The 57,176-nt window shown below is 66.9% G+C and carries 50 protein-coding genes (2 of these 50 running past the window's edge); 31 read left to right on the top strand and 19 right to left on the bottom strand.

Annotated features, from left to right (window positions below):
• A protein-coding gene (locus BLM15_RS15845) for an autotransporter domain-containing protein (RefSeq protein WP_126113660.1) crosses the window boundary here: on the top strand, positions 1-672 show its end. Its footprint begins 3,702 nt before the window's first position; only the last 672 of its 4,374 coding nucleotides appear in the window; its start codon lies off the left edge, out of view; it ends in the stop codon at positions 670-672.
• Between the two features lie 145 nt (positions 673-817).
• Here BLM15_RS15845 and BLM15_RS15840 read toward each other — a convergent pair whose 3' ends face one another.
• The 3 genes from BLM15_RS15840 to BLM15_RS15830 are packed head-to-tail and all read right to left on the bottom strand — an operon-like array spanning position 818 to position 4,169.
• On the bottom strand, positions 818-1,675 hold the full coding sequence (locus tag BLM15_RS15840; RefSeq protein WP_126113659.1) for a PCC domain-containing protein: 858 nt from the start codon (positions 1,673-1,675) through the stop codon (positions 818-820).
• Positions 1,672-3,312, bottom strand: coding sequence for an acyl-CoA synthetase (locus BLM15_RS15835; protein ID WP_126113658.1), 1,641 nt, complete (start codon positions 3,310-3,312; stop codon positions 1,672-1,674). Before BLM15_RS15835 ends, BLM15_RS15840 begins: the two co-directional genes overlap by 4 nt.
• A complete protein-coding gene (locus tag BLM15_RS15830) occupies positions 3,309-4,169 on the bottom strand; it encodes an IclR family transcriptional regulator (protein ID WP_126113657.1) in 861 nt (286 codons plus the stop codon). Before BLM15_RS15830 ends, BLM15_RS15835 begins: the two co-directional genes overlap by 4 nt.
• 190 nt (positions 4,170-4,359) lie before the next feature.
• On the opposite strand from BLM15_RS15830, the gene BLM15_RS15825 reads away from it, so the two are divergent.
• The gene (locus tag BLM15_RS15825) at positions 4,360-6,258 is read left to right on the top strand and encodes a TRAP transporter large permease (protein WP_126113656.1); all 1,899 of its coding nucleotides are present in this window, start codon (positions 4,360-4,362) and stop codon (positions 6,256-6,258) included.
• A 160-nt stretch (positions 6,259-6,418) separates the two neighbouring features.
• On the top strand, positions 6,419-7,432 hold the full coding sequence (locus tag BLM15_RS15815) for a TRAP transporter substrate-binding protein (RefSeq protein ID WP_126113654.1): 1,014 nt from the start codon (positions 6,419-6,421) through the stop codon (positions 7,430-7,432).
• A 55-nt stretch (positions 7,433-7,487) separates the two neighbouring features.
• On the opposite strand, the gene BLM15_RS15810 is transcribed toward BLM15_RS15815, so the two are convergent.
• Positions 7,488-8,663: a hypothetical protein gene (locus tag BLM15_RS15810; RefSeq protein WP_126113653.1), complete on the bottom strand. Its 1,176-nt coding sequence runs from the start codon at positions 8,661-8,663 to the stop codon at positions 7,488-7,490.
• Between the two features lie 256 nt (positions 8,664-8,919).
• Between BLM15_RS15810 and BLM15_RS15805 the strand changes: the two genes are divergently transcribed.
• The 6 genes from BLM15_RS15805 (at position 8,920) to BLM15_RS15780 (ending at position 15,034) form a co-directional block, all read left to right on the top strand.
• A complete protein-coding gene (locus BLM15_RS15805) occupies positions 8,920-9,183 on the top strand; it encodes a hypothetical protein (RefSeq protein ID WP_126113652.1) in 264 nt (87 codons plus the stop codon).
• A 139-nt stretch (positions 9,184-9,322) separates the two neighbouring features.
• Positions 9,323-10,510, top strand: coding sequence for an acyl-CoA dehydrogenase family protein (locus BLM15_RS15800; RefSeq protein ID WP_236846321.1), 1,188 nt, complete (start codon positions 9,323-9,325; stop codon positions 10,508-10,510).
• Positions 10,507-11,127 carry a TetR/AcrR family transcriptional regulator gene (locus BLM15_RS32215; protein WP_126113651.1) on the top strand — a complete coding sequence of 207 codons (621 nt, stop codon included), beginning with the start codon at positions 10,507-10,509 and terminating at the stop codon, positions 11,125-11,127. Before BLM15_RS15800 ends, BLM15_RS32215 begins: the two co-directional genes overlap by 4 nt.
• A gap of 75 nt (positions 11,128-11,202) precedes the next feature.
• Positions 11,203-13,521: a putative bifunctional diguanylate cyclase/phosphodiesterase gene (locus BLM15_RS15790; protein ID WP_126113650.1), complete on the top strand. Its 2,319-nt coding sequence runs from the start codon at positions 11,203-11,205 to the stop codon at positions 13,519-13,521.
• 71 nt (positions 13,522-13,592) lie between these two features.
• A complete protein-coding gene (locus tag BLM15_RS15785) occupies positions 13,593-14,636 on the top strand; it encodes a histone deacetylase family protein (RefSeq protein WP_126113649.1) in 1,044 nt (347 codons plus the stop codon).
• Positions 14,637-14,641: 5 nt separating this feature from the next.
• Positions 14,642-15,034 carry a VOC family protein gene (locus BLM15_RS15780; protein WP_126113648.1) on the top strand — a complete coding sequence of 131 codons (393 nt, stop codon included), beginning with the start codon at positions 14,642-14,644 and terminating at the stop codon, positions 15,032-15,034.
• 58 nt (positions 15,035-15,092) lie between these two features.
• Here the strand turns inward: BLM15_RS15780 and msrA are convergent, their stop codons facing one another.
• A complete protein-coding gene (msrA, locus tag BLM15_RS15775) occupies positions 15,093-15,599 on the bottom strand; it encodes a peptide-methionine (S)-S-oxide reductase MsrA (RefSeq protein ID WP_126113647.1) in 507 nt (168 codons plus the stop codon).
• 219 nt (positions 15,600-15,818) lie between these two features.
• On the opposite strand from msrA, the gene BLM15_RS15770 reads away from it, so the two are divergent.
• Positions 15,819-16,028 carry a hypothetical protein gene (locus BLM15_RS15770; RefSeq protein WP_126113646.1) on the top strand — a complete coding sequence of 70 codons (210 nt, stop codon included), beginning with the start codon at positions 15,819-15,821 and terminating at the stop codon, positions 16,026-16,028.
• 40 nt (positions 16,029-16,068) lie between these two features.
• Here BLM15_RS15770 and BLM15_RS15765 read toward each other — a convergent pair whose 3' ends face one another.
• Positions 16,069-17,625, bottom strand: a complete 1,557-nt coding sequence (locus BLM15_RS15765) for an acetolactate synthase large subunit (RefSeq protein ID WP_126116204.1) — start codon at positions 17,623-17,625, stop codon at positions 16,069-16,071.
• Between the two features lie 294 nt (positions 17,626-17,919).
• Here BLM15_RS15765 and BLM15_RS15760 point away from each other — a divergent pair, with 294 nt between their 5' ends.
• The 10 genes from BLM15_RS15760 (at position 17,920) to BLM15_RS15715 (ending at position 27,933) form a co-directional block, all read left to right on the top strand.
• A complete protein-coding gene (locus BLM15_RS15760; protein ID WP_126116203.1) occupies positions 17,920-18,858 on the top strand; it encodes an ABC transporter substrate-binding protein in 939 nt (312 codons plus the stop codon).
• Positions 18,855-19,358 carry a mismatch-specific DNA-glycosylase gene (locus BLM15_RS15755; RefSeq protein WP_236846320.1) on the top strand — a complete coding sequence of 168 codons (504 nt, stop codon included), beginning with the start codon at positions 18,855-18,857 and terminating at the stop codon, positions 19,356-19,358. Before BLM15_RS15760 ends, BLM15_RS15755 begins: the two co-directional genes overlap by 4 nt.
• A 2-nt stretch (positions 19,359-19,360) precedes the next feature.
• A complete protein-coding gene (locus BLM15_RS15750; RefSeq protein WP_126113645.1) occupies positions 19,361-20,134 on the top strand; it encodes an ABC transporter permease in 774 nt (257 codons plus the stop codon).
• Positions 20,131-20,916: an ABC transporter ATP-binding protein gene (locus BLM15_RS15745; protein ID WP_164547530.1), complete on the top strand. Its 786-nt coding sequence runs from the start codon at positions 20,131-20,133 to the stop codon at positions 20,914-20,916. Before BLM15_RS15750 ends, BLM15_RS15745 begins: the two co-directional genes overlap by 4 nt.
• A 130-nt stretch (positions 20,917-21,046) precedes the next feature.
• Complete coding sequence (locus BLM15_RS15740) at positions 21,047-21,799, top strand: FadR/GntR family transcriptional regulator (protein ID WP_126113643.1); 753 nt, start codon at positions 21,047-21,049, stop codon at positions 21,797-21,799.
• A 43-nt stretch (positions 21,800-21,842) separates the two neighbouring features.
• The gene (locus BLM15_RS15735; RefSeq protein WP_126113642.1) at positions 21,843-22,814 is read left to right on the top strand and encodes a sialic acid TRAP transporter substrate-binding protein SiaP; all 972 of its coding nucleotides are present in this window, start codon (positions 21,843-21,845) and stop codon (positions 22,812-22,814) included.
• 58 nt (positions 22,815-22,872) lie between these two features.
• Complete coding sequence (locus tag BLM15_RS15730; RefSeq protein ID WP_126113641.1) at positions 22,873-23,451, top strand: TRAP transporter small permease; 579 nt, start codon at positions 22,873-22,875, stop codon at positions 23,449-23,451.
• A gap of 3 nt (positions 23,452-23,454) precedes the next feature.
• Positions 23,455-24,861, top strand: coding sequence for a TRAP transporter large permease (locus BLM15_RS15725; RefSeq protein WP_126113640.1), 1,407 nt, complete (start codon positions 23,455-23,457; stop codon positions 24,859-24,861).
• Between the two features lie 273 nt (positions 24,862-25,134).
• A complete protein-coding gene (locus BLM15_RS15720) occupies positions 25,135-26,358 on the top strand; it encodes an SAM-dependent methyltransferase (RefSeq protein WP_126113639.1) in 1,224 nt (407 codons plus the stop codon).
• A gap of 111 nt (positions 26,359-26,469) precedes the next feature.
• Positions 26,470-27,933 carry a lyase family protein gene (locus BLM15_RS15715; RefSeq protein WP_236846319.1) on the top strand — a complete coding sequence of 488 codons (1,464 nt, stop codon included), beginning with the start codon at positions 26,470-26,472 and terminating at the stop codon, positions 27,931-27,933.
• A 27-nt stretch (positions 27,934-27,960) separates the two neighbouring features.
• Here BLM15_RS15715 and BLM15_RS15710 read toward each other — a convergent pair whose 3' ends face one another.
• Positions 27,961-29,232, bottom strand: a complete 1,272-nt coding sequence (locus tag BLM15_RS15710; protein WP_335904801.1) for a citrate synthase family protein — start codon at positions 29,230-29,232, stop codon at positions 27,961-27,963.
• On the opposite strand from BLM15_RS15710, the gene BLM15_RS15705 reads away from it, so the two are divergent.
• A complete protein-coding gene (locus tag BLM15_RS15705; protein ID WP_126113638.1) occupies positions 29,197-30,273 on the top strand; it encodes a citrate synthase/methylcitrate synthase in 1,077 nt (358 codons plus the stop codon). The genes BLM15_RS15710 and BLM15_RS15705 overlap by 36 nt on opposite strands.
• Before the next feature lie 183 nt (positions 30,274-30,456).
• Here the strand turns inward: BLM15_RS15705 and BLM15_RS15700 are convergent, their stop codons facing one another.
• The 5 genes from BLM15_RS15700 to hutI all read right to left on the bottom strand — a co-directional run bounded on the left by BLM15_RS15700 (position 30,457) and on the right by hutI (position 36,435).
• Positions 30,457-31,035 (bottom strand): HutD/Ves family protein, encoded by a 579-nt coding sequence (locus tag BLM15_RS15700; protein WP_126113637.1) that lies wholly within the window; start codon positions 31,033-31,035, stop codon positions 30,457-30,459.
• Positions 31,036-31,197: 162 nt separating this feature from the next.
• Positions 31,198-32,865: a urocanate hydratase gene (gene hutU, locus BLM15_RS15695; protein ID WP_126113636.1), complete on the bottom strand. Its 1,668-nt coding sequence runs from the start codon at positions 32,863-32,865 to the stop codon at positions 31,198-31,200.
• Positions 32,862-33,671 carry an N-formylglutamate deformylase gene (gene hutG / locus BLM15_RS15690; RefSeq protein ID WP_206438523.1) on the bottom strand — a complete coding sequence of 270 codons (810 nt, stop codon included), beginning with the start codon at positions 33,669-33,671 and terminating at the stop codon, positions 32,862-32,864. The genes hutU and hutG overlap by 4 nt, the downstream gene beginning before the upstream one ends.
• Positions 33,668-35,194, bottom strand: a complete 1,527-nt coding sequence (gene hutH, locus BLM15_RS15685; RefSeq protein WP_126113635.1) for a histidine ammonia-lyase — start codon at positions 35,192-35,194, stop codon at positions 33,668-33,670. Before hutH ends, hutG begins: the two co-directional genes overlap by 4 nt.
• Positions 35,191-36,435: an imidazolonepropionase gene (hutI, locus tag BLM15_RS15680; protein WP_126113634.1), complete on the bottom strand. Its 1,245-nt coding sequence runs from the start codon at positions 36,433-36,435 to the stop codon at positions 35,191-35,193. Before hutI ends, hutH begins: the two co-directional genes overlap by 4 nt.
• Before the next feature lie 80 nt (positions 36,436-36,515).
• Between hutI and BLM15_RS15675 the strand changes: the two genes are divergently transcribed.
• Positions 36,516-37,883 carry a formimidoylglutamate deiminase gene (locus tag BLM15_RS15675; RefSeq protein ID WP_236846318.1) on the top strand — a complete coding sequence of 456 codons (1,368 nt, stop codon included), beginning with the start codon at positions 36,516-36,518 and terminating at the stop codon, positions 37,881-37,883.
• A gap of 14 nt (positions 37,884-37,897) precedes the next feature.
• Positions 37,898-38,647, top strand: a complete 750-nt coding sequence (gene hutC, locus BLM15_RS15670; RefSeq protein WP_126113632.1) for a histidine utilization repressor — start codon at positions 37,898-37,900, stop codon at positions 38,645-38,647.
• Between the two features lie 104 nt (positions 38,648-38,751).
• Here hutC and BLM15_RS15665 read toward each other — a convergent pair whose 3' ends face one another.
• Complete coding sequence (locus BLM15_RS15665) at positions 38,752-39,018, bottom strand: glycine zipper domain-containing protein (protein WP_206438522.1); 267 nt, start codon at positions 39,016-39,018, stop codon at positions 38,752-38,754.
• 356 nt (positions 39,019-39,374) lie between these two features.
• Between BLM15_RS15665 and BLM15_RS15660 the strand changes: the two genes are divergently transcribed.
• The 5 genes from BLM15_RS15660 (at position 39,375) to BLM15_RS31395 (ending at position 42,794) form a co-directional block, all read left to right on the top strand.
• Positions 39,375-39,758 carry a PRC-barrel domain-containing protein gene (locus BLM15_RS15660; protein WP_110488263.1) on the top strand — a complete coding sequence of 128 codons (384 nt, stop codon included), beginning with the start codon at positions 39,375-39,377 and terminating at the stop codon, positions 39,756-39,758.
• Positions 39,759-39,980: 222 nt separating this feature from the next.
• Positions 39,981-40,877: a transglutaminase-like domain-containing protein gene (locus BLM15_RS15655; RefSeq protein WP_126113631.1), complete on the top strand. Its 897-nt coding sequence runs from the start codon at positions 39,981-39,983 to the stop codon at positions 40,875-40,877.
• Between the two features lies 1 nt (position 40,878).
• Positions 40,879-41,862, top strand: a complete 984-nt coding sequence (locus tag BLM15_RS15650) for a diacylglycerol/lipid kinase family protein (RefSeq protein WP_129267021.1) — start codon at positions 40,879-40,881, stop codon at positions 41,860-41,862.
• Positions 41,863-41,870: 8 nt separating this feature from the next.
• Positions 41,871-42,566 carry a phosphatase PAP2 family protein gene (locus tag BLM15_RS15645; protein ID WP_164547529.1) on the top strand — a complete coding sequence of 232 codons (696 nt, stop codon included), beginning with the start codon at positions 41,871-41,873 and terminating at the stop codon, positions 42,564-42,566.
• Positions 42,567-42,641: 75 nt separating this feature from the next.
• Complete coding sequence (locus tag BLM15_RS31395) at positions 42,642-42,794, top strand: hypothetical protein (RefSeq protein ID WP_164547528.1); 153 nt, start codon at positions 42,642-42,644, stop codon at positions 42,792-42,794.
• Between the two features lie 9 nt (positions 42,795-42,803).
• Here BLM15_RS31395 and BLM15_RS15640 read toward each other — a convergent pair whose 3' ends face one another.
• On the bottom strand, positions 42,804-44,018 hold the full coding sequence (locus BLM15_RS15640; protein ID WP_126113628.1) for a polyhydroxyalkanoate depolymerase: 1,215 nt from the start codon (positions 44,016-44,018) through the stop codon (positions 42,804-42,806).
• Between the two features lie 141 nt (positions 44,019-44,159).
• Between BLM15_RS15640 and BLM15_RS15635 the strand changes: the two genes are divergently transcribed.
• On the top strand, positions 44,160-44,816 hold the full coding sequence (locus BLM15_RS15635) for a glutathione S-transferase family protein (RefSeq protein WP_126113627.1): 657 nt from the start codon (positions 44,160-44,162) through the stop codon (positions 44,814-44,816).
• A gap of 118 nt (positions 44,817-44,934) precedes the next feature.
• On the opposite strand, the gene BLM15_RS15630 is transcribed toward BLM15_RS15635, so the two are convergent.
• Positions 44,935-46,338 (bottom strand): GGDEF domain-containing protein, encoded by a 1,404-nt coding sequence (locus BLM15_RS15630; RefSeq protein ID WP_164547527.1) that lies wholly within the window; start codon positions 46,336-46,338, stop codon positions 44,935-44,937.
• Between the two features lie 255 nt (positions 46,339-46,593).
• Between BLM15_RS15630 and BLM15_RS15625 the strand changes: the two genes are divergently transcribed.
• The gene (locus BLM15_RS15625; RefSeq protein ID WP_126113625.1) at positions 46,594-48,039 is read left to right on the top strand and encodes an aldehyde dehydrogenase family protein; all 1,446 of its coding nucleotides are present in this window, start codon (positions 46,594-46,596) and stop codon (positions 48,037-48,039) included.
• Between the two features lie 242 nt (positions 48,040-48,281).
• Positions 48,282-50,687, top strand: coding sequence for a glucosaminidase domain-containing protein (locus tag BLM15_RS15620; RefSeq protein ID WP_126113624.1), 2,406 nt, complete (start codon positions 48,282-48,284; stop codon positions 50,685-50,687).
• A 10-nt stretch (positions 50,688-50,697) separates the two neighbouring features.
• Here the strand turns inward: BLM15_RS15620 and BLM15_RS15615 are convergent, their stop codons facing one another.
• The 4 genes in view from BLM15_RS15615 to BLM15_RS15600 are tightly spaced (at most 11 nt apart) and all read right to left on the bottom strand, a layout consistent with a single transcriptional unit that may run on beyond the window.
• Positions 50,698-51,408 carry an HAD family hydrolase gene (locus BLM15_RS15615; protein WP_442859460.1) on the bottom strand — a complete coding sequence of 237 codons (711 nt, stop codon included), beginning with the start codon at positions 51,406-51,408 and terminating at the stop codon, positions 50,698-50,700.
• Between the two features lie 11 nt (positions 51,409-51,419).
• Positions 51,420-52,298, bottom strand: a complete 879-nt coding sequence (locus BLM15_RS15610; RefSeq protein WP_126113622.1) for a transglutaminase family protein — start codon at positions 52,296-52,298, stop codon at positions 51,420-51,422.
• Between the two features lie 10 nt (positions 52,299-52,308).
• Positions 52,309-54,834: a circularly permuted type 2 ATP-grasp protein gene (locus BLM15_RS15605; protein WP_126113621.1), complete on the bottom strand. Its 2,526-nt coding sequence runs from the start codon at positions 54,832-54,834 to the stop codon at positions 52,309-52,311.
• 8 nt (positions 54,835-54,842) lie between these two features.
• Positions 54,843-57,176, bottom strand: partial view of a transglutaminase family protein gene (locus BLM15_RS15600; RefSeq protein WP_126113620.1) — the 3' portion only. Its footprint extends 1,050 nt past the window's final position; 2,334 of the gene's 3,384 nt are visible here — the last part of the coding sequence; its start codon lies beyond the right edge, outside the window; the stop codon is at positions 54,843-54,845.

Genomic DNA, 57,176 nt, shown 5'->3' with positions numbered 1-57,176 from the left:
GGCTACAGCCAGTCGCGCTTCGACCTCGATGCCCGCTTCTCCACCGGCAAGCTCGAGAGCGGCCATGCCGCGCTCTATGCCGGCGCCCGCTTCGGCAATCTGCGTCTGGATGCGGGCCTGGCCTATAGCTGGAGCGAGAGCGACATCCGCCGCCAGGTTCAGATCCGTGGCTTCGGCGACAGCCTGCGGCTGCAGCGCCCGGGCGCGGTGGCGCAAGGTTTTGCCGAACTCGGCTATGGCTTCGCCTTCAATGGTTTCGCGCTCGAACCCTTCGCCCAGCTCGCCTTGATCCGGGTCAGCACCGACGCCGGCACCGAGCAGGGCGGCGCCGCGGCGCTGCGCGTCCTCTCCAGCGACCAGACCCTCGGCTTCACCACGCTCGGCCTGCGCGCCGAGGCGCAGCTCGGGACGATGCCGCTCTTCGCCCGCGCCATGCTCGGCTGGCGCCACGGCTTTGGCGAGCTCACCCCGCAGGCAAAGACCGCCTTCGCCCTCGGCACCACCCCGGCCCGCGTGTTCGCGGCTCAAATCGATCGCGAGGCTGTTGTCGCCGAAGCCGGGCTCGACTGGCGCATCTCGCAGGCGACCGCGCTCGGCCTGACCTACTCCGCCGCCATCGGCGAACGCTCACGCGACCACGCCCTCAAGGGAAGGGTCGAGATGAAGTTCTGAGGGCGGGGCGGCTGAAGAGACACTGGCGGATCCCGTCATTGCGAGCGCAGCGAAGCAATCCAGGAGCGGCGGTGCTCTCCTCCCCCCTGGATTGCTTCGTCGCTGACGCTCCTCGCAATGACGGCGGAGCGGTGGCAGCGGCGCGCTACTGCGCCTCCAGCACCAGCTCCAGTGTCATCAGCACCGGATTGTCACCGCGCTTGAGCGCGCCCTGCGCCATCCCGCCGGTATAGTCGACCAGCGCGATCGCGAGTGCCGCTTCCGGCTTGCCATCGGCGCCGGGGGCGACATGGCCGGCGGTGATTGCGATTTCGGTGGCGAAGGGTTCGATGACGCGCTCATCGGCAAAGCGGGCGCCGATGGTCGAGCCGACGCCGCCATGGATGATCGCCTGCGTGATGCCGCGCTCGGCGCAGAACGCTTCCAGGGTGGTGAAGACATCGCGGTTCGGCCGTAGCCGCAGCACGAAGAAGCGGCCGCGGGCTTCTGCGCCGGCGCTCGGCTGCTCGGCCGGCATGAACAGCTTGAAATTGGTCTCCGGATCATGACCGGCGACGAAGCCGGCGCCATCCAGCCCGATCGCATCGACGGTGATCGGTTCGGCCAGGAAGCTCTGGTCCGGCAGGATATGGCCGCCACTATGGGTGCCGTCCGCCTCGCGCCAGAGCGCGTGGCCATGGAAGAACGGCGCGCCGTCGCGCTCACCGAAGGTCAGCGCTCCCGTCTCGATCCGGGTTACGCCACCAGGCCGAAAGGTCTCGCTGTAGAAGGCTGCATGCTCGGGTGTCTGTGAAAGCGCCGGCATCACATAGGCGAAAGGCGCGAGCGCAAGTCCGGCCGGCAGGCGCAGCACGCCGCTGGCAAAACCCTGCGCTGCGAAGGCTTCGGCGATCGAATCGAGCAGCAGGCCGGGCTTCAGTTCGAGAATCAGCTTGCGGCCGCGCCCCTCGATCCACTGGATGCGCTCGGCCTCGGCCAGCCCCGGCTGCTGGATCGTCCTCACACTGATGCTCCTGGTGCGCGGACGAAATCGAGCAGGCCGCGCTTCTCCAGCTCGTCGCGCACGAGGCGCTTGGGCACCTTGCCATAGCCGGATTTCGGCAGCTCCTCGAAGAAGAAGAAGCGCTTCGGCATCTTGTAGCGCGGGATCTTCTCGGCGAGGTAGTTTGCCAGCTCATTTTCGTCGATATGGCCACGCGCAACGCAGACCGCGACACCGATCTCGCCCCAGACCGCATCGGGCACGCCGAGCACGGCAGCCTCCGCGATCGCCGGATGGGTCAGGATCTTCTCCTCGATCTCGCGCGGATAGATGTTCGAGCCGCCGGAGATGTACATGTCCGAGGCGCGGCCGGTGATGTAGACGAAGCCCTCTTCGTCCATATGGCCGAGGTCGCCGGTGCGGAACCAGCCATTGCGGAAGGATTTCGCGTTGGCTTCGGGGTTCTCGTAATAGCCGGCGAAGACGGCCGGGCCGATCACGCAGATCTCGCCGGTCTCGAAGGGCTTGAGCTCCTCGCCCGCATCGTTCTGGATCGCGACCTGGATGCCGGTACGCTCGACGCCGCAGCTGCCGATGCGCGCCGCCGGGCCGTCCTCTTCCTCATGCAGATAGGTCGGCAGCACGGTGATGTTGCCGGTGACCTCGCCGAGGCCGAAATACTGCACCAGCACCTTGCCGAGCTTGGCGAGCGCCGTCTTCTGGTCCTCGCGATACATTGGCGCGCCGGCATAGATGACATGGCGCAGGCTGGAATGGTCGTGCTGGTCGACGGCCGGATGCTCGACCAGCATCTTCAGGATAGTCGGTACCGTGAAGATGTTGGTGACGCGGTACTTCGCGATCAGCCGGAAGGCCTCGTCGATGTCGAAGCGCTCGGTCGGCAAGAGGATCGTCGGCGCGCCGCGGGCGGAGAGGACGAGCTGATGCACGCCGGCGCCATGCGAGAGCGGGGCAACGACAAGGGAGGCGTCCTGCTCGGTCGAACCCGGCACGAGGTCGGCGAGATGGTTGGTGATGACGAAGCCCATCTGGCCATGAGTCAGCACCGCCGCCTTGGAGCGGCCGGTCGTGCCCGAGGTGAAGAAGAACCAGCAGGGATCGTCGCGGTCGACGACCGCGTCGGCCACGTGGCTGCCCTGATGCGCGGCGATCGCCTCGGTCAGTGTCGTCTCGCCGAAAGCGCCGGCGCCGATCCGCCAGGTGAACTGCAGCGCCTTGCTCTCCTTGGCGACGGCCTCAGCATGATCGGGGAAATCACCATGGCAGAGGAAGCCCTTGGCGCCCGAGGAGGTCGCGAGCCAGGCGACCTCGTCCGGCATCAGGCGGAAATTGGTCGGCACCCAGACGGCACCGAGCCGGAATGCGGCGAACATCGAGACGAACATCTCGTCGCAGTTCTTCGAATGGACGAGGATGCGGTCGCCCTTACCGATGCCGCGGGCGGACAGCGCGGCACAGAGCGCATGCGTCGCCGCGTCGAGCTCGCTCCAGCTCCATTGCCGCTCGCCCCAGATCAGCCCGGGCCGGTCGCCGAAGCGGCGGGCATTGCGTGTCAGAAAATGCGCGAGGTTCATCACCCGCGTCGTCACGGGCTTCAGCCCGCCCGCCGGGCCGGCGCCCGCTGCGCTCGTGGTCATGGCGTCGTCTCCGCTGTCCTGATCTCGTCTTGTGCTGGCAGCTTCGGCTGCGCCTGCCGCCGGTCGAGCATGGCGGCGATCCGGGTCTCAACCTGCCGCGCCTCGCGGCGCAGCAGGACGGCGAGCTCCTCCTGCCGCTGCGGCTGCATGCGTGAATCGATCGCGGCGATGCTGAGTGCCCCGGCGACGCGCCCATCCGGATAGCGCACGCCGACGCCGATGCCCCAGGAGTTCGCGACGATGCGGCCGGGATTGAGGGCAAAGCCCTGTGCCCGCGCCAGCGCGATATCGGTGATGAGCTGGGCTGGCGCATAGGCCGGATAGCGTGCGGCGAGGATGGCGCGGTTGGCCTCGATCATCGCGGTGGATTCGGCGTCCGGGATCAGCGCCAGCATGGCGAGCGAGCCGGCGCCGACCCCGAGCGGGTGCTGGTCGCCGGCCTGCAAAGCGTGGGTGCGCACCGGCCAGGTGCCTTCCTCGCGATGCAGGCAGATGGCGAAGCGGTCGCGCCGGATCGAGAAAAAGCTGGTGTCCTGCGTCGTGTCGGAGAGCGCATGCAGGCTCGCCATGGCAAGGTCGAGCAGGCCATGGCGCTGTCCCGAGAGCAGGCCGAGCACGAAAGCCTCCTCGCCGAGATGGTAGCGCCGCGTGCGCGCCTCCTGCTCGACCAGCCCCGCTCGCATCAGCGCCAGCAGCAGGCGCCGGACGGTCGGCTTGTTCAGTCCGCTCTCTTCGACGATCTCGCTGAGCGGCAGGCCCGAGGCGCTCTCGCGGCCGACGAGCGCCAGCAATCGCAAGGCGCGGTCGACGCTCTGCGAGCCTGACAGATCGGGCGTCGGCACGGAATCGGGCTGCATGTCCTCCGCCATATTGGGTCCATGATGCGGACCTCTCTTCTGCTTTAAAGGTGTAGATGGCAGCGTCGGTGATTGCAACAGCGATCGATCCGTGTATGTTCCAGCCGGAACGAGCGAGCCAATTCGCCATAATGTGGACCCACTGGACCGGCGCTGCCGACAGGACGGGCGTATGGGAGGAGCGGCCCTTATGGCCGAAACAAGCACGAGCGCAGCCGCCGGCGCGCATGCCAGCGATGGCGTCGCCGCGGTCCTGGAGAGCCTCGACCATACCCCCAAGCGTGTCGGCTCGGCGCTGGTGCGCCCGCTCGAGATCATTGCCGCGACCTTGCTCGTCGCCATCGTCACGCTGCTGCTCGCCGGCGTGACCTCACGCTATGTGCTGTCGATCCCAGTGGTGTGGATCGATGAGGCCGCCTCGATCTGCTTCCTCTGGCTCGCCATGCTCGGCGCCGCCATCGCAATCGACCGCAATGAGCATCTGCGCCTGACCTTGTTCGTCGGGATGCTGCCTGAACGCCTGCGCGGCCTTGCCCATGCCTTCGGCCTGCTCGCGGTCGCGACCTTCCTTGCCGTGATGACCTGGCCGGCGATCGACTATGTCATCGAGGAATCCTACGTCACCTCGGCGGCGCTCAACATACCCTCGAGCTACCGGGTCTCAGCCATCGCCTTCGGCATCATCGCCATGCTGGCGCTGGTGCTGACCTATGCGGTCAAGACCTGCACGCTGCGCGACCTCCTGATCTCCGCGGCGGTGATCGGCGTCGTCGCGGCGGCCTTTTTCCTGCTGACGCCGGTGTTCAAGACGCTCGGCTACGTCAACATCGTGATCTTCCTGCTCGGCGTCGTCGCTCTCTGCCTCGTCGCCGGCGTGCCGATCGCCTTCTGCTTCGGGCTGGGGGCACTCTGCTTCCTCTCCTTCAGCACGACCGTGCCGATCTTCGTGATGATCGGGCGCATGGACGAGGGCGTGTCGAGCCTGATCCTGCTCTCGGTGCCGATCTTCGTGCTGCTCGGCTGCGTGCTCGACGCCACCGGCATGGGCAAGGCGATCGTCGATTTCCTGGCCTCGATGCTCGGCCATGTCCGCGCCGGCATGTCCTATGTGCTGCTCGGCTCGCTCTTCCTGGTCTCCGGCATCTCCGGCTCAAAAGTCTCCGATATGGCGACGGTGGCGCCGGCGCTGTTCCCGGAGATGAAGCGGCGCGGCTACCAGCCCAAGGAATTGATTGCGCTGCTCTCGACCGGCGCCGCCATGGCCGAGACCGTGCCGCCCTCGATCGTCCTGATCGTGCTCGGCTCGGTTGCCGGCGTCTCGATCGCCGGGCTCTTCACCAACGGCCTTGTCGTCGCGACCGTGCTGCTGCTCGTGCTCGCGATCCTGGCGCGCTGGAAGGCCCGCGGCGAGATGCTGAAGGGCGTGCGCCGCGCGCCGTTCGCGACGATCTGGAAGACGGCGCTGATCGCGGCGCCAGCGCTCGTCCTGCCCTTCCTGATCCGCAGCGCCGTCGGCGGCGGCGTCGCCACCGCGACCGAGGTCTCGACCATCGCGGTGCTCTACGCGCTGATCGTCGGCATCGTCCTCTATGGCGGCATCAGCTGGCGCACCTTCTACGGCATGCTGGTTGAGACCGCGGCGCTCTCCGGCGCGATCCTGCTGATCCTGGGCACCGCCTCGGCCATGGCCTGGGCGCTGACCCAGACCGGCTTCGCCCGCGATCTTGCGACCGCGATGTCGCATCTGCCCGGCGGCTGGATCAGCTTCATGGCGGTGACGATCGTCGTCTTCATGATCCTCGGCTGCGTGCTCGAGGGCCTGCCGGCGATCGTCCTGATGGCGCCCCTGATGTTCCCGATCGCCAAGAGCCTCGGCATCAACGACATCCACTATTCGATGGTTGTCGTCACCGCGATGAACATCGGCCTGATGACGCCGCCGATCGGCATCGGCTTCTACATCGCCTGCAAGATCGGCAATGTCGAACCGGACGAGGCGATGGGCGCGATCTGGCCGTATCTGCTGGCCCTACTCGCCGGCCTCGCCATCATCGCCTACGTGCCGTCCTTCTCGACGATGTTCCTGTGATCGTGATGGCGCACATGCTTCGTCATGCCGTCATTGCGAGGAGGCCCTGCCGACGAAGCAATCCAGAAGGATTGCGCGAGACCTTATGGATTGCTTCGCTTCGCTCGCAATGACGACGAAACCTGATCGCCGATAACAACGAATGTTTGGAGGAAAGACCATGTCGATCTCACGCCGCACGATCCTGCAGGGCGCCACTGCCGCCGCCACGATCGGGACCTTCTCGATCGCTCGCGCCCAGACGCCGGAATTCACCTACAAATACGCCAACAACCTGCCGCTGGCGCATCCGATGAACGTGCGCGCCGCCGAGGCGATGGAGAAGATCAAGGCCGAGACCAATGGCCGGGTCGTCATCCAGATCTTCCCGAACAACCAGCTCGGTTCCGACACCGACATGCTGAACCAGGTCCGCGCTGGCGGCGTCGAGTTCTTCACGCTGTCGCCGCTGATCCTGTCGACGCTCGTGCCGAACGCTTCGGTCAGCGGCATCGGTTTCGCCTTCCCGGACTATGACTCCGTCTGGAAGGCGATGGATGGCGAGCTCGGGACTTACGTCCGCGGACAGATCGCCAAGGCGAACCTGCACGTCCTCGACAAGATCTGGGACAATGGCTTCCGCCAGATGACCTCGTCCAAGGGCCCGATCGCGAGCCCCGCCGACCTCAAGGGCTTCAAGATCCGCGTGCCGGTCTCGCCGCTCTGGACCTCGATGTTCAAGGCCTTCGACTCGGCCCCGGCCAGCATCAACTTCGCCGAAGTCTACACCGCGCTGCAGACCAAGATCGTCGACGGCCAGGAGAACCCGCTCGCGATCATCGCGACCGCGAAGCTGTTCGAGGTGCAGAAGTACCTCTCGCTCACCAACCATATGTGGGACGGCTTCTGGTTCCTGGCCAATCGCCGCGCCTGGGACCGGCTGCCGCAGGATCTGCGGACCATCGTCGCCAAGAACATCGACGCCGCTGCGTTGCTGGAGCGCGCCGACGTCGCCAAGCTCAATGCCGGCCTGCAGGCCGAGCTGACCTCGAAGGGCATGGTCATCAACCCGACCAAGGCCGACGAATTCCGAGCCGCGCTGCAGAAGGCCGGCTTCTACGGCGAGTGGAAGGGCAAATACGGCGACGAGGCCTGGGCGATCCTGGAGAAGGCGGTCGGCGGCAAGCTGGCCTGATCCAAGTCAGTCTCGATTGATCGTTGCGGCGCGCCTCAGGCGCGCCGCAAGCGTTTCAGCCGCCCTTCTTGGTCGCCTTGCCCGGCTCGCTGAAGTCGAGCTGCTTTTGCAGCCCGAGCTGGACCACGAAGGCCGGCACCGCTTCCAGTCCCGTATCCTTGGTCTTGCGCCAGGCGGCCGAGGCGGTCGCGGTCATGCCGTTGCCGAGGCCGCGCGCATAGTCGAGGCCGATGCTGGCGGTGCGCGTCGTGGAGTCGAGCCCGAGATAGTCCTCCAGCTTCTGCCTGACGGTGAGGGAAAGCGTGTTCGTGTCGTTGAAGCGGGCGGTGAGCTTGCCCTCGTGCTGGGTCACGAGATTGATTACGGCGAAGGGCAGGGTGGTGTCCTCGACGGTGCGGCTCGATGACAGGTCGAGCGTCAGCCACTCATAGGGAACGCTGAGCTTGGCCGTATAGAGCAGCTTCTTCTCGTTCTCGAACTCCTTGTCCGGGAAGATGATCTGCAGCGGCGAGAGCGAGGCCTCGAAGCTCGCTCCCTTGAGCGCCGTCGAGACGAATAAATTGGGCTGCAACCGATAGTTGTCACGGCGCATGCCGAGATAGTCGGTGCCGTTGGTGAAGCGCGTGCGTGAGGCCATGAACGAGACGCCGATCTCGGTCTCGCCCTGGCGCCAGGCGATACCCGGCGTGATGCCGAGCGTGGCGAGGTTCTCGTCCTGCGGCAGGAAATCGCCGCTGGCGAAGACGTTACGCTCGTTCAGCGCGGCAAGCCGCGCCTCGGCATTGGCGAAGAGCCTGATGGAGCCGAGATTGAGATTGAGCCGCTCGCGCCAGGTCAGGCTGCTGCGGCGGCGCGACCAGGTCTGCTCGTTCTCGAGCGCCAGCGAGGATTGCAGGGTGAGGTTCTCGCCGATCCCGGTGGCGTGCTTCAGCGTCAGCGTGTGCAGTCGGCTCGCGGCGAGCTGGCGCGGGTCGTACTGCGTATCGACCAGGAGAAGGTCGAGCCCGTAGCCGTCCTGCACAGTGCCGCGCAGATAGTTCCAGCTTGCGAAGCCGGTCAGCGTCGGGCTGCCCTTCTCGCCCTTGCTGTTGGTCGGACTCGAGTCGAAGCCGCCGCGCAGGCCGACCACCGCCGTCGAGACCAAAGTCTCCTCCGCTGTCTCTCCGGCCGTAGCCGGCAGGGTGCAGAGCAAGGCGCAGCAAAGCACGAATACCGTACGGACAGGACGCATGACATCACCCCTCTCAGACAAAGATAGGTGATCATGCCTAACGGCCAGTTAATACTATCAAGATGTCGCCGGTAATTCCAAGAATAGATTTGATGTAATACATTGCAGCCGAGGTAATATTGGCTTCTGTATTCGAGTGCTCCCCGGTTAAGGCTAGCAAGTATGGTTAACAATGCGTTCAGATTGTCTTCAAAGTAAAATACAACCATAACGTGTATATCGCTTCGATACCCGGAGCGAGAGCAGGGAGAGAAAGATGAAGTACGCAATTGTTCTTGCCTCGATCGCTGCCTTTTCCGTCACCCCCGCCTTCGCTGGCAGCAAGGGCGGCCGTGGCGGCGGCCTTCTCGGTGGACTGGTCACCTCGGTGGCGTCCGTCACGACGGCGGTCTCCAACGTCAAGGTGCTCAACAACGTCTCGGTGCTGAGCGGCAACGGCATCCTCAACGGCAACCGGGTCAGCGTCGGCCGCGGCGGCATCGGCATCGGCAATGGCGGGCATGGCTGCGGCTGCAACTGAGCCCTGAGGAGAGCCAGGCCGGTCGACGGCACCGGCCCGGAGGAAGAGAGGAGCGAGCGCCGCTCCTCTCTTCTTCGCGGCATTCGGGAGTTGTCTACCTGCCGACCGGTAGGGTAAGCTATCGCGGAGACATGGGAGCATGCTGGCGGCGATGGACAGTTTCGATGCGGCTGGCGGCGGCACCCTCCGCTCGCCCTATTTCAGCGAGGAACACGAGGCGCTGCGCGACCAGTTGCGCCGCTTCGTCGCGAGCGAGGTCAAGCCGCACGGGCTCGCCTGGGAAGAGGCCGGCATGGTGCCGCGCGAGGTGCTGCGCCGCATGGGCGAGCTCGGCTTCCTCGGCATCCGCTACCCGGCCGAATATGGCGGCTCCGAGCTCGATACGCTCGCCACCGTAGTGCTGGCCGAGGAGCTCGGCCGCTCGACCTTCTCGGGCTTTGCCATCACGGCGCTCGTTCACACCGACATGGCCTCGGTCCATGTCCTCCATGCCGGCAGCAAGGAGCAGCGCGATCGCTGGCTGCCCGACATCATCGCCGGCAAGGTGATTTGCGCCATCGCCGTCACCGAGCCCGACGCCGGCTCCGACGTGAAGGGCATTCGCACCTCGGCGCGGCGCGAGGGCGATTCCTATGTGCTGAACGGCGCCAAGATGTTCATCACCAATGGCGTCCACGCCGATCTCTACTGCGTCGCCGCCAAGACCGATCCGTCGGCCAAGCCCTCGCAGGCGGTCTCGATGTTCCTGGTCGAGAAGGGTACGCCGGGCTTTCGTGTCGGCCGCGCCCTCGACAAGCATGGCTGGCGCTCCTCCGACACCGCCGAGCTGATCTTCGAGGATTGCCGGATTCCGGCCGAGAACCTGCTCGGCGGTGAGGGACGCGGTTTCTACGCGATCATGCGCAACTTCCAGAACGAGCGCACCGTGATCGGCGCCATGGCGATGGGCGAGGCGCAGGCCGCGATCGAATTGACGCTCGATTACGTCCGCACGCGCATGGCCTTCGGCGCGCCGCTCTGGGAAAAGCAGGCGATCCGCCAGAAGCTCGCCATGCTTTCGACCAAGGTCGAGGCCGGGCGTCAGCTCGTCCATCATGCCGCCTGGCTCGATGCCAGGGGCTTCGACGCGACGCGCGAGGTCTCGATGGTCAAGGCCTATTGCGGCGAACTGGTCAACGAAGTCATGTACGCCTGCGTCCAGTTCCATGGCGGCATGGGCTTCATGCGCGAGAGCGCGATCGAGCGCATGGCCCGCGACGCACGCGTCCAGGCGATCGGTGGCGGCGCCACCGAAGTCATGCTCGAAGAGGTGGCAAAGCGCCTGTGACGGTCGTGACGGGACGCAGCGAGCGGGCGGAACTGGCGGGCGGCGCGCGCCGTCTCATCCTCGATCATGCCGCACGTTTGCTGCGCAGTAATGGCTATCACCAGACGAGCCTGCGCGAGATCGCCGAAGCCGTCGGCATCCGCAAGGCCAGCCTCTACCATCACTTCGCCTCGAAAGAGGAGATCGTCGAAGCGGTGGTCAACGACGGGGTGCGCTTCGTTCACGAGGCTGTGGCGGCAGCGCTTGCCGCCGCCGGCGAGACCGATCCACGCCGCCGGCTCGCAGCGGCGATCGCGGCGCATCTGTCGGCGCTGCACGGGCATTCCGACTACACCTGCGCCAGCATCAAGGTCTTCAGCTTCGGCGAGAACCCGACGCCGGACAGCGTCCGGCGCATGCGGCGCGACTATGAGGATGTCTGGCGCTTGCTGATCGAGGAGCTCGCCGGCACGGGCGCGCTGGCGGCGGGGGCCGCGCCGGAGCGGCTGCGCCTCTTTCTGCTCGGGGCAATGAACGGCTCGGTCGACTGGTATCGCGAGGGGCGCTTCGATATCGACCAGCTTGCCGATGAACTCGCGGCGCTGGTCGCGCCGATCAAGGTCGGCGGAGAGAGCTAGCCAAGACTATTGGCCAAGACAGCTGGCCATTTCACCTTAACCTCGCTTTGACCAGCGCCGGGTGACGGTAGGCGCATGACGCGCGACGGCCTGTTTCGATTCGGTGGTGAATTCCGCGATTCCCTCCGGGAGATGGCGTTCCGCGATGCGCGCTTTGCCGAGATGCTCCGGCAGTGCCGCCTGATCTTTCTGATCTCGGCGATCCTCAACACGCTCTTCCTCGCCAGCGACTGGCGCTTCCACGGCACGCCGCATTTTTTCGTCGCCGTGCCGGCGCGGCTCGTGGTCGTCTTCGCCTCGCTGCTCTGCTTTGCGCTGGTGCGCCGGGCGACACGTTTCTCGCAGGCGCAAGGAGTGCTGATCGGCTGGGAGGTCACGACCGGGCTCGCGGTCGCGCTGCTGGTATCCTCTCGCAGTGATCTTGCGCTCTTCGTCGTGATGATGCTGCCCTCGATCTTCTATCTGGTGGCGCCGACGGCCTTTCGCTGGACCATGGTCCTGGGTGTCGGTTGCAGTGCTCTCATGCTCGCCGGCTATCTCGGCCGCGGGCCGATGCCCACGACCTTGCCGGGCCTGATCCTCGTCCTCGTGATGCTCAATTTCGCGCTCGGGCTGGTTGTCGTCCACGGCAACCGGCTGCGCCGGCTCGAATGGGCGGCGACGCAGGCCGAGCGCCAGGCCAAGGACGAGCTCGTCGCCAGTCAGGCGATGATCGAGCGCATCTTCATGGCGGTGCCGATCCCGCTGATCGTCACCTCGCGCGACGAGGGTCGCTTCCTGCGCGGCAACGATGCGGCCAAGCGTTATTTTGGCGAGGAGGTTACCGAGGCACAGGTCCGGGATATCCTGCTCGACGGCGGCAACCGGCGCATGATCGCCCGCTTGCTGCATGAGCAGGAGCAGATCAAAAGCCATGAGGCGCAGGTTCGCGACGGCAGCGGCACCGTGCGCGACGTCCTGATCACGGCGACGACGCTGCCGATCGGCGAGGCACCGGCGGTTGTCGCAGGGATCGTCGACATCACCGACCGCAAGGCGGCCGAAGCGCGGACGCGGGTGCAGGCGACGCACGATGCGCTGACAGGCCTGCCGAACCGGCTGCTCTTTGGCGAGCGCCTGCAGCGGGAGCTGGCGCGCATGGCGCGCAAGGGCGGTGCGGTCGGGCTCTTCCTGATTGACCTCGACGACTTTAAATCGATCAACGACACGCTCGGCCACGATGCCGGTGACGCGTTGCTGATCAAGGCGGCGGCTCGGCTCGCCGCAGCGATCGGTCCGGAGGACTTTGTTGCCCGTCTCGGCGGTGACGAGTTCATCGTTTTGTCCGCCGAGCGACTGACGACGGTGCAGGCCCTGGCGAAGGGTGAGCGGCTGATCGAGGTGCTGCGCCAGCCCTGCGAACATGCCGGGCAGACGATTGCGACGCGGGCGAGCCTCGGCATTGCCTTCGCGCCCGAGCACGATCGGGATGCCGTCGAGCTGATGAAGGACGCCGATCTTGCTCTCTACCGGGCCAAGGCGAACGGCCGCAATATGGCCATCGTCTACGAGCCGGCGATGCGGGCCGCGATGGTGCGCCGGGTCGCCGTCTGCCAGGGGCTGGCCGGGGCGCTGAAGGAGGAGCGCATCCTGCCCTTCTACCAGCCGCAGGTCGCGCTCGATACCGGCCGGATCACCGGTTTCGAGGCGCTGGCGCGCTGGCGCCATGCCGAGCGCGGCATCATCCCGGCCGCCGCCTTCCAGGAAGGTTTCCAGGATGCCGAGATCGCCAACGGGATCAGCGATGCGATCATCGCCGCGGCGGTGAGCGATCTGCGGCGCTGGCTCGATGCCGGCCTCGATGTCGGCCATGTCCATGTCAATCTCGCGGCGAGCGTCTTCCGCGACCCAGCGCTGCCGGAGCGCCTCCTTAGTCAGCTCGCGGCTGCCGGCGTGCCGGCCGACCGCTTTGGCGTCGAGGTCACCGAGACGGTGCTGCTCACCCGCAATGCCGACGAGGCCGAGCGCACGCTGAAGACCCTGCGCGCGGCGGGGCTGCGTGTCGCGCTCGACGATTTCGGCACCGGCTACGCCTCGCTGACCCATCTCAAGCGCTTCCCGGTCGATGCCCTCAAGATCGATCGCGGCTTCGTCAGCCATGTCGCCGAGGGGCGTGACGATGCGGCGATCGTACGGGCGCTGATCCGGCTCGCGGCCGATCTCGGTCTCGATCTCATCGCCGAGGGGGTCGAGACCGCCGAGCAGGAAGCCTTCCTGCGCGAGCATGGCTGCCGCTTCGCCCAGGGCTATCGTTATGCCAAGCCCGCCCCAGCAAGCCTCGTGCCCCGGCTGCTGCAGCTGCCGGACCTGCTGCCGAAGAACGGTGCCATGCATGGGGATAGTGCCGCCGCCTGAGCCGGCGCACTGGTCGCGGCGCGGTTTTCGTGGCGCTATGCGCGCTTCCTGATCAAAGCCACGAGCCTTGCATGCGCGCCTTCTACCATCCCGACCAGTCCAGGCACGATCCGCAGCAATATATGCGCTTCGGCCAGATCGTGGCGCCGAAGGACCTGCCGGAGCGAACCGATCGGCTGCTCGGCGCGCTGGCCAAGCATGGCATCACGCCCGAGCGTCCGGCCGAGCACGGCACAGGCCCGATCCTCGCGGTTCATGACGAAGGCTTCGTCCGCTTCCTCGAAGGCTTATGGGAGCGCTGGCTTGCTCTGCCAGAGCGCGGGCCGGAGGCCTGGCCCAACACCTTCCCCTATTGGAGCGGCCGCACCGACGAGGATGTGCGCCCGCCCTGCCGGCCGACCGGTATCGTCGGCCAGATGGGCTGGTATCTCGGCGACATGTCGGTACCGGTCGGCGAGCATTGCTGGCTCTCGACCTTGCGCTCGGCCGAGACGGCGGTCTCGGGTGCTGACGCGATCCTCGCCGGCGAGCGCGCCGTCTATTCACTCTGCCGTCCTTCGGGCCATCATGCCCGCGCCGACCGTGCCTCCGGCTTCTGCTATCTGAACAACACCGCGATCGCGGCGCAGCGCCTGCGCCGTAAATTCCGCAAGGTCGCGATCCTCGATGTCGACGCCCATCACGGCGACGGCACCCAGCAAATCTTCTACCGCCGCGACGACGTGCTCACGATCTCGGTCCATGCCGACCCGGTGAACTACTACCCCTTCTTCACCGGCTATGAGGACGAGCGCGGCAATGGTCCGGGCGAGGGCTACAATATCAACCTGCCACTCGCGCCCGGCGCCGGCGGCGCCGAGATGGAAGCGGTGGTCGATCGCGCCGGCCGCGCCATTCGCGAGTTCGGGGCCGAGGTCCTCGTCATCGCCCTCGGCTACGATGCCCATAAGGACGACCCGATCGGCGTGCTCAAGCTCGAAGCGGCCGATTTCGGCACGATCGGCGAGCGGGTGAAGGCGCTCGGCCTGCCGACGCTGGTGGTGCAGGAAGGCGGCTACGCGATCGAAGCGATCGGCGATTGCCTCGACGCGTTCCTGGGTGGGTTCAAGGGGTAGGGGCTGTGCCGCAGGCGGTCGCCTGCCTCGCCTTGCTGGTGAGGGATTATGACGAGGCGATCGCCTTCTTCGTCGATGCCCTCGGCTTCGAGCTCCTCGAGGACACACCGCTCGGCGCAGAGAAACGATGGGTCAAGGTGGCGCCCGCGGGCGGTAAGGGGGCGGCGTTGCTGCTGGCTCGCGCCGCGTCGGCCGAGCAACGGTCGCAGATCGGGAGCCAGGCGGGTGGCCGCGTCTTTCTATTCCTCGAGACCGAGGATTTTGCGCGCGACCATGCCCGCATGCTGGCGCGCGGCGTTCGTTTCCTGGAGATGCCGCGCCGCGAAAGCTACGGCATCGTCGCCGTCTTCGAGGATCTCTACGGTAATCGCTGGGATCTGATCGAGCCGGCGCGCTGACATTAGCGCCTCGTCTGAGAGAGGGGGCGCCGGCCCCCTCTTCCTTTGGTTGCCGCTGCTATTCCGCAGCTTCGCGGCGTGGCAGCACCCAGTCCGGGCGGACCCAGTGGCAGGTGTAGCCGGCCGGATAGCGCTCCAGATAATCCTGGTGTTCCGGCTCCGCTTCCCAGAAATCGCCTTCGGGCTTCACTTCCGTGGTCACGCGGCCGGGCCAGCGTCCCGACGCGTTCACCTCGGCGATCACCTCTTCGGCGGTCTTCTTCTGCGCCTCGTCGACATAGTAGATGCCCGAGCGATAGCTGGTGCCGAGGTCGTTACCCTGGCGGTTCAGCGTCGTCGGGTCATGGATCTGGAAGAAGAACTCCACCAGCTGCCGGTAGCCGATCTTGCCGGGATCGAAGGTGATCTCGATGCCCTCGGCATGGCTCCCGTGATTGCGATAGGTCGCATTCTTCACGTCGCCGCCGGTGTAGCCGACCCGGGTCGTCTCGACGCCGGGGAGCTTGCGGATCAGGTCCTGCATGCCCCAGAAGCAACCGCCTGCGAGTACAGCACGTTCCGTCATGTCAAACCTCCTTGATCCTGCCGAGATAAGCATCGAAGCCTGAGTTCGCTATGTCGCCGCGTCAGGTTACGGCTGGCAAGGCTGATCGCTGCAAACGGCCATCCGGCCACGGTCCCCTCATTCTCGGCTTGGCCACACCCCTTCCGGCCAACCAAGCCTGTCCCACACTTTATTGGATCGGTTTAATCGATCCTTCGCCGCTGAGCTGTATCGAGAGGCATGCTCAGCCTTTGGGATTCCATCAGCGCGTGGTTCTGGGACATTTCCAGCCTCTGGACCGCCTTCTGGCGAGCGCTGGTCACGGCGCTTGCGGCAATTCTGATGAGCATGGTGATAGGCCTGCCCGCAGGGATACCCTTCACGGTTCAATGGTTGTGCCTGATCTGGTTCTTCGGCCGGTGGCAACACCAAAAGCGGCAGAGTTCTTGAGAGCGCGGAAGGGCCGCGCTCCAGCGAACGCCGCTCTCGCTCAGATCACCGCTTCGATCAGGAACGGTCCTTTCCGGCCGAGCGCACCCTTGAACAGCTTGGTGAATTCCTCGGCCGTCGTCGCTCGTCCAGCCTCGACGCCCATGCCTTTTGCCATCGCGACCCAGTCCAGCGCTGGCTCGTCGAGGTTGAGCATCAGCTTGGCGTTGCGGCCGAAATCGTTGACGCCGACGGCCCGCATCTCGCCATGCAGGATCGCATAGGTCCGGTTGGCGAAGACCACGGTGATGACATCGAGGTTCTCGCGCGCCTGCGTCCACAGCCCCTGCACAGTGTACATGCCCGAGCCGTCGGCCTGCATGCCGATGACCTTGCGGTCAGGGCAGGCGACCGCGGCGCCGACGCAGAGCGGGATGCCCTCGCCGATCGCGCCACCGGTGAGCTGAATGTAGTCGTGCTGCGGCGCGCTGTGGCAGTCGTAATAGAAGTTGCGGCCCGACGAGACCGACTCGTCGCAAATGATGCAGTTCTCCGGCAGTAGCGCCGAGACGATGGCGCAGGTCTTGTCGGCGTCGAGCGTGCCGGTCGGCAGCGCGGGCTGCTCGGTGCGCGAGGGGGCGATATAGGCGGGTGCGATCCTGGTCGCGCCCATCTCCTCGGCGAGAGCCGTGACCGCTGCGGGCAAATCGTCGCCGGGCCGCGCCAGCGTCGCGACCTCGCAGCCGTCATGGACCAGCCGGCCGGGCTTGCCGGGATAGGCGAAGAAGCCGACCGGCACCTGTGCGCCGATGAGCACGAGGTAGTCGATGTCCTTGAGCTGATCGAGCGCCTTGTCGATCGGGTAGAACACCTTGGGCATGGCGACGCGGCCGGCGCCGCGCTGGATTCGCCCGTTCGACATCTGGCTGAAGATTTGGGCGCCGGTCGCCGCGCAGGCGCGGGCCGCCATCTCCATCGGCTTTTCGCGCAGCGCAAGCCCGGTCAGCATGATCGCGGCGCGCGCACCGTGCTTGCGCAGGCCGGCCGCGACCTCGCGGACAGTGGCGGCATCGACGCTCTTCAGCGCCGGCAGCGGCGTCGGCTTCAGCTCCGCCGGCTCAACGCTGCCCCAGGCGCAATCGGCTGGCAGGATCACGGTGGTGACGCCGGGCAAAGTGAGCGAAGCGGCATAGGCTTCGCCGATCGCCGGGCCGACATCCTCCGGCGAGGCGATGCGGCGCACGAATTGCGACATCGGCCGGGCCAGGCTCTCGATGTCGCTGGTCAGCGGCGCGTCATGCTGCAGGTGATAGGTCGCGTGGTCGCCGACCACGTTGATCATCGGGGTCCAGGCGCGCCGGGCGTTGTGCATGTTGGCGAGGGCGTTGGCCATGCCGGGCCCGCAATGCAGCAGCGTCGCCGCCGGCTTGTCGGCCATGCGGGCATAGCCGTCCGCCGCACCGGTGACCACGCCCTCGAACAGGCCGAGCACGCAGCGCATCTGCGGCTTGCGGTCGAGCGCCGCGACGAAGTGCATTTCGGAGGTGCCGGGATTGGCGAAGCAGACATCGACATCGTTGACCAGCAGCGTGTCGCACAGGCGGTCGGCGCCATTCATCCGGAAGAACCTCTCGATAGCCATGGCGTTTCGCGCCGATGATCCGAGGGGACGGGATCGCTACTGCGGTGTCAAACAAGAGAATGTCATTGCTTTCCCAAGCGGCGTTGATCAGCGCGCTCTCGCGCGGAGCCGGCCGGCACAGCGCCTTGACGGGTTTGCATATGCATTTAACGTGATTTGGAACGAAGCTTGCACTATCGGACGTGATCGGGCTGCGTTGGCCGGGGCGTTCCGCTGCGGGCAAATCAAGAGGGGAGTGGGTTCGTCATGACAGGTATCAAGCGTATCGGGATGGTCGCCGGGATCGGCCTTGCAGCCCTCATGGCCGCAGGCGGCGCGCAGGCGCAGACCAAGGTCAATGTCGGCATTTCCGGCTGGACGGGCTTTGCCCCGCTGGTGCTCGCCAAGGAGGCCGGCATCTTCGCCAAGAACGGCCTCGACGTCTCGATCAAGAAGATCCCGCAGAAGGACCGCCACCTCGCCATCGCCTCTGGCGACATCCAGTGCGCCGCGACCACGGTCGAGACCTGGATCGTCTGGGACGCCGCCGGCATCAAGACTAAGCAGATCTTCCAGCTCGACAAGAGCTATGGCGCCGACGGCATGGCGGTGCGCAGCGCGACCGGCTCGATCAAGGATTTGAAGGGCAAGACCGTGGCGGCCTCCGCCCCCGGCACTTCGCCTTATTTCGCCCTCGCCTGGATCCTCAAGGAGAACGGCATGTCGGTGAAGGACGTCAGCGTCGTCAACATGGAGCCCGGCCCGGCGGCGCAGGCGTTCATCGCCGGCCAGAACGACGCCGCCATGACCTATGAGCCCTATCTCTCGGCCGTGCGCGAGAAGCCGGATGCCGGCAAGATCATCGCCACCACGCTCGACTATCCGATGGTGATGGACACCTTCGGCTGCACGCCGAAATTCCTCGGCGAGAACGACGCGGCCGCTGCTGCGCTGACCAAGAGCTATTTCGAGGCGCTCGCGCTGATCAAGGCCGATCAGGCCAAGGCCTACGGCATCATGGGCGCCGATGTGAAGCAGACCGGCGAGCAGTTCGGCAAGTCGGCGAACTATCTGCGCTGGTCGGACGCCGAGGGCAACAAGGCCTTCTTCGCAGGCGAGTGGCAGGCCTTCACCAACAAGGCAGCGGACCTCCTGCTCGAGATCGGGCTGATCAAGGCCAAGCCCGACATCGCCACCCTGGTCGACACGAAGTACGTCGCCGGCAAGTGATTGATCACGTCCTGCCGGACGTGCTGGGGCCGGGCTTGCGCGTCGTCTTCTGCGGCACGCAGGCCGGCTCCGTCTCAGCCCGGCGCGGCGCCTATTATGCCGGCCCGGGCAACAGGTTCTGGCCGACGCTGTTCGAGACCGGTCTGATCCCTCTGCAACTCGGTCCGGAGGATTTCCGCGAGCTCCCGCGTTACGGCATCGGCTGCACCGATGTCGCAAAGCGGACCTCCGGACCGGATACGGCGCTGACGCGGGATCACTTCGACGTCGCGGGCTTCCTTCGCAAGATGCGGGCGCAGCGGCCCGCCATCATCGCCTTCAACGGCAAGCGCGCGGCCCAGACGGTTCTAGGTCGTGCGCTTGCCTACGGCCTTCAGCCTGCAGCCATCGACGACATCCGCGTCGTCGTTCTTCCCTCAACATCCGGTGCCGCTTCGGGCTACTGGTCGATCGAACCCTGGCGTGAACTCGCCGCTCTCGCGAAGGAAGCGAGCTTCTGACGATGAAACCACTCCAGCCCGTCTCCGCCGGCGCCCGCGTCGGCTACGGCATCGCCTTCTTCGCGCTCTTCGTCGTCGTCTGGTCGATCGCGACCTTCGGCGGCTATGTGCAGAAACTCTTCCTCGCCGATCCCCTGACCATGGTCGCCGAGGGCTGGAACCTGCTCGTCAATCACGGCTTCCTGTTCGACATCGGCATGACGATCTGGCGGGTGCTGGGCGGCTTCGTCCTGGCTGTGATCCTGGCGCTGCCGTTCGGAATCCTGATGGGCGCCTACAAGCCGGTCGAGGCTTTCCTCGAACCTTTCGTCTCCTTCGCGCGCTATTTGCCGGCCTCTGCCTTCATTCCGCTGCTGATCCTCTGGGCCGGCATTGGCGAGACGCAGAAGCTGCTCGTCATCTTCATCGGCTCGTTCTTCCAGCTCGTGCTGATGATCGCGGTCGCGGTCGGCGGCATCAGGCGCGATCTGGTTGACGCCGCCTATACGCTGGGCGCCAGCGATTCCTCGGTGGTGCGCCGCGTGCTCCTGCCCAATGCCGCGCCGGAGATCGCCGAGATCTTCCGTCTCGTCCTCGGCTGGGCCTGGACCTATGTCATCGTCGCGGAGTTGATCGGCTCGTCCTCCGGCATCGGCCACATGATCACCGACAGCCAGGCGCTGCTCAACACCGGGCAGATCATCTTCGGCATCATCATCATCGGCCTGATCGGCCTGGTCTCGGATTTCCTCTTCAAGGCGGTCAACCAGCGCCTGTTTCCATGGGCGCAGGCATGAGCAAGCTCCTGATCGACCAGGTCGGCAAGGTCTTCCCGGCGCGCGGCAAGGGTCAGCCGACGCGCGCGCTGATGCCGACCTCGCTCAGCGTTGCCGACAACGACTTCATCACCATCCTCGGCCCCTCGGGCTGCGGGAAGTCGACGCTGCTGCGCATCATCGGCGGGCTGGAGACGGCAAGCGAGGGCAAGATCCTGCTCGACGGCGCGCCCGTTACCGGGCCGGGCGCCGATCGCGGCTTCGTCTTCCAGAGCTACACGCTCTTCCCCTGGCTGACGGTCGTCCAGAACATCGCCTTCGGCCTGCGCGAGAAGGGCGTGCCGGAGCGAGAGCGGCTCGACATCGCCCGCAAATGGGCCGAGCGTGTCGGGCTCGCCGGCTTCGTCGATCATTTCCCCAAGCAGCTCTCGGGCGGCATGCAGCAGCGCACCGCGATCGCCCGTGCGCTCGCCAATGATCCAAAAATCCTGCTGCTCGACGAGCCCTTCGGCGCGCTCGACAACCAGACCCGTGCTTTGATGCAGGAGATGCTGCTCGGCATCTGGGAGCGCGAGCAGAAGACCGTGCTCTTCGTCACCCACGACATCGAGGAGGCGATCTTCGTCGGCTCGCGCGTCGTGGTGATGAGCGCCAGGCCCGGCCGGATCAAGGCCGACATCCAAGTCGAGCTGCCGCATCCCAGGCCCTACACGATCAAGACCTCGCCGGAGTTCGTCGCCCTGAAGGAGCGGCTGGTCGAGGAGATCCGCGTCGAGGCCGTGCTGGCGGCAGAGGGGCACTGAAGCCGCGCACCACCATACCGGTTGACTCCACTCCGGTATGGTGGTTCCTTCCCTAGCGAAATTGGCCTGACCACATGGCCAAATCGATGCCGTCCGAAACGGATGGCGCAGGGAAGGGTCCGGGGATCTGATGCCGCTCGCAGTCGTCGAGTCGCCACGCCTATATCGGCAGATTGCCGATCAGCTGCGCCATCTCATCGACCAGCATGAATTCCCGGTCGGCAGCCGCCTGCCGCCCGAGCGCGAGCTCGCGGAGAAGCTTGGCGTCTCCCGTCCCTCGGTGCGCGAGGCCCTGATCGCGCTCGAAGTCGAGGGGCGTGTGCGCATCCGAATGGGCTCGGGTGTCTATGTCGTCGATCCCGCCCAGGCCGCAGCGCAGTTCGCCGGAGCCGGCTTTCCCGTCGAGGGGCCGTTCGAGGTGCTCGCGGCCCGCAGGCTGATCGAGGGCGGGGTCGCGGCTGAAGCAGCAGGGCAGGCGACGCCCGCGCAACTGGCCGGGCTTGCCGGCATTCTCGACCAGATGGAGCAGCCCAGGCTGCCGGCGGAGCAACTGATCGCGCTCGACCGCGCCTTCCATGTCGAGATCGCCGCGATGCTGGGGAACACCGTACTGGTGCGCTGCGTCGGCGAGCTCTTCGACCAGCGCATGAGCCCGTATTTCCGCCAGCTCGCGCAGTATTTCGAGAACGAAGATTCTTGGCGCTCGGCGGCGCGCGAGCATCGCGCCATCCATGCCGCGCTCGCCCGCGGCGAAGGCGAAGCCGCGCGCACGGCGATGTGCGCCCATCTCCAGGCCTCGCAGGAGCGCTTTTCGCAGAGCTTCGGTGACGTCGACCTCAAGCGGGCAGGCGAGCGTCAACGCCGGCCGCGGCCGATCAAATGACGCAAGGCCAGACCTTATTCGTGACCTTCAGGGAGGACAGACGATGAAGTTGCACTACGCTCTCGCTGCGCTCGCCGCCGGCGCTCTTTTCGCCGGCACCCCGGCGCAGGCCCAGACCAAGCTGAAATGGGCCCATGTCTACGAGACCTCCGAGCCGTTCCACACCGAGTCGGTCTGGGCCGCCGAGGAGATCAAGAAGCGCAGCAACGGCAAATACGAGATAACGGTCTACCCGGCCTCACAGCTCGGCAAGGAGACCGACATCAACCAGGGCCTGACGCTGGGCACGGTCGACATGATCATCTCCGGCTCGAGCTTCGCAGCCCGCGCCTATCCGCCGATCGGCGTGACCTATTACCCCTTCATCTTCCGCGGCCCCGACCATCTGCTCGCCTATGTGAAGAGCGACGTCTTCAAGGAGATGGCCAAGGGCTATGAGGAGAAGAGCGGCCACCAGATCCTGGCCGTGACCTATTACGGCACGCGCCACACCACCTCGAACAAGCCGATCAAGACCTGCGCCGACATGAAGGGCCTGAAGATCCGCGTGCCCGACGTGCCGGCCTATCTCGCCATGCCGCGCGCCTGCGGCGCCAATACCACGCCGATCGCCTTCGCCGAGGTCTATCTCGCGCTGCAGAACGGCACGGTCGAGGCGCAGGAGAACCCGCTCAACACCATCGACGCCAAGAAGTTCTACGAGGTCCAGAAGAACATCGTGCTCACCGGTCATATCGTCGACCACCTCAACACGGTCGTCTCGAAGCAGCTCTGGGCCAAGCTCTCGGCGGAGGACAAGAAGCTCTTCACCGACGTCGCCCAGGAGGCGGCGACGCGCGCCACCAAGAAGATCCAGGACGATGAGGTGAAGCTCGTCCAGGTCTTCAAGGACAAGGGCCTCTCGGTCACCGAGATCGACAAGGCCGACTTCCTCGCGGCCGTGCAGAAGAACGTGAACTTCGAGCAGTACGGCTATCGCAAGGCCGACTGGGAGAGGATCCAGGCGATCAAGTGATGTTGCTGCGGGCCGGCCTCGTGCCGGCCCGCCTGCCTTCGCCAGAGCGGAAGAAGCCATGACCACCACGCCGGAAGTCCATACCCAAGTCACCAGCGAGGAAATCGCCCACGTCTTCGACGAGGCGCCGCCGCCGGCCGATCTTTCTGGCTATGGCCTCGAGGATTGGGTCACGCTTGCCGCCTTCTGGCTGATGGTCGCCTGCGTCGTGGCGCAGTTCTTCACGCGCTATGTCCTGAACGACAGCTTCGCCTGGACCGAAGAGATCGCGATCTACGCGCTGATCGTCGTCGTCTTCCTGGGGTCCTCGCTCTGCGTGCGCGCCTCGCGCCACATCCAGGTCGATTTTCTCTACCGCTATTTGTCGCACGGCGGGGGGCGGGTGCTTTCGACCGTCGTCGACCTGATCCGCATCGGCTTCTTCGCCTATGGCACGGTGCTGACGCATCGCTATGCCGAGCTCATCCCGGACGAGATGATGACGACGATCCAGTTCCCGAAATCGATCGTGTTCTATGCGGTCGTGATCGCCTTCGCCCTGATGACGCTGCGTTCGATCCAGGTCGCCTGGCAGAACTGGCGCCGAGGCTACTCCGTGCTGGAGCGTCCCGCGGCCTTCGACGGCTCGGAGGCCTGACCCATGTTGATCCTGCTCGGAAGCTTCCTTGGCCTGATGATCCTCGGCGTTCCCGTCGCCATTTCGATGGCCGTCGCCTCGCTCGCCTTCATCGTCATCACCGGCACCGTGCCGGACGTGATCCTGGCCCAGCGCATGATCGCCGGCGTCGAGAGCTTCCCGCTGCTGGCGGTGCCCTTCTTCATTCTCGCCGGCAACCTGATGAACATCGCCGGCGTCACCGGCCGGATCTATTCCTTCGCGGTCGCCCTCGTCGGCTGGATGCGCGGCGGCCTCGCCCAGGTCAATATCATCGGCTCGGTGATCTTCTCCGGCATGTCGGGCACCGCGATCGCGGACGCCGCCGGCATCGGCACGATCGAGATCAAGGCGATGAAGGACCACGGCTACTCCGCCGAGGTCGCGGTCGGCGTCACCGCCGCTTCCGCCACGCTCGGGCCGATCATCCCGCCATCCCTACCCTTCGTCATCTACGGCATGATGGCGAACACCTCGATCGGCGCGCTCTTCCTCGGCGGCGTCATCCCCGGCGTGGTGATGACGCTGTTCATGATGCTGACGGTCGCGATCTTCGCCCGCATCTACAAATGGGGCGCGGACACCAAGTTCTCGCTGCGCGAACTCGGCTCGGCCGGCATCGAGGTGCTGGTTGTGATGGGCTTCCCGCTGCTGGCCTATCTCCTGGTCTTCGCTGGGCTCGACCCCAACCTCGCCATCGGCATCGCGCTCGCCGTGCTGCTGGCCATGGATTACTACTTTAACTTCTCGGCGGTGATGGCGCTGATGACGCCGGTCATCCTGATCGGCGGCATGACCATGGGTTGGTTCACGCCGACGGAGGCCGCTGCCGCGGCGGTGATCTGGTCGCTGTTCCTCGGCCTCGTGCGCTATCGCTCGATGACGATGCGGAGCCTGACCAAGGCGACCTTCGACACGATCGAGACCACGGCCTCGGTGCTGTTCATCGTCACCGCCGCCTCGATCTTCGCCTGGCTGCTCACGGTGTCGCAGACGGCCCAGCTGCTCTCCGACCTGATCCTCGGCTTCACCCAGAACAAGTGGGTGTTCCTGATCCTGGTCAACCTGCTGTTGCTCTTCATCGGCTGTTTCCTCGACACCATCGCGGCGATCACCATCGTCGTGCCGATCCTCTTGCCGATCGCGCTCAAGCTCGGCATCGATCCGATCCATTTCGGGCTGATCCTGACGCTCAACCTGATGATCGGGTTGCTGCACCCGCCGCTCGGCATGGTGCTGTTCGTGCTCTCGCGCGTCGCCAAGCTCTCGGTCGAGCGCACCACCATGGCGATCCTGCCCTGGCTGATCCCGCTCTTCGCGGCCCTGATCGCGATCACCTTCATTCCCGAGCTGACGCTCTGGCTGCCGCGCACCATGGGCATGATCAGATAGGGCGCGCGGGAGCATCGGACCGAAAAGTGGATTGCGCTTTTCGGGGAAATCCGATGCTGAAACGAAGAGCTAGATCGCCACTTCGCGTCCGCTAGGACGCATGGCGATCTGGGGCGGACTGGCGAGAATGGCTCGCCGCCCCCATTTTCTGTCAGGAGATTGACGGCTGCGGCATGCGGCGGGCGTAGATCAGCTTTGCGCCGAACCCACTGTTACGCAGCCGCGGGCGATCGCCATCTTGGTGGCGAAGGGGCACTGCCGCGAGGTGGAGCCATGCGGGCGCTGATTGCGAAGATGTTGTCCCGGTTGGTCCGGGAACCCAGGATTGACGTCGTATTTGCCGATGGATCGCTCCATTCGGCCGGGCGAGGTTCGGCGCCCGCGATCACCTTGCGTATTGCCGACCGTGAAACCGAGTTCAAGCTGGCCCTCGATCCCGAGCTCGCGCTCGGCGAGGCGGTGATGGATGGCCGCGTCATCGTCGAGCGTGGCACGATCTACCAATTGCTCGAGACGCTGGTCTGCGGTCTGTCGCGCCAACCGCCCTCGGCTTTAGCCGGGACGCTGACCAAGCTGCGCACGGCAGTCAGGCGGCTGACGCAGCACAACACCCCGGCCTGGGCCAGGCGCAACGTCCATCACCATTACGATCTGAAGAGCGAGTTCTTCCAACTCTTCCTCGATGCCGACCAGCAGTATTCCTGCGCCTTCTTCGAGCATCCGGGCGCGACGCTGGAGGAGGCGCAGACCGCCAAGAAGCGGCGGATCACCGCGAAGCTGGCGCTGAAGCCGGGCCAACGCGTGCTCGACATCGGCTCCGGCTGGGGCGGGCTCGGGCTTTCGATCGCGCGCGAGACCGGCGCGAAGGTGACCGGGATCACGCTGTCCGAGGAGCAACTCGCTGCTGCGAGCAAGCGGGCCGAGGAATCGGGCCTTCCGGTGGAGTTCCGCCTGCAGGACTACCGGGCCGTGAGCGAGCGTTTCGACCGGATTGTTTCGGTCGGCATGTTTGAGCATGTCGGTGTCGGCTACTATCGCGACTATTTCCGCAAGATCAGGGAGCTGCTCGAGGACGACGGCGTCGCCCTGATCCATACGATCGGCCGCAGCACGCCGCCCGGCGCGACCAACCCGTTCATCGCCAAGTACATCTTCCCCGGCGGCTATATCCCGGCGCTGTCGGAGGTCGCTGCGGCGGTCGAGCAGGAAGGGTTGATCATCACCGATGTCGAGGTGCTGCGCCTGCACTACGCCGAGACGCTGAAGGCCTGGCGCGAGCGTTTCCTCGCCCATCGGCCGGAGGCCGTCGCCATGTATGACGAGCGCTTCGCCAGGATGTGGGAGTTCTATCTCGCCGCCTCCGAAGCGAGCTTCCGCTATGACGGTCTCGTCGTCTTCCAGCTCCAGCTCGCCAAGCGGCTGGACACGCTGCCGATGACGCGGGATTATATGAGCGAGACGGGACGGGCTGCCGAGCCGGTCGAACGGGCAGCCTGACCGGCGTGATTGAGCTGCCGCGATGCCCCCGCTAGGCTCCGGCCCGGCGGGGAGCATTAGCGGAGGTTGATCGTGCGATCATCGATGATTGCGCTTGCGGTGGCAGCGCAGATGTCAGTTCTTCCAACCCTTGCCCAGGAACGCCAGCCGCGCGACGAGTTCTTCTGGCTCGGCGAGATCAACAAGGCCACAGCCGTGATCAACACGGATGAAGGCCTGCTCGACAAGGCGCTGGCGCCGCGCATTGTGGCTGGCCTGTCCAAGGTTCTGAGCGATGGCGCCAAGCCGGGAGGCAAGCGACCTTCGACCGTGATCAGCTTCGAACCGCTGCTGATCGCGGCTGGCGGGCAGGAAGTCACGCTCCTGCATGCCGGTCGCTCGAGCCAGGACATGCATGCGACCTATCGTGCCGCGATCTTGCGCGACGACATGCTGGCGCTCGCCGACCAGCTCAATCGCACGACGGCGACGCTGGTCGGGCTGGCGGAGAAGCACGCTGCGACCATCGTGCCGAACTACACCAACGGCGTCGCGGCCCAGCCGAACAGCCTCGGCCACACTTTGCTCGGCCATGCCGCCGGCCTCGACCGCGATGCGCAGCGCATCCGCGAGGCCTATGCCCGCATCGACCGCTCGGCGATGGGCACGACAGTGCTCAACGGCACGAGCTGGCCGCTCAACCGCAAGCGCATGGCCGATTATCTTGGCTTCGCAACGATCGTCGACAACGCCTATGACGCCGGCCAGATCTCCTCGGCCGAGCACCCGGTCGAGGCGGGCGCGATCGTCACCAGCATCGCGCTCCATGCCGGCGCCTTCGTCGAGGACGTCATGAGCCAATACGCCTTCGCGCGGCCCTGGATGCTGCTGCAGGAAGGCGACGGCAATACCTATGTCTCCAGCGCCATGCCGCAGAAGCGCAATCCCGGCCTGCTCAACAGCACGCGCCAGCAGGCCTCGACCGCACTTTCGCTCGCGATGGGGGCGGCGATCCAGGCCCACAACATCACGCCGGGCATGAGCGACCCCAAGGACGTCAGGCCCAACAGCGCGATGGTGAAGAGCGCGGTCACCGTGCTCGCCAACTGGGACCGCATCCTCAAGGGGCTCGTGATCAGCCCCGAGCGAGCGCTGGAGGAGCTGAACAGCGACTGGACCGCTTCGCAGGAACTGGCCGATCTCCTGATGCGGAAATACACGCTGCCCTTCCGCGTCGGCCACCATTTCGCGTCCGAGGTCGTCACCCACGCCAAGGATCACGACATCAAGCCGCTCGACTTTCCCTATGCCGAGGCGCGGCGCATCTATGCCGCGTCGGTGAAGGGCACGGACTATCCGGCCGAGCTGCCGATCGCCGAGGCCGAGTTCCGGGCCACGCTCGATCCCGTCGCGATCGTGCGCAATCGCGCGACCGTCGGCGGTCCGCAGCCGGCCGAGATGGAACGCATGCTGGCCGCGGCCAAGGGCCGGATCGCGGAGCAGGGCGCCTGGATCAAGGAGCGGCGCGAGCGGATCGCGGCTGCGCTCGCCAGGCTCGACAAGGATTTCGAGGCCCTGCGGGCACAGGTTCAGTAGCGTCGCCTTCTCGCCGGCGCGCGGTTCTCAAGCGGGCGCCGGCCCGACATAGCGGGCGCGCGGGCGGATCAGCCGGCCGGTCTCGTTCTGCTCCAGCGCATGGGCGAGCCAGCCGGTGCAGCGCGCCGCAGCGAAGATCTGGAATGGCGCTGTCTCCGGCAGCCCAAGTCTCGCCGCCAGCGCGCTGAGGGCGAAGTCGATGTTCGGCTCCTCGCCGGTCAGCGCGCCGATAGCGGCCTGCGCCTGCGCATAGGCGGTTGGCGGCTCAAAGGCCGCGAACAGGGCTCGTGCTCTTGGGTCGCCGTCGGGGTAGAGCGGGTGACCGAAGCCGGGCAGCTTGGCGCCGGTCTCCAGCCTCGCCGCTATCGCCGTCTCCAGCCCGTCGCGCCCGATCTCCCGCATCAGCGCGAGCACGCGCGGCGCGACGCCGCCATGCAACGGACCGGAGAGGGCGGCGAGCCCCGCCAGCGCGCAGGCGGCGAGCGAGGCGCCGGTCGAGGCGGTCACGCGCGCCGCGAAGGTCGAGGCGTTGAGCTCGTGGTCTGCGAGCAGGACGAGCGCTCGCCGGATCGGCTCGGCGCCTTCGGCTTCGCAGCCCCACGCCCGGGCCAGCCGGGCATGGATCGGCCCTTCGCCCGGCCCACTGGCGATCGCGTCGACCAGCGTGTCGAGCACGGCGGCGGCTTCGAGATAGAGCGCTTTCTTGGTCCGGCCGACCATCGGCCGGTCGGTCGCGGTCCGCGCCGCGATCACCGCGAAGACGCGCGCCAGCGGCTCGCCCGGCGGCACGATCGTCGCCAAAGGCGGGAAGCGCTGCGTGCCGCAATCCCAGAGCAGGCGCGCGACATCCTCCAGCTTGGCGCTCTCGGTGAGGCGCGTCGCATCCTGCCCCCGATACCAGAGGCCGCCACGCTCGATCGTGGTGATGGCGGAGGACAGCACCGGCTCGCCATAGGCGATCGCATCCTCGGCGATTGCCGCCGGGCGCCGGCCACGCGCCTTGCGATGCTCCAGCCGGGCGACATCCTCGGCCCGGTAGAGGCTGCGGCGCGAATCCTCGCCGTCGCCGCGCGCTTCGATCAGCCCGCGGCTGACATAGGCGTAGAGCGTCTGCGGCTTCAGCCCGAGCCGCGCCATCGCCTCCTGCGCCGTCAGCCAGTCCTGCATCGCCCATTCGCTCATATATTGATTATATTGTTCAAGATTGATTCTAGCAGTACGGAGGCCGATCCTCAAGGCGAGTGTTTCGAGGAGTTTCAGCTCATGTCCGATGGTCTCGATGACGTCGTTGCCGCCCATACCGTGCTCTCCGAGGTCGACGGCGCTGCCGGCCGCCTGGTGATCCGCGGCCACAGCCTCGCCGAGCTTGCTGGCCGCACCAGCTTCGAGGAGATGGCGGCGCTGATGTTCGACGGCTTGCTGCCGGGCTTACCGCAGGGGCGCGAGCTCTCGGCAGCGCTCGGCAAGGCTCGCGCGGATCTCTTCGGCATCGTCGAGGGCACAGCACTCTCCGCCGATCTCGGACCGGTCGAAGCGATTCGCGCCTGGACCGCACAGATCGCCGATGGCGAAGGGCCCGACACCGCGCTCAAGCTGCTCGCCGCGCCGGCCGTCTTCACTGCTGCCGCCGTGCGCAAGCAGCGTGGCCTCGCCCCGATCGCGCCTGATGCGACGCTGTCGCAGGCGGCCGATACGCTGCGCATGTTGCGCGGCGAAGCGCCGACGGCAGCACAGGCGGCAGCGCTCGACACCTATCTCGTCACTGTCGCCGATCACGGCCTCAACGCCTCGACCTTCGCCGCGCGCGTCGTCGCCTCGACCCGGGCCGGGCTGGTCTCGGCCGTGCTCGCCGGGATCAGCGCGCTCAAGGGACCGCTGCATGGCGGTGCGCCGGGGCCGGTGATCGAGATGCTCGATGCGATCGGCGAGCCGGCCAATGCCCGCGCCTGGCTGGAAGATGCTCTCGACCGCGGCGAGCGCCTTATGGGCTTCGGCCATCGCATCTATCGTGTCCGCGACCCGCGTGCCGACGCGTTGAAGCAGGCGATTGCGAAGCTCGGCGCCGATGCCGGGCGCCTGCGCCATGCCGAGGCGGTCGAGCAGGCGGCGCTCGCCATCCTGCGCGAGCGCAAGCCCGGCCGCTCGCTCGAAACCAATGTCGAGTTCTACACGGCGCTGCTGCTGGAGGCGCTCGGCTTCCCGCCCGAGGCCTTCACCTGCGTCTTCGCGCTCGGCCGCACTACCGGCTGGCTCGCCCATGCCCGCGAGCAGATCGAGACCGGTCGCTTGATCCGGCCGCAATCGGTCTATGTCGGCCCGCAGCCGCGGCAGGCGGCTTGAAGTACGCCGCAGCCGCCATGCTCCAGTGGGCTAGGATAGAGGGGCCACGCGCGGGATCCCCTCTCTTGTAAGGAGAGGGGTAGGGGTGAGGTGTAGGCGGCTCGACCAGTTGCGTGAGCGCTGACCGCGGATGTGTTGAGGCTCGCGATATCCCTCCCGAACACCTCACCCTACCCTCTCCTTTCAGGAGAGGGTTCCCCGCGCCTCCATCGTCAACCGAACCGCATAAAGTTCAGCCTCGCTGCCACTCACCGTAAGCTCGACGCGCGCCGGCGCGTCGAGAACCGCGTTGTCACCGGCGGCAAGCTTCGCGCCGTTCGCCAGCCAGTCGCCCCTGCGGGCGGCCAGCACCAGCAGGCCTTCAGCTGCGCTGAGCGAGCCTGCACCGGAGAGACGCTCGACCCGGTGCCGCCAGCGGCCGCGTCGGCTCATCACATTGAGATCGTCGATCGGCCCGCTGGCCAGCAGCCCGTCGACCGCCCGGTCGGCGGCGAAGGGGTAGGGCGCGCTGGTGCGATCCAGCCTGACGCGCTCGCCATCGCCGAAGACCAGTGTGATGCCAGCGCCGGTCAGCACCGATAGCGTCCGGTCGATGCCGGGGAAGGACGAGAACGGCCCGTCCTGTCCGACATGGGCCATGCTGATGCGCCAGTCGAAATCATCAAGCGAGGCGCCTTCGGGCGCGACCGCGATCTCGGTCGTCGTCCCGCCGCCGTTCTTCCACGGCATGACCAGGCAGTCGGCGGCGCGGATGATGCGCATGGAACGGTCCTTCGAATTCAAGCGGCCACCCTTGTCATTCCGGGGCGCCCGAAGGGCGAGCCCGGAACCCACGACGGGATGCAACGTGATGGTCAGGTCAGGCTCGCCCAGTCGTGGGTTCCGGGTTCTCCGCTGCGCGGAGCCCCGGAATGACACGTGGGTTCAGCCCAGAATCCCCGGCAGCTTCAGGCCCTTCTCCCGGGCGCAGTCGAGCGCGATGTCGTAGCCGGCATCGGCATGGCGCATCACGCCGGTGGCGGGGTCGTTCCAGAGCACGCGCTCCAGGCGCTTGGCCGCCTCGGGCGTGCCGTCGGCGACGATGACGACGCCCGAATGCTGCGAATAGCCCATGCCGACGCCGCCGCCATGGTGCAGCGAGACCCAGGTCGCGCCGCCCGCCGTGTTCAGCAGGGCGTTGAGCAGCGGCCAGTCGGAGACAGCGTCCGAGCCGTCCTTCATCGCCTCAGTCTCGCGGTTGGGCGAGGCGACCGAGCCGGAATCGAGATGGTCGCGGCCGATCACGATCGGCGCCTTGACCTCGCCCTTGGCCACCATCTCGTTGAAGGCGAGGCCGAGCCGGTGCCTGTCCCCGAGGCCGACCCAGCAGATGCGCGCCGGCAGGCCCTGGAATTGGATGCGCTCGCGCGCCATGTCGAGCCAGTTGTGCAGGTGCTTGTCGTCCGGAAGCAGCTCCTTTACGCGCTGGTCGGTGCGGTAGATGTCCTCGGGATCGCCCGACAGGGCGGCCCAGCGGAACGGGCCGATGCCGCGGCAGAACAGCGGGCGGATATAGGCCGGCACGAAGCCCGGGAAGTCGAAGGCGTTGTCGACGCCCATATCCTTCGCCATCTGGCGGATGTTGTTGCCGTAGTCGAGCGTCGGAACGCCCATCTTCTGGAAGTCGAGCATCGCCTTGACGTGCTCGGCCATCGACTTCTTGGCGGCCTCGATCGTGCCGGCCGGGTCGCGCTCCCGGCGCTCCTCCCATTCTTCCAGCGTCCAGCCGGCCGGCAGGTAGCCGTTGAGCGGGTCATGCGCCGAGGTCTGGTCGGTGACGACGTCTGGGCGGATGCCGCGCCGGACCATGTCGGGGAAGATCTCGGCGGCGTTGCCGAGCACGCCGACCGAGACGGCCTTGCCCTTGGCATGGGCGGCTTCGATGATCTTCAGGGCCTCGTCGACGCTGTCGGCCTTCTCGTCGAGATAGCGGGTGCGCAGGCGGAAATCGATCGAGGACGGCTTGCACTCGACGGCGATCATCGAGGCGCCGGCCATGGTCGCGGCCAGCGGCTGGGCGCCGCCCATGCCGCCTAAGCCGCCGGTCAGGATCCACTTGCCCTTGAGGCTGCCATTATAGTGCTGGCGCCCGACCTCGACGAAGGTCTCGTAAGTGCCCTGAACGATGCCCTGCGTGCCGATATAGATCCAGGAGCCGGCCGTCATCTGGCCGTACATCATCAGCCCGAGCTTATCGAGATGATGGAAATGCTCCCAATTGGCATAGGCCGGGACGAGGTTCGAGTTCGCGATCAGCACGCGCGGCGCGTCCGCATGCGTCTTGAAGATGCCGACCGGCTTGCCGGACTGGACCAGCAGGGTCTCGTCGGCCTCAAGCGAACGGAGCGAGGCGCAGATCCGGTCGAAATCCTCCCAGGTCCGGGCGGCGCGGCCGATACCGCCATAGACCACGAGTTCGCCGGGTTTTTCGGCGACATCCGGGTCGAGATTATTCATCAGCATGCGCAGCGCAGCTTCGGTCAGCCAGGACTTGGCGCTGCGCTCGTTGCCGTGGGGGCTGCGGATGACGCGGCTATTGTCGATGCGGGTCATGGCTTGCTCCGTTCGAGCTGGGTGGCGGCGGCGAGCGCGGCCTCGATCATGGCGGAAAGGGTGGCTTGCAGGCTGGCTGCCTTCGCCGGGGCGAAGGTCCAGGGCGTGGTTTCATTATCGAGATAGGCCGAGAGTGCGATCTCCATCTGGAGCGCGTGAACGTGCTCGGCCGGACGTCCGTAATGGCGGGTGATCCAGCCGCCCTTGAAGCGGCCGTTGACCACCTGGCTGAAGGCGCTGCCGGCCATGGCCGTAGCAGCCGCAGCCTCGACGGAAGGCGCCGCGCTCACGCCTGAATTGGTGCCGAGATTGAGCGTCGGCAGCGTACCCGGAAACAGGCGCGGGATCACCGATTTGATCGAGTGGCAGTCCCAGAGCAGGCAGAAGCCGTACTGGGCTTTGGCGTGCTCGATCTCGGCGGCGAGCGCTGCGTGATAGGGCTGGAAGTAAGCCTCACGCCGGCGGGCGATCTCGGCTTCGTCGGGCGCCGTCTGCCAGATCGGCGCGCCATCGAAGGTCGTGATCGGCACCAGCTCGGTCGTCGCCTGGCCGGGATAGAGCGAGATGCCGGCAGGATCGCGGTTGAGGTCGATGACGAAACGCGACAGCCCGGCCTCGACGATCGTCGGCTGGAAGCGCTCGGCGAAGGCGTAGAGCTGGCGCATATGCCAGTCGGTATCCTCGACTTGGCTGCCGCGCGCATTGAGCTGCGCTGCGACCTCGGCCGGCAGGCCGGTGCCGGGATGCGGCATCGACAGGACGAGCGGCGACGAACCGCGCGTGACGGAGACGATCTCGGCGCTCATGCCGAGAGTTCCGCGAAGCTGTCGACGCCCGCCGCTTTGCCAAGTGCGCCCGAGAGCACGAGCTCGGTTGCGGCGGCGAGGTCGGGCGCGAGGTAGCGATCCTCGGTCAGCGGCGCGATTTTTTCGCGGATCAGCGCGAGCACTGGCTCGAGTCGCGGCGAGGTCTTCAGCGGCCGGTGATGCTCGATCGCCTCGGCCGCTGCCATCAATTCGACCGCGATGATGCTCGCCGCGTTCTTCGCCATCTCGATCAGGCGGAAGGCGCCATGCGTCGCCATCGAGACATGGTCTTCCTGATTGGCCGAGGTCGGGATGGTGTCGACCGAAGCCGGATAGGCCCTCTGCTTGTTCTCGGAGGCCAGCGCCGCGGCCGTCACCTGCGCGATCATGAAGCCGGAGTTGAGGCCGGCATCGCGGGCGAGGAAGGGCGGCAGGCCGCTCATCACGGGATCGACCAGCAGGGCGATGCGACGCTCGGCGAGATTGCCGATCTCGCAGACGCCCATCGCCAGCATGTCGGCGGCGAAGGCGACCGGCTCGGCGTGGAAATTGCCGCCCGAGACGATCTCGCCCGGTCCGAGCACCAGCGGATTGTCGGTGACGGCATTGGCCTCGATCGTAAGCGTCGCGGCGACGTTGGCGAGTAGATCGCGCACCGCGCCCATCACCTGCGGCTGGCAGCGCAGCGAATAGGGGTCCTGGACCTTGGAATCGCCGAAGCGATGGCTCTCGCGAATTTCGCTGCCGGCGATCAGCTGGAGCAGCGTCGCCGCCACCTTGATCTGGCCGGGCTGGCCGCGCAGCTGCTGGATGCGTGGATCGAACGGCGTATCGGAGCCCTTCAGCGCATCGACCGAGAGCGCGCCGGCGATCAGCGCCGCATCGAAGACGCGGGCGACGCTGGCGAGGCCGGTCAGCGCCAGCGAGGCCGAGACCTGCGTGCCGTTGATCAGCGCCAGGCCTTCCTTGGCGCCGAGCGCCAGCGGCGCCTGGCCGATCCGCTTCAGCGCCTCGGCGGCCGGCAGGACTTCGCCCTTCAGCCTGATCTCGCCGACGCCCATCAGCGCGGCGGTGAGATGGGCGAGCGGGGCGAGGTCGCCGGAGGCGCCGACCGAGCCCTTGGCCGGCACCACCGGCAGCGCGCCGGCCTTGAGCGCGCCGACCAGCGCCTCGACCACGACGGGACGCACGCCCGACGCGCCGCGCGCCAAGCTAGCTGCCTTCATGGCGAGGATCAGCGCGACGACCTCGTCCGGCAGGGCAGGGCCGGTGCCGACCGCATGCGAGAGGATAAGGTTGCGCTGCAGGGTCGCGAGATCGTTGTCGGCGATGCGGACGCTGGCGAGCTTGCCGAAGCCGGTGTTGACGCCATAGGTCACGGTGCCGGCGGCGACGATGTCGTCGACGATCGCCTGCGCGGCGGCGATCGCGCCGGTCTCGGAAAGAGAGACGGTGGCGCCGTCGAGGACATGGCGCCAATCGGCGAGGCGGGCCTCGCCGGGAGTGAGAGAGTGTGTGGTCATTGTCCGTTCCGAATGCGGGCGTGAAGCGGGTTGAAGCCGATGCGGTAGGCAAGCTCGGCCGGGCGCTCGATCTCCCAGATCGCGAGATCGCAGGCTTTGCCGGCCTCCAGCGTGCCGATCTCGTCCTGAAGTCCGAGGGCGAGTGCAGCATTGCGGGTCATGCCGGCCAGCGCCTCCTCTGGCGTTAGCCGGAACAGGGTGCAGCCCATGTTCATGGTCAGCAGCGGCGAGGTCAGCGGCGAGGTGCCGGGATTGGCATCGGTGGCGAGCGCGATCGGCACGCCATGCTGGCGCAGGAGTTCGATCGGCGGCTTCACCGTCTCGCGCAGGAAGTAGAAAGCGCCGGGCAAGACGACCGCGACGGTGCCGGCCTTGGCCATGGCGATCACGCCGGCTTCGTCGAGATGTTCGAGATGGTCGGCCGAGAGCGCGCCGAAGCCGGCCGCCAGCGCCGCGCCGCCGAGATTGGAGAGCTGCTCGGCATGGATCTTGACGGCCAGGCCCTTCGCCTTGGCGGCGGTGAAGACGCGCGCGGTCTCCTCCGGCGAGAAGGCGATGCCCTCGCAGAAGACATCGACGGCGTCGGCGAGCTTCTGCCCTGCGATCGCATCGAGCATGGGACCACAGACGAGGTCGATATAGTCGCCGGAGCGGCCCTTGAACTCGGCCGGCACGGCATGGGCGCCGAGGAAGGTGGTCTGCACTCCGACCGGACGCTCGCGTCCGAGCCGGCGGGCGACCGCGAGCACCTTGACCTCGCTGTCGGTGTCGAGCCCGTAGCCCGACTTGATCTCGACCGTGGTGACGCCCTCGGCGAGCAGCGCGGACAGGCGCTTGTCGGCGCTGGCGAAGAGCTCGTCCTCGCTCGCCGCGCGCGTCGCCTTGACGCTGGAGACGATGCCGCCGCCGGCGCGGGCAATCTCCTCATAGCTCGCGCCTTTGAGGCGAAGCTCGAATTCGTGGGCGCGGTCGCCGCCATAGACGAGATGGGTATGGCAATCGATCAGTCCAGGGGTGATCCAGCGCTCCTCGCAATCGATCACCTCGGCGCTGCCGAAGGCGAGCGCCTCCGAGCGTGGGCCGGCGAAGACGATGCGGCCGTCACGGGCGATGACGACGCCGTCCTCGATCGCGCCATAGGGCGTGTTTGCATCGGCCGCCATGGTCGCGAGCCGTGCGTTGGTCCACACTCGGTTGCTGTTGGAAGGGGTCGTCGCCACGTCGCCTCCTCTCGACTTCATTTGCCTTATGGCTATGCTAGACAATTGCATATGCAAATAGCAAGCTTCATTTGCATATGCAATTAAACGAGGACGCCAGCGTGACCGGACATACGACACTGCATCTCGCCCAGGCGCTGCTGCCCGAGGGCTTCGCCGAGGATGTCACGCTGACGCTTGATCATGGAGTGATCATGTCGGTCGCGGCAGGGCAGGCGGCGCCTGTGGGTGCGACGAAACTCGCAGGTCTCGCGCTGCCCGGCCTGCCCAATCTGCACAGCCACACCTTCCAGCGCGGCATGGCGGGCCTCGCCGAGCGGCGCGGCGCCTCCGAGGATTCCTTCTGGACCTGGCGCGAGGTGATGTACCGCTTCCTCGACCGGCTGAACCCGGACGACGTCCAGGCCATCGCGGCCCAGGCCATGGTCGAGATGCTGGAAGGCGGCTTCACCGCGCTCGCCGAATTCCACTACCTGCATCATGACAAGGATGGACGTGCCTATGGCGACATCGCCGCGATGGGCGCGGCGATCGCGGCGGCAGCTGACGAGGCTGGCATCGGGCTGACCCTGCTGCCGGTGCTCTATCGCTACGGCAATTTCGGCAGCGCGCCGGCCGCGCCCGGCCAGCGCCGCTTCCTCAACGATCGCGATGCCTATGCGCGCCTGATCGAGGGCAGCGAGAAGGCGGTCGCCAGCCTGCCGGACGCCCGCGTCGGCCTTGCGCCGCATTCGCTGCGGGCGGTGGCGCTTGAAGACCTCGGCTGGATCACGCAACTGCGCCGGAGCGTGCCGCTGCACATCCATGTCGCCGAGCAGACCCGCGAGGTCGAGGAAAGCCTCGCCATCACCGGCTGCCGCCCGGTCGAGCTTCTCATGCAGAACGTCGCGGTCGATGAGCGCTGGTGCCTGATCCACGCCACCCATCTCAGCGATGCCGAGCGTGATGCGATGGCGCTATCCGGTGCGGTCGCGGGCCTGTGCCCGATCACCGAGGCCAATCTCGGCGACGGCATCTTCGATGGCGTGCGCTACCGCGAGAGGGGCGGGCGCATCGGCGTCGGCAGCGATTCCAATGTCGAGATCGGGGCAGGCGGTGAATTGCGCATGCTCGAATATTCGCAGCGCCTGCGCGATCGGCGGCGTGCGCTCTGGGCGCAACCCGGTATATCGGCGGGCTTGAGGCTCTGGCGGGACGCCTGCGCCGGCGGCGCCCAGGCTTGCGGGCGCAGCGTCGGCGCGATCGCTGTCGGCCATCGCGCCGACCTCGTCACGCTCGATGCCGAGCATCCCGCCATCGTCGGCAAAGGCGGCGACTTCGCCCTCGACAGTGCGATCTTCGCCGCTCCCGCTCTGCCGGTCGCGGAGGTCATCGTCGGTGGAAAGCCTGTGGTCAGCGCCGGCCGCCACATTGACCGCGCCCGCATCGCTGCCCGCTATGGCCAGGTGATCCGCAATCTCCTCGCCTGAGAGTCAGGGAGCCCATGTCAGCCACTCAGATCGATGCCGTGACGCTGGATGGAGCCGGTCCGCTCTATGACCAGATTCGTCGCGCCGTCCGCGATCTGATCCTGGCCGGCACCTGGCCGCCCGGGACGGCGGTGCCGCCCGAGCACGCGCTGATGGAGCGGCTTGGCGCCTCGCGCATGACCGTGCATCGGGCGCTCGCGCAGCTTGCCCGCGAGGGGCTGATCAAGCGCCGGCGCCGCTCGGGTACGATCGTCGCGAGCCCGCCGGCGAGCCACGCCATGCTCGACATCCTCTCGATCCCGCAGGAGGTTCGCGAGCTCGGGCAGGCCTACAGCTATCGCATCCTGCAACGGCGTGACGGCAAGGCGCAGCGCGAGCTCGCCGCTCGCTTCGAGCTCGGCCGCTCGGCCAATGTCGCGTATCTGACTTTGCTGCATTTCGCCGATGGCGCCCCGCATGTGCTGGAGGATCGGGTGATCCACCTTGCGACCATGCCGCAGGTCGCGGACCAGACCTTTGCTGAGACGCCGCCGGGCGACTGGCTGCTTCAGAACAGCCTCTGGAGCCAGGCCGAGCACGCGATCAGCGCGGTCGCGGCCGAGCCACAGGAAGCCGAGCTGCTGAAAATCGGCGCCGGCGAGCCCTGCCTCTTGGTCGAGCGCCGGACCTGGAACCAGGCCGACCCGATCACCGCCGTGCGATTGCTCTATCCCGGCGGTCGCCACCGCTTCGTGGGCCGTTTCGGGCCGTATGGGGCGGTCTGAGCGATAGGTTCACTACGAGCACAGCAAAGCCACCCGGAGGAGGCAGAATTCTGCCGTCCCCGGATGGCTTCGTCGCTGGTGTTCCTCGCAATGACGGCGAGCCGTCAGCAGGCGTAGCGGATGCGCCGACCCCATTCGTCACGACCGTAGCAGATCTGGTCCGGCGAGGTCGCATTGCCGATGATCGCGCCGCCAGCACCGCCGATCGCAGCGCCCGCCAGGGCACCACCGGCACGCCCGGTCGCGGCGCCGCCGATGAGGGCACCAGCTCCGGCGCCGATCAGCGCGCCGGTCGCAGTTCTCTCTTCGCGGGGCGTGCAGGCGCCGAGCGCGGCCACCGCGGCAGTTACCAATAGAAATCTCTTCATCATCGGACGTTCCTTCCCTTTATGGCGAGGGCCGACGGCGTCGCGACGCGACATGCAAGAACGAGCTTGCAAAGAGCCCTCGGCAGGTCGTGCGGCAGCGCCTCCTTGGTGATCGCTTGCCGCCTGAAGCGTGTCGGCTGAAGCTGCACGCTCGATCGATCCTTCAAACCGTGTTAGCCGGCATTTGTTCCGCCCGCAGGCCACCGTGCCCATGATCGACGCTCGCGGGGCTGCCCTCGTGAGCCTTCCGGACGGCACGATCTTTTTGTCCTGCGCATTGGGAACCCGGCCGCTCCCATCGGGTTGATGGAACGAGCCGGCTCGAAGGTCGGCCCAATAAGCTATTCATGGAGGGACCGATGAGCGCTACGATGACCGCAGCCTCTCACGCCGCCAACCCGCTGATCGCCGGCGCTCGCGTTGCCGGTACCGAAGTCTACAACACCGCCAGCGAGCATCTTGGCTCGATCTACGACGTCATGCTCGACAAGGCGACCGGCAAGGTTGCCTACGCGATCATGTCGTTCGGCGGCTTCCTCGGCCTCGGCGAGAAGTACCATCCGATCCCGTGGAGCATGCTCGATTACGATGTCGAGAAGGGTGGCTATGTCGTGCCACTCACTCGCGAGAAGCTCGAAGCCGCCCCGATGTACGGCGCCGATGGCGAGCCTGACTGGCACGATAAGGAATACGGCAAGCGGGTGCACGATTACTACGGCACGATGCCGTATTGGATGATGTGAGAGCGCGCCTCAGGGCCTGCGTTCCACACAAAGGCGCAACTCGCGGCGGTCGCTATCCCCCCAGCCGGATCGTCGTGATTGCGTGGTGCGGGCCGAAAGGTCCGCACCTTTTTTTGGGCTGCCTCACGGGGAACCTCGGCAGGAGCTGCGCGTCATTGAGTGCCGGCTGGGCACCGCTCCCACCATGGTGGGCAACTCCCTTCGTGCATCATCGAGGTCACCATGCACATTCGTTACGGCTATCGGATCGAAGTCGTCTGCGATCAGCCGACTTCCCTGCTCACGCTGCTTGATATTCACCCCTCGCGCCGGCACGATCTGATCCGCCCGGACGAGATGCGCGTGGCGCCCATCGCGGCCCAGCCGGCGCCGATCGAGATCAGCCAGCATCTCGATCCGTTCGGCAACATCTGCCGCCGTTTCACTGCGCCGGCGGGCGGTGTCGTGCTAGCATGCGAAGGCCTCATCCACGATAGCGGCGAGCCCGATGCTGCCGATCTGGCGGCGCGCGAGGCCGCGCCGGCGGGACTGCCGGAGGAGGTCCTCCCCTATCTGCTCGGGAGCCGCTATTGCGAAACCGACCGGCTGGCTGACACTGCCTGGAGCTTGTTTGGCCAGGTCGAGCCCGGCTGGGCCCGCGTTCAGGCCGTGACCGAGTTCGTCCATAACCATGTCAGCTTCGGCTACGCTTTCGCGCGCAACACCCGGACTGCGGCCGAGGCCTTCGAGGAGCGGATCGGGGTCTGCCGGGACTTCGCCCATCTCGCGATCGCGCTGTGCCGCTGCCTCAACATCCCGGCGCGCTATTGCAACGGCTATCTCGGCGATATCGGCGTCGTGCCCAACCCGGCGCCGATGGACTTCAACGCCTGGTTCGAGGTCTGGCTCGGCGGGCGCTGGCATACCTTCGACGCTCGGCATAACCAGCGCCGCATTGGCCGCATCGTCCTTGCTCGCGGTCGCGACGCGACCGACGTGCCGATGATCACCTCCTTCGGCCCGCACTGGCTGCGGCGCTTCGAGGTGATCACCGAAGAGGTCGAGGAGGAGCCGCTGCGGCTTGCGCCGACGGCGACCCGCCTTGTTCCCGCCAAGAGAGACGCCCATATCGCCGCCTGACATGGCGAAATTGTCGGAACCGTCGCCCGAGCTCGAAACGCCGGCGCCAACGCGCTGCTTCCGCGTCATCGCCAACGCGCGTGCGGGTACGGTGCTGGAAGCAGGGGCCGATACCTTCGCGCGGCGCATCGAAGCAGCATTCGAAGCGGCCGGTTGCCGAGCCGAGGTCGAGCTGGTGCAACCGCGCCAGCTGCGGGAACGCTTGCAGGCCGCGGTTGCCGACAAAGCCACGATTCCCGTCATCGCCGGCGGGGACGGCACCATCAATGGCGCTTTGCCGGTCCTGGTCGGCTGCAAGCGGCCGGTGGGCGTGCTGCCGCTCGGCACCGTTAACGTACTCGGCCGCGATCTCGGTCTCACCGGCACGGTTGAGCAGCAGATCGCCGCGCTCTGCCAGGGCGAGCCGGTGTCGATGGATCTCGGTAGCGTCGATGGCCACTTGTTCCATTCGATCTCGGGCATGGGTTTCTTCAGCCTGATGGCGCGCCAGCGCGAATATGCCCGGCGCCGGTTCCCGTTCAGCCGGCTCGTCTCGTTCCTCTTCGCGGCGACGCGCTCGATCCTGTTCACTCGCCCTATCCGCATCGAGATGGAGATCGCCGGCGAGCGTCGTCTGGTCGAGGCCGATGCGGTTCTGGTTACCGTCAACCAGTTCGACGGTGCAGAATGGCGTCGCACCAGTCTCGATGGTGGCGAATTCGAGGTCCATATCCTCGATACGGGTGGCCCGCTATCACGCGCCAAGGTGGCGTTCTCGATGCTGACCGGTGGCTGGCGCAACTCCCGGCACCTGGTCTCGCTGACGGGCACCGCCGTCACCCTGACCCGCCGCGACAAGCGCCGCGGCCATGTCACCTTCGATGGCGAGGTCGAGCGCCGTGCCAGCCCGTTCGCCTATCGCCTGCTGCCAGGTGCGTTGCAGGTGATCGCTGCCCGGCCGGCCGAGCTTCCGTCCTATCCAGCCGAGTACCAGTTCCCTTCATGAGGCGTTCGATGTTCCTCCTCCAGCCGCGCTTCCTCCTGCCTGTCGCGGCTACTTTCGCCTTTCTGGGCCTGGCCTTCTACGTCGTCTCCGACGGCACGTCCGCTGTCGACAGCGCGTTGGTGATGTTGTTCCGCGACCCGGCCAACCCCTCCGTGCCGATCGGCCCGGCCTGGTTCCGGGAAATGATGCGCGACCTCACCGCGCTCGGCAGCTTCGTCGGACTGGGCATCGCCACAGTGATCGCAGCCCTGACCTTGCGCCTCTGCGGGCACCGTCCGCTGGCGATCGGCCTGGTGGTCAACGTCCTGGCGGCGACGGGCACGAGCACGCTGCTCAAGCTGGCCTTCGGCCGCGAGCGGCCGGGCATCGTCGAGCACGCAGCGCTGACCTTCACCGCGAGCTTCCCGAGCGGTCACGCCTTCCTCTCGGCGGTGGTACTGCTCGGCATCGCCGGCTTCGTCGGCATCGCCTCGCGCCGTGCCGACATTGCCCGGCTCTGCCTCTGGATCGCCTGGGCCCTGATGATCGCGATCGGGGTGAGCAGGATCTATCTCGGCGTGCACTGGCCGAGCGACGTGCTCGGCGGCTGGTGCCTCGGCGTCGCCTGGTCCGGTCTCGCCATCTTCCTGATCGGACGCTTCGCGGCCCGGACGGAAGTGAATCTGATGCAGGCCGCAGCTGTACGCGGCGAGCCGGTCGCCTGAGACGGGCCGGAACCACGCGACTGCGCCAGCGTTGATGGGCGCGCCATTTTGGCGTGGCTATCAACGGAGCTCCTGATGACGCTGTCCCGCAATACGCTTGTTCTCCTGATCGGCTTGCTCGTCGTCGGCCTCGGAGCCGTCAGCTACGCGCTCTATCAGGAGAAGAAGCAGCCCGAGGGCGTCGAGATCTCGGTCGGCAGGAACGGCCTGTCGATCAAGGAGAAATAGGCTGGCCGCTCAGCTGTTCGCCAGGATCATGTTGCGGACGATCGGGTAGATCTGGCTCTCCCATTTGCGGCCCGAGAACACGCCGTAATGGCCAACGCCGGCCTGCATGTGGTGGCGCTTGCGGAAGGGCTTGAGCCCGCGGCAGAGGTCGTGCGCCGCTGCGGTCTGGCCGAGCGAGCAGATGTCGTCGCGCTCGCCTTCGACCGTGAGCAGCGCCGTCTTGCGGATCGCGCTGCAATCGAGGCGCTCGCCGCGATAGGTCAGCGTGCCGGCCGCCAGCCGCGCCTCCTGGAAGATCCACTGCACGGTCTCGAGATAGAATTCGGCCGGCAGGTCGAGCACCGCGAAATACTCATCGTAGAAAGCCTTGATCATCTGCGCCTTCTCGGTCTCGCCGGTGGCGAGGTGAGTGAAGAGATCGATATGCGCGTTGACGTGCCGGCTCATGTTCATCGCCAGGAAGGCGCCGAGCTGGACGAAGCCGGGATAGACCCGGCGGCCCGCGCCCGGATAGCGCGCCGGCACGCGGGCGATCAGGTTCTTCTCGAACCAGCCGATCGGCTTGTCGCTCGCCAGCTTGTTCACCGCCGTCGGGTTGACGCGGGTGTCGACCGGCCCGGCCATCAGGGTCATGCTGCGCGGCTGCGCCGGGTTGCCGGCCTGCGCCATAACTGCCGCTGCGGTGAGCACTTGCACACAAGGTTGGCAGACCGCGACGACATGGGCCTCCGGACCGAGTTCCTCCATGAAGCGGATCAGATAGTCGACATAGTCGTCATAGCCGAAGGGGCCGGCCTCCAGCGGCACGTCGCGGGCATTGTGCCAATCGGTGATGTAGACGTCGTGATCCTGCAGCAGCGTCGCGACGGTGTTGCGCAGCAAGGTGGCGAAATGCCCCGACATCGGCGCGACCACCAGCACCTTCGACTGGGCGAGATCGCTGTCCTTGCGGAAATGCAGCAAGGTGCCGAAGGGCAGGGTCAGCGCCGCCTCTTCGGTCACCGGTACGTCGCGATTGCCGGTGCGGACACTGGTGATGCCATAGGGCGGGCGCTCATGCGTGAGCCCGGCCCGCGTCACCATCTCGTAGCCGGCGGCCGCGGCACGCAGGCTCAGCGGCTCGCCGAGCAAAGCGCGGCTACCGAGCGTCACGATCGCCGCCTGGGCGAGGGCGCGAGCCGGATCGAACAGGTCGGACTGGGCCTGATAGGCGAGATAGAGCATCCGTCTGGCGATCCCGATCGTGCTGCGCCTGCACCAGGCCGTTTGCCCGTGCAATCGGCGTGCCCGCGCCGCCGCCCTCGTGCCGGCGACGCTGGAACGTCTCTTGCTACGCTGGTTCTCCGCGCGCCGAGGATGCCGAGCATGCCTGCCACCACGCTGACCATCAGCAGCAAGAACTACTCGTCCTGGTCGCTGCGCGGCTGGCTGCTCTGCCAGCTCGCGGGTCTCGAGGTCGAGGAGATTATGCTTTCGGTCGACGATCCCTCGGCGCGGGCCGAACTGCTGCTGCTCTCGCCCTCCTTCCTGGTGCCCTGTCTGCGCCACGACGGCGTGGTGATTTGGGACACGCTCGCCATCGCCGGCTATCTCGACGAGCTGAGGCCGCAGGCCGGGCTGCTGCCGGCCGAGGTCGGGGCACGCGCCCATTGCCGCGCCATCTCCGGCGAGATGCATTCGGGCTTTGCCAATCTGCGCTCGGCCCTGCCGATGAATCTCAAGGCGCATTATCCCGGCTTCAAGCTCTGGGCCGGCGCCCAGGCCGATATCGACCGCGTCACCGAAATCTGGCGCGACTGCATCACCAGCTATGGCGGGCCCTATCTCTTCGGCGAGCGGCTGACCATGGCGGACGCGATGTATGCGCCGGTCTGCCTGCGCTTCCTGGCCTATGACGTCGCACTCGACCCGCTCAGCCGGGCTTATTGCCAGACGATCTTGGGCTGGCCGGCGCTGCAGCGCTGGATCGCGGCCGCGAAGACCGAGCCGGAAGAGCTCGAGGAGCTCGACGCCGAGTTCTGAGGGGCCCGCTCAGGCGGCGAGGAGGCCGGCGTCGACGACGCGGTTGCGCCCGTTCCGCTTGGCCTCATAGAGTGCGTCGTCGGCCAGCTCAGATGCCGTGCGGACAGGGACTGTGGGCTCAGGCCGCCTCGAGCATCGTATCGATGACGCGATCGCGGCCAGCGCGCTTCGCCCGATAGAGCGCAGCGTCGGCCTGCTGCATCAGGTGCAGCAAGGAGCAGCCTGGCCCCGCCATGCCCCAGACGACGCCGATGCTGACGGTGATCGCGAGCGGCTCACCCTCTTCGACCGGGACGCGGAGCTGGGCGCAGTCGCTGCGCATCCTCTCGGCCAGGGCCAATGCCGCAGATTGGTTCAGATGCGGCAACAGGATCGCGAATTCTTCGCCACCGATCCGTCCGAAAAGATCGCCCCGTCGCAGCATTGCCGCGACCTTCTCCGCAAGGGTCGCGAGCACCTCGTCCCCGACCGCGTGACCGTATTGATCGTTGATCAGCTTGAAGCGGTCGACATCGAGCATCAGGAGGGCGACTGGCCGCTTCGTGGAGAAACTCTTCGCCAGCATGGCCTCGCTGCGTGAGAGGAAGGCGCGGCGGGACAGAACCTTCGTCAGAACATCCTGGTTGGCCGCCAGGTCGAGCTCGCTCAGCAGGTGCGAGCGGGCGGCATTGATTGCTGCGACCATGATTGGCCCGAGCGAGAAGACCGCCACACCAAAGCGATGCGAACTGATCATGTTCGCATGTTCGGCGGCTCCCGGTGGCAAGCTGGCGAGCAGAATGGTGCCCTGCCAGAGGCCGAGCAGGAAGGTCAGGACCGTGGTCGGAAAGATACCGTAGCTCAGCGCGCACCAGAGGATTGCGGGGACGGGTATCGCGATCGCGGTAGGGCCGCCGATCAAGGTTCCGACGAAGGTCGAGACCAACAGGACCGCAACCGGCAGGAGTTGCTTGGGCAGGTCGCGCATCGGCATGGGGCGCGTGACTAACCCCTGCACGATCCGCACGAGCGGGGGCGCCGTCAGAACGACCGGCAGGACCACGAGGTTACTGGCAAGCTCGCTGGTCAGAAAAAACTCGAACGCCTGAAGGCGAGTGTGACCGAAATAGATGACGAGGCCGCTGCTGCCGACGGCGGCGGCCAAGGTCGCCGAGACAAGCGCGATCAGCAGCAGGAACAACAGGGATTGCGGCCGTTCGAGCTGGCGATCCGGACCGGCGACGCGCTGGAACAACAGATAACCGACGAAGGCGTTGGTGAGATTGCCTGCCGTCAGCCACAATGTCAGGCCAACGCCGCCGCCCATGGCGAAATCGGCGGCAAGATAGCCCGCTGCCGCTCCTGTCCAGCCGAGCGGCCCGGCCCAGCCCGGATTGCGCACCATCAGTCCCAGCAGCAGGGCGTTGGCGGGCCAGAAGGTCGACAGGAAGCCGAGCGGCCGGGTGAGATGACCGAACAATGCCGCGGCGAAGACGATGGCTGCGATCAGCGCTGCCGCACGCCACGATGGCAGGTGGGACACGGCGGCCTGCTCCTGGTTGCGGAGATGTCGAGAGAAGAGGTCGCGAGCAAGCTTCATTGCGGCTTGAGCAAACCAGACAAAGGTGAAAGCAAGCTGAAATGGCGGGCGTAAACTGCGCCGAAGCAGCCCTGTTCGGCCTGCCGCATGCGCTGGCGGCGGGGCCTGCATCGCCATTCATTGGGCCCGCTCGCATGGCTTTGCCGACATAAAACGGTTAAGACCGGCTCCTCTTTCGGTTACGCACGAGGCTTTGCGATGAATGCTCCCTTCAAGAACCTGATCGCCGGCGAGTGGGCCGCGTCGCAGAACGCCTCGCGCAACATCAACCCGTCCAACACCAACGACGTCGTCGGCGAGTATGCGCAGGGCTCGGTCGAGGACCTGAACAATGCGGTCGCCGCCGCCAAGGCTGCCTTCCCGGCCTGGAGCCGCACGACGCCGCAGGAGCGTTACGAGGTCCTGAAGAAGGCCTCGGACGAGATCCTCGCCCGCAAGGACGAGCTCGGCCGCCTGCTCTCGCGTGAAGAGGGCAAGACCCTGCCGGAGGGCATCGGCGAGGCGACCCGCGCGGGCCAGATCTTCGCCTTCTTCGCCGGTGAGTGTCTGCGCCTCGGCGGCGAGAGCATCCCGTCCGTGCGTCCCGGCGTCGGCGTCGAGGTCACCCGCGAGCCGGTCGGCATCATCGGCATGATCACGCCCTGGAACTTCCCGATCGCGATCCCGGCTTGGAAGATCGCCCCGGCGCTCGCCTACGGCAATTGCGTGGTGATCAAGCCGGCCGACCTCGTGCCCGGCTCGGCCTGGGCGCTGGTCGACATCATCCAGCGCGCCGGTCTTCCCAAGGGCGTGCTCAATTTGGTGATGGGCCGCGGCTCGGTCGTCGGCCAGGCGCTGCTCGAGCACAAGGACGTGCACGCGATCTCCTTCACCGGCTCGGTCTCGACTGGCCGCAAGGTCGCGGCCGCCTGCATCGCGGGCAATCCGATGAAGAAGGTCCAGCTCGAAATGGGCGGCAAGAACCCGCTCGTCGTGCTCGACGATGCCGACCTCAAGGTCGCAGTCGAGGCCGCGGTGCAGGGCGCCTTCTTCTCCACCGGCCAGCGCTGCACGGCCTCCTCGCGCCTGATCGTCCAGGCCGGCATCCATGACCGCTTCGTCGAGGCGGCGATCGAGCGGCTGAAGGGCGTCACCGTCGACGACGCGCTGAAGGCTGGCACCACGATCGGCCCGGTCGTCGACCAGAGCCAGCTCGACCAGAACCTGAAATACATCCAGATCGCTCGCGACGAGGGTGGCAAGCTCGCCTGGGGCGGCGAACTGCTCAACCGCGAGACGCCCGGCTTCTATCTGCAGCCGGCGCTGTTCACCGAGACGACCAATGCCATGCGCATCTCGCGCGAGGAGGTCTTCGGCCCGGTCGCCAACGTCGTCCGCGTCAAGGATTACGAGGAGGCGCTCGCTGTCGCCAACGACACCGAGTTCGGCCTGTCCTCGGGCATCTGTACGACCTCGCTGAAGCATGCGACGCACTTCAAGCGCAATGCCGAGGCCGGCATGGTGATGGTCAACCTCGCCACGGCCGGCGTCGACTACCACGTGCCCTTCGGCGGCCGGAAGGGCTCGAGCTACGGCCCGCGCGAGCAGGGCGCCTATGCCCGCGAGTTCTACACCACGGTGAAGACCGCCTACACGCTCGCCTGAGGCGGGTCGCCATCCAAGGCATCGGGGGCCGTGCCGCAAGCGCGGCCCTTTTGCATTGAAGCACGGGCAAGCATTCGATCTGACCTAACCGAAGGAAAGAAGCGAATTTCAACGGCGCCAGTCGCGGCTGATTAAGCAGTCGAGAGAGTTGACGATCTGTACGGCGGTCGATTACGCAAAGATGCTTGCATTAGCTTCCTCGCTCGCGTCAGTATGCAATCATAGCGGGCGAGGAGGGGGTGATGGCGGCGATCGAGCTAACGCCCGACCTGTTGCGGCGGCTTGCGCGGCGCAATAATTTTCCTGTGCCCGACTCCGGCATGGTCTTCGTCTGCATCCGCGGCGCGACGCCGGCTGATCTCGCCGACAACGATTTCGCGCCCAGTCGAACGATCCGCGAGATCAGTCTCGACTACGAGCATATGCGCTGCACCTTCGTGCAGTGGAAGCTCGATGACGGCACGCTGGCGCTCTTTGCAGGTTCGACCGTGCCGAACCGCAAGTCGATCGACGCGGCCCTGGCTGGCAAGACCAAGGCCAATCAGGTGATTCCTGGCTGTTTCCGCTATGTCCGCGGTCGCCACAAGGGCAGCTCGCCCAGCGGGCATGACGCTTTCCGCCAGAATATCTTCCTGCCGGTGCAGCGAACCCGCGACGACGGCGACTTCGACCTTGCCGACGCGATCGATTTCGCTCGCAGCGCCAAAGCCGAGGAATTCGTCTGGGACAATATCCATGCCGCCTACAACGACGATGCGGCGAAGCCGGGCTATTCAAGCGAGGGCTGCCTCGTCGTCTGCGGCTTCCCATCGACAACCAGCGGCAAATTCGTCGAGCGAGGACCGTGGAAGACCTTCCGCCGTAACGCTTACGATCAGACGGGCGGCCAGCAGGAATTCACCTGCATGCTGTTCGAGGCGGATGAGGTCGCTCGCGTCGCCGGCGCCAGGGATGGCGACCTGATCCAACTCGTTCGGTATGGCTCGCGCGGGGCCCTCGTTGGCCAGGTCCAGGCAGCTCTGGTTAGGGCCGGTTTCGAGATCGGCACGCCTGACGACAAGTTCGGCAGGAACACGCTGATCGCGCTCTACGAGTTCCAGAAGCGGTTGTTCGACCAGCTGGGCGCCGATTGCGTCGTCGGCCCGGAGACGGCGAAGGCACTCGGCATCGAGATGCCGACATTGGCGGGTGGACCCGCCCTCGGCATCACCATCCGGCCGCAACCGTTGATGGATGAGGTCATCATCGTAAAGCCGGCTGGGGTCGACCTTGCCAGCATCCCCGAGCGCTTCACCATCGAGGTCGTCAGAGCGGCGCAGGCCTCGCAGCGGAAATGGCGCGTGCCTGCCTCGATCACCCTGGCGCAATGGGCGCTGGAGAGCGCCTATGGCAAGCGTATGCCGGCGGGCTCGAACAACCCGTTCGGGATCAAGGCGCTGCCAGGCCAGAAGAGCGTTGCGGCGATGACCAAGGAGGAGATCGGTGGAAAGCTGGTCTCGAAGCAGGAGCCGTTCCGCGTCTTCGACAATCTGGACGAGGCCTTCATCAAGCATGCCGAACTGCTCGGCACGAGCAAGCACTACGTCAAGGCCCGGATGTTCAGCGACGATCCCGATGCCTTCGCCGATGCGCTGACCGGCATCTATGCGACCGATTCGCTGTATGGCCAGAAGCTCAAATCGATCATGCGCAAGAACGATCTCTACCGGTTCGATCTGGACGGAGCTGGTCCGTCGGTCGCGGAGGAGCCGATCATCGTCTTCCGAGAGAGCGTTGCGAGCGAGTTCCTCCAGATCGGGATGAGCGGCAAGCGCGTCACGGAATTGCAGCTGGAGCTGGTGCGCCTCGGCTATGGTGTCGGCGATGTCGATGGCAAATTCGGCACGCTGACCCGTGGCGCGCTGCTGGAGTTCCAGGCTGACAACGAAGTGCCCGCGACGGGCGTTGTCGATCCGCCGACGCAGCGTGCTTTCGAGATGCCGGCCGAGCGCCCGCTCGCGCCGGCTCGCACGGAGGCGACGGAGCAGGATCTGGCCAAGCGTGGCTCGCGCATCATCAAGGATGCCGGCATGGGCCGGATCGCGAGTTGGATCACGGCGGCTTTCGGTGCGCTCGGCATCGGCAACAGCGCGGTCGTCAACGCGGTTGGTACGACCGGCCCCGGCGGCCAAGCCGGCAATGCGCTGTTGCCCTTCCTTGTCGACGTGCAACGTCTGAGCGAGGCCGGCCGGGCGACGACGGCTGAACTCGCAAGGCTGGCCGGAGAGGCCAAGACACTGCGGGAGGGCCTCGGCAGTGGGCTCTCGCCAGAAGCGGTACAAACGGTGCAGCAGATTCGCGGCTTACTCCCGCAGGAATTCATAGCGCGGTTCCCGGAGCTGCGGCAGTTCCTGGACGCGGTCAACAGCGCGGCGGTGGCCAAGCCTGCCGCCTCGAACGTGTTCGAGTTGCTGGCCGGCAATCTGCCGGTCGGCGGCGCGCTGCATAGCGTGGTCCAGGTGCTCGGCACGGTCGGCACCAGCATGATCCCCGGTTTCGGCGGCTCGGCGGCGGTGCTGGGCCTCGGGCTGCTCGGCCGGCATCTCGCCAACCGGATCGCTGCGGCAAGGCTCGAGGACCATCGAACCGGGATGAACATCGCGCGCTGACGAGCCGGTCTTAGCCGAACAGGGCCTGCTCCAGCGTGGCGATGCTCGGCAGCAGCAGATGGCTGAGCGGGCGCAGGGTCTCGGCGCTGCCGGCGCCGGTCAGCACCGCGATGCGCAAGCCGGCGCCGGCCGCCGCCGCCATGTGCATGTCGTGGGTGGAATCGCCAATCACCGCCACGGCCTCCGTCGGCAGTCCTGTCGTGCGGCAGAAGCCGTCGACCATGCCGCGCCCCGGCTTCGCGCCATGGCCGGAATCATAGCCGCACAGGAAGGCGAGATGCGGTTCGAGGCCAAAGCGCTCGGCAGTGGCGGCGACCGCCACCTCGCTGTCGCTGGAGGCGATGCCGAGCAAAATCCCGCGACCGCTGAGGCTGGCGAACAGGGCGGCAAGATCGCAGACCGGCACCGCCGCGACGACCACTGAGCAGAACAAGGTATCGAGCCGCTCGGTCAGCTCGGCTGCGCCGAAGGGCGAACCGGCCTCAGCCCAAGCCTCAGCCACGTCTTCGGTATTGCCCGAGGCGAGCAGCCCGTCCGATATGGCATAGCCGGTTGCAGGGTCGACGCCGGCGACGGTCAAAAGGCGCGCCGCCAGCTCGGGGTCGCCCTGTGCGGCCAGCCGTCCGGCCTTCAGATTGGTCGGCGCCCAGCTCGCCTGGTAGTCGATCAGCGTGCCGTCCTTGTCGAACAGGACGCCACGGATGGCGTGCGAGCCCATCAGGTCACCGGCAATCATATGACGGGGATGACGTCGACCTTGACGTCGAGCTTCTGGCTGCCCGGTCCGACGAGCACGCCGTCGAGCGGCGAGACGTCGGCGTAGTCGCGCCCGGTTGCGGTGACGATATGGTCGTCGGCGACGATCAGGTCGTTGGTCGGGTCGAGCCCGATCCAGCCGGTCCCCGGCCCGGTCCAGGCCATCACCCAGGCATGGGTCGCGTCCGCGCCTTCGAGACGGGCCTGGCCGGGCGGCGGGATGGTGCGCAGATAGCCGCTGACATAGGCGGCCGGCAGGCCGAGGCCGCGCAGGCCCGCGATCATGATGTGCGCGAAGTCCTGGCAGACGCCGTGACGGGCAGCAAAAGCCTCGCGGATCGGGGTCGCGACCTCGGTGGCTTCGGGGTCGTAGCGGAATTCCGCGCGGATCCGTCCCATGAGCTCGCAAGCCGCTTCGAAGATCGGCCGCTTCGCCGGGAAGCTCGCGCGGGCGTAGTCGGTGATCTCCGGCACGGTCGGCGCCAGGCGGCTGGGATAGAGATATTGCGCCGGGGAATCCGGTGCGAGGCTCTGTGCCTTGAGCGCGAGTTCGACGACCTCTTCCCAATGCCGCGTCAGGGCCGGAAAGGGGGCGGCCGGCCGCGTCACCTCGACCCGCGAGGTCATCTCGATCCGCAGTTCGCGATGCGGTTTTGCGATCGTCAGCGTCGTCGTGCGGTTACCGAAGAAGCAGATGCCATCGTTCCGTTCGGCGCCGCGCGGTGTCACGGAAAGCTTGCTGGTCAGCACGCGCTGGCCGGCCCCGTCGCGCGGCAGCACACGCAACATGCAGCGGGCGAACGGCACCGGCCGGCTATAGGCGTAGGCGGTGAGATGGCGGATGTCGTAGATCACGCCCTCTCCCTTACGCGAGTCGCGTCATCCGCGAACCTTCCGGCCTCGAGTTCTGCAGGAAATAACGCTCGGCCACTGCGTTGGAGAGCCCCATCAGCAATTGCTCGAAGAACAGGATGCTAGTGCGGTCGAGTCGGCTCGCCTCGGCAGTGCGGCATTCGGCGGCGAGCTTGAGCGCGAGCCGGCGTGGCTCCTCCAGCATGCCGTCATCGTTGAGCGAGGGCAGGGCGGCGATTTCGGCATCGAGCTGCTCGACCTGGAAGGCGACCGAGCGTGGGTTGTAGGGATCGAGCATGACGAGATCGAGAACCGGCTGCAGCGAGGCGCCGAGCATGTAGCGCGAGCGATAGGTGATCTGCGAGTCGGTCAGGTCGAGCAGCGCGTCGAGGCAGTTGCCCGGCGCGTCGTTCTCGATGAAATGCCGCGCGAAGCGGCAGGTGGTGACGCCGCGCTCGATCCGCCGGCCGATGTCGAGGAAGCGCCAGCCGGCGCCGCGCACCATGTTTTCCTGGGACAGGCCTGAAAAGGCGGCGAGCGATTTCAGCCCGGTGTCGGCGATCTCGAAGGCCTCGCCTTCGCTGGTCGGCTTGCCCGGCGGTGCGGCGAGCTGGCGCTGCAGGTCGCCGAACAGGCGCCAGGCGTCGACCGAGAGCCGCTCGCGGATGACCGAGGCGGTGCGCCTGGCCTCGCGCACCGAGGCCGCGGCCGAGCCATACTGCTCGACATCGTGCAGTGCAGAACGCGCCTGCGCCGCGATTGGCCGGCCTTTAGGCGTCGCTGGCGCCGCTCCCCAGGCGACGAGCAGGTTGGCGAGGCGCTTGATCGTCTCGCCATGGCCCGGCGCCTGGTCGTCGGCATTGATCAGTCGCCCGAGCAGGGCACGCACCAGGCGCAGCGTCGCCTCGCTGCGCTCCAGATAGCGCCCGAGCCAGAACAGATTGTCGGCCGCCCGGCTCGGCAGGATGCCGACGATGCGGCGAATCCCGATCCGGTCCGGGCTCGGAAGCAGCGTCACCTGCTCGACGGGCTCATCGGAGGTGACCCAGACGTCGCTGGAGCGCACGCCCGAGCGCATCGTCACGGCGCGCGCATCGGATTCGTCCGAGACGCGGCAGAATCCGCCCGGCATCACCTGCCAGCCGTCGGGCGTCGCCGCGGCGAAGACGCGCAGCGTCATCGGCCTCGGCTCCAGCCGGCCACCATGCATCACCGGCATGGTCGAGAGTTTGACCACTTCCTGCCCGACATGGTCGAGCCCGCGCTCCGTGATGCGGGTGCGCAGCGCCTCGCCTTCGCCCTTGCTGAGGTCGGCGACCAGCACGGTGCCGCCATCCAGCCCGTCGCCGGGCGCGCGGAAGGCGGGTGCAATGCTCATCTCACCCAGCCGGTCGAGCACGATCTGACGCTCGCGCGGCTGGCCGCACCACCAGGTCGCGATGTTGGGCAGGATCAGCTCTTCGCCGAGCACCTCGCGGGCGAGCTTCGGCATGAAGCCCATCAGCGCCCGGGCCTCGATCACGCCGGAGCCGAGGCCGTTGGCGACGATGACGTTCTCGCCACGCACCGCCTCGACCAGGCCAGGCACACCGAGCGCGGAACGGGCGTTGAGCTCGAGCGGGTCGGCGAAATCGCCGTCGATGCGGCGCCAGATCACGTCGGCGCGCTTGAAGCCGGCGATGGTGCGCACATGTACCAGCCCGTCGCGCATGACGAGATCGCCGCCCTCGACCAGGAGGAAGCCGAGATAGCGGGCGAGATAGGCCTGCTCGAAATAGCTCTCGTTGAGCTGGCCCGGCGTCAGCAGGCAGATCCGCGGCTCGACCCGCCTGGCGCGAGCGACGAGCCCGGCCCGAAAGCCCTGGAAGAATGCGGCGAGCCGTTCGACATTCATCGTCCGGAACAGGTCCGGGAAGGCGCGCCCGATGGCGAGCCGGTTCTCCAGCGCATAGCCGGCGCCGGAGGGAGCCTGGGTGCGGTCGTTCAGCACCCACCAGCGCCCGTCCGGTCCGCGTCCGAGATCGGCGGCGTAGATCTGGAGCTGCCCCGCGCCGGTCACTCCCTGCACTGGCCGCAGATAATCGGGGCTACCGGTGACGGCGGCGGCCGGCAGCGCACCGCCAGCGATCAGCCGGCCGGGTCCGTAGATGTCGCCGAGCACGGCATCGAGCAGTTGCGCGCGCTGCGCGACGCCGGCCGCGATCGTCTTCCATTCCTGCCCGGTGAGCACGAGCGGCGCATGGTTCAGCGGCCAGGCGCGCTCGCTGGCGAGCGGATCATTCTCGTCGAGATCGCCATGGACGCGATAGGAGACGCCGGTGTCGCGGACATGCCGGTCGGCGAGGCCGAAGCGCCGCTGCAACTCGTCGCTCGACAGCGCCGACCATTCGGCCAGAAACGGCTCCCATTGCGGCCGGATCGTGCCGTCCGGCGCCATCAGCTCGTCATAGGCGCCGGGCAGCGGCCGATAGCCCGAAAGCAGGGCATTGCGGCGCTCGTTGCGCACCCGTGTCGAGCTCGATCGGCCCTGGAGAGCCATCCTTGACCTCAAACCCCGATCGGCCGGCGCAGGTCGAGGGTCATCGGGAACTCCGGATTGCGCTCTTCTGCGGGAATCGCCAGCGGCCCCGGACTATGGCCGATCGCCTCGAAGCGAGCCAGCCTTCTGGCTTCCGCCTCGTAGGAATTCACAGGAGGTGTCTCGTAATTGCGACCGCCGGGATGGGCGACATGATAGACGCAACCACCGAGCGAGCGGCCCACCCAGCTGTCGACGATGTCGAAGGTCAGCGGCGCATGCACCGGAATCGTCGGGTGCAGCCCCGAGGCCGGCTGCCAGGCCTTGAAGCGCAGGCCGGCGATGCTGACCCCGGCGGCGATCTCGCTCATCGGCAAGGCTCGGCCATTGCAGGTGATCACATGGCGGCCGGGGATGAGCCCGCTCGCCTTGAGCTGCAGACGTTCCACCGAGGAATCGACATAGCGCACCGTGCCGCCGATCGCGCCCTCTTCGCCCATGACATGCCAGGGTTCGAGCGCCTGGCGGAGTTCGAGCTCGACGCCGCCCTGGTTGACCTTGCCGAAGAAGGGGAAGCGGAACTCGTGCTGCGCCGCGAACCAGGCCGGGTCGAAGCGGTAGCCGGCCCGCTCCAGATCGGCGAGCACGTCGCGGAAATCCTGCCAGACGAGCTCGGGCAGCATGAAGCGGTCGTGCAGGCTCGTGCCCCAGCGGGTGAGCTTGCCGATCTGCGGCTCGCGCCAGAACCAGGCGATCAGCGCCCGGATCAGCAATTGCTGCGCCAGCGACATCCGCGCATCCGGCGGCATCTCGAAGGAGCGGAACTCGATCAATCCGAGCCGGCCGGTCGGGCCATCCGGCGAATAGAGCTTGTCGATGCAGATCTCGGTCCGGTGGGTGTTGCCGGAGACATCGACCAGCAGGTTGCGGTAGAGCCGGTCGACCAGCCAGAGCGGGATCGCCGGATCCTGCGGGCCGGGCGTCTGCGCCAACGCGATCTCGAGTTCGTAGAGCTGGTCGTGCCGGGCCTCGTCGATGCGCGGGGCCTGGCTGGTCGGGCCGATGAACAGGCCGGAGAACAGATAGGACAGCGCGGGGTGGCGCTGCCAGTAGAGCACGATGCTCTTGAGCAGGTCGGGCCGGCGCAGGAACGGGCTGTCGGCCGGGGTGATGCCGCCGAGCACGACATGGTTGCCGCCGCCGGTGCCGGTATGGCGGCCGTCGACCATGAACTTCTCGGCGCAGAGCCGCGACTGGCGCGCTTCCTCATAGACGCCGCGCGTGATCGAAACCGCCTGCGCCCAGCTCTTCGCCGGGTGGATGTTGACCTCGATCACGCCGGGGTCGGGCGTGACCTTGATGACGTTGAGGCGCGAGTCCTGCGGCGGCGAATAGCCCTCGATATGCACCGGCTGACCCGTCTCTTCCGCGGTCGCCTCGATGCTGGCGATCAGGTCGAGATAATCCTCCAGCCGCTCGACCGGCGGCAGGAAGACGCAGAGCACGCCGTCGCGCACCTCGATGCTGAGCGCTGTGCGCACCGACTCGGCGCCGAGTTCCTGCTCGACGATGTCCTGGCGCGGGGTCTGGGGCTCGCTGCTTCCGGCCGGCCGCGTCGGCTGGATCGGCCCGTCGAAGCCTGGCGGCGGATCGGCGGCGCGCGGTGCGCCAGGTGAGCCGGCCGTGGCGGGTGGCAGCGGTCCGCGCGGCTCCAGCGGGTCCTGCGGGTGGATATGCGGATAGGCCTTTTCCGGGACATGCGGCAATGATCCCAGCGGCAGACGATAGCCGACCGGTGAATCGCCGGGCACCAGGAAGAGCTTGCCGCGCCGGAGCTTCCATTTCTCCGAGCGCCAGCGCCGGTCTTCCGCCGCTGCCTGCCAGCGCTGGACCGGGATGACATAGCCGCTCGGCTTGCCGAGCCCGCGTTCGAAGACGCGGACCATGCGGGCGCGCTCCTCGGGGTCGGACAGCTTCGGGTCGAGCGGGTCGACATTCTCGGGCAGCTGGCCTTCCTTCACCAGCCAGTGGCCGGTGTCCTCATAGGCCGGCAGCACATAATCCGCGCCGAGGCCGAGCCGCTCGGACAGGCCCGCAGCGAGCGTCTCGACCGCAGCCGGGCTCGGCACGACCTCGTGCTCACGATCACCGCCGGTCTTGGCGCCGGGCTCGCGCGCGATCAGCGCAGCGTTGCGCCAGATCGGCTCGCCATCCTCGCGCCAGTAGAGTGCGAAGGCCCAGCGCGGCAGGCTCTCGCCCGGATACCATTTGCCCTGGCCGTAATGCAGCATGCCGCCCGGCGCGAAACGCTCGCGCAGGCGCCGGATCAGCACGTCGGCGCGCTCGCGCTTGGTCGGGCCGAC

The sequence above is a fragment of the Bosea sp. Tri-49 genome (genome assembly GCF_003952665.1).
GTDB lineage: Bacteria > Pseudomonadota > Alphaproteobacteria > Rhizobiales > Beijerinckiaceae > Allobosea.
The sequence above is the reverse complement of the archived record's forward strand: the minus strand, read 5'-3'. Positions and strand labels throughout refer to the sequence as shown.

Coding starts and splice junctions, on each gene's coding strand:
- BLM15_RS15835 (WP_126113658.1), bottom strand. CDS start 3,312: ATGACCACGAGCGCAGCGGGCGCCGGCCCGGCGGGCGGGCTGAAGCCC.
- BLM15_RS15830 (WP_126113657.1), bottom strand. CDS start 4,169: ATGCAGCCCGATTCCGTGCCGACGCCCGATCTGTCAGGCTCGCAGAGC.
- BLM15_RS15825 (WP_126113656.1), top strand. CDS start 4,360: ATGGCCGAAACAAGCACGAGCGCAGCCGCCGGCGCGCATGCCAGCGAT.
- BLM15_RS15815 (WP_126113654.1), top strand. CDS start 6,419: ATGTCGATCTCACGCCGCACGATCCTGCAGGGCGCCACTGCCGCCGCC.
- BLM15_RS15810 (WP_126113653.1), bottom strand. CDS start 8,663: ATGCGTCCTGTCCGTACGGTATTCGTGCTTTGCTGCGCCTTGCTCTGC.
- BLM15_RS15805 (WP_126113652.1), top strand. CDS start 8,920: ATGAAGTACGCAATTGTTCTTGCCTCGATCGCTGCCTTTTCCGTCACC.
- BLM15_RS15800 (WP_236846321.1), top strand. CDS start 9,323: ATGCTGGCGGCGATGGACAGTTTCGATGCGGCTGGCGGCGGCACCCTC.
- BLM15_RS15790 (WP_126113650.1), top strand. CDS start 11,203: ATGACGCGCGACGGCCTGTTTCGATTCGGTGGTGAATTCCGCGATTCC.
- BLM15_RS15785 (WP_126113649.1), top strand. CDS start 13,593: ATGCGCGCCTTCTACCATCCCGACCAGTCCAGGCACGATCCGCAGCAA.
- msrA (WP_126113647.1), bottom strand. CDS start 15,599: ATGACGGAACGTGCTGTACTCGCAGGCGGTTGCTTCTGGGGCATGCAG.
- BLM15_RS15770 (WP_126113646.1), top strand. CDS start 15,819: ATGCTCAGCCTTTGGGATTCCATCAGCGCGTGGTTCTGGGACATTTCC.
- BLM15_RS15765 (WP_126116204.1), bottom strand. CDS start 17,625: ATGAATGGCGCCGACCGCCTGTGCGACACGCTGCTGGTCAACGATGTC.
- BLM15_RS15760 (WP_126116203.1), top strand. CDS start 17,920: ATGGTCGCCGGGATCGGCCTTGCAGCCCTCATGGCCGCAGGCGGCGCG.
- BLM15_RS15750 (WP_126113645.1), top strand. CDS start 19,361: ATGAAACCACTCCAGCCCGTCTCCGCCGGCGCCCGCGTCGGCTACGGC.
- BLM15_RS15745 (WP_164547530.1), top strand. CDS start 20,131: ATGAGCAAGCTCCTGATCGACCAGGTCGGCAAGGTCTTCCCGGCGCGC.
- BLM15_RS15740 (WP_126113643.1), top strand. CDS start 21,047: ATGCCGCTCGCAGTCGTCGAGTCGCCACGCCTATATCGGCAGATTGCC.
- BLM15_RS15735 (WP_126113642.1), top strand. CDS start 21,843: ATGAAGTTGCACTACGCTCTCGCTGCGCTCGCCGCCGGCGCTCTTTTC.
- BLM15_RS15730 (WP_126113641.1), top strand. CDS start 22,873: ATGACCACCACGCCGGAAGTCCATACCCAAGTCACCAGCGAGGAAATC.
- BLM15_RS15725 (WP_126113640.1), top strand. CDS start 23,455: ATGTTGATCCTGCTCGGAAGCTTCCTTGGCCTGATGATCCTCGGCGTT.
- BLM15_RS15720 (WP_126113639.1), top strand. CDS start 25,135: ATGCGGGCGCTGATTGCGAAGATGTTGTCCCGGTTGGTCCGGGAACCC.
- BLM15_RS15715 (WP_236846319.1), top strand. CDS start 26,470: ATGTCAGTTCTTCCAACCCTTGCCCAGGAACGCCAGCCGCGCGACGAG.
- BLM15_RS15705 (WP_126113638.1), top strand. CDS start 29,197: ATGTCCGATGGTCTCGATGACGTCGTTGCCGCCCATACCGTGCTCTCC.
- BLM15_RS15710 (WP_335904801.1), bottom strand. CDS start 29,232: ATGGGCGGCAACGACGTCATCGAGACCATCGGACATGAGCTGAAACTC.
- BLM15_RS15700 (WP_126113637.1), bottom strand. CDS start 31,035: ATGCGCATCATCCGCGCCGCCGACTGCCTGGTCATGCCGTGGAAGAAC.
- hutU (WP_126113636.1), bottom strand. CDS start 32,865: ATGACCCGCATCGACAATAGCCGCGTCATCCGCAGCCCCCACGGCAAC.
- hutG (WP_206438523.1), bottom strand. CDS start 33,671: ATGAGCGCCGAGATCGTCTCCGTCACGCGCGGTTCGTCGCCGCTCGTC.
- hutH (WP_126113635.1), bottom strand. CDS start 35,194: ATGACCACACACTCTCTCACTCCCGGCGAGGCCCGCCTCGCCGATTGG.
- hutI (WP_126113634.1), bottom strand. CDS start 36,435: ATGAAGTCGAGAGGAGGCGACGTGGCGACGACCCCTTCCAACAGCAAC.
- hutC (WP_126113632.1), top strand. CDS start 37,898: ATGTCAGCCACTCAGATCGATGCCGTGACGCTGGATGGAGCCGGTCCG.
- BLM15_RS15665 (WP_206438522.1), bottom strand. CDS start 39,018: ATGATGAAGAGATTTCTATTGGTAACTGCCGCGGTGGCCGCGCTCGGC.
- BLM15_RS15660 (WP_110488263.1), top strand. CDS start 39,375: ATGAGCGCTACGATGACCGCAGCCTCTCACGCCGCCAACCCGCTGATC.
- BLM15_RS15655 (WP_126113631.1), top strand. CDS start 39,981: ATGCACATTCGTTACGGCTATCGGATCGAAGTCGTCTGCGATCAGCCG.
- BLM15_RS15650 (WP_129267021.1), top strand. CDS start 40,879: ATGGCGAAATTGTCGGAACCGTCGCCCGAGCTCGAAACGCCGGCGCCA.
- BLM15_RS15645 (WP_164547529.1), top strand. CDS start 41,871: ATGTTCCTCCTCCAGCCGCGCTTCCTCCTGCCTGTCGCGGCTACTTTC.
- BLM15_RS31395 (WP_164547528.1), top strand. CDS start 42,642: ATGACGCTGTCCCGCAATACGCTTGTTCTCCTGATCGGCTTGCTCGTC.
- BLM15_RS15640 (WP_126113628.1), bottom strand. CDS start 44,018: ATGCTCTATCTCGCCTATCAGGCCCAGTCCGACCTGTTCGATCCGGCT.
- BLM15_RS15635 (WP_126113627.1), top strand. CDS start 44,160: ATGCCTGCCACCACGCTGACCATCAGCAGCAAGAACTACTCGTCCTGG.
- BLM15_RS15625 (WP_126113625.1), top strand. CDS start 46,594: ATGAATGCTCCCTTCAAGAACCTGATCGCCGGCGAGTGGGCCGCGTCG.
- BLM15_RS15620 (WP_126113624.1), top strand. CDS start 48,282: ATGGCGGCGATCGAGCTAACGCCCGACCTGTTGCGGCGGCTTGCGCGG.
- BLM15_RS15605 (WP_126113621.1), bottom strand. CDS start 54,834: ATGGCTCTCCAGGGCCGATCGAGCTCGACACGGGTGCGCAACGAGCGC.